Below are 57,671 nucleotides of genomic sequence, written 5' to 3'. Positions count from 1 at the left end.
TCGTCAGCGACCGGCAATTACAATTCATTAGCCATGATAGGCGTGAAAATAGATAAAGATGGTGTGATGTCATTGGATAGCACGCAGCTTAACACTGCACTGAGTGCCAGCTTGCAGTCGGTTAGCGATGTGTTTTCGTCGTCTGACGGTGTGGCGACTCGGCTTTACTCAAAATTAGATAATTTGTTGCAATCGGGTGGACCATTGGATAGTCAGCAAACATCGCTGAAAAAACAATTGTCTACCTTGGAAGATCGCAGAGCCGACGTGCAAGTTAGATTAGATAATTTGCAAAAGACTTTGCAAAAGCAATTCACAGCCATGGACGTCAATGTAGGTAAATTTAAATCAACCGGTTCTTTTCTAAGTAACTGGATCAGCAAATTGTAATAAAGAGGTTTTCCCATGTACGTTGATGCTCATAGAAAAGGTGCTAGACAATATGCTGAGGTTCATACCTCCAGCAATTTTGGCGAGGAATCTCCCCATCGATTGATACAAATGTTAATGGAAGGATTTTTGGCGCGAATCAATTCTGCTAAAGGTGCAATTACTCATGGCGATATGGAAGCGAAAAGTATCTATATATCCAAGGCAATTGGCATAGTAGGTGGGCTGAACGAGGTGCTGGACTTAGAGCAGGGTGGAGAAATTGCTGTCAATCTTCGCCAACTGTATGATTACATCAACTTTCGGTTGTTACAGGCAAGCAGTGAAAACAGCGAAGACATCCTAAATGAGGTGACTGTGTTGATGAAAGACGTTAAAGAGGCCTGGGATGCGATTGCCTAATGTCTGTTGATTTCCCTGATCCTAATTTCTTGGAGTGGCAACAGCAGTTACAAGGTTTTGCCGACAATATCCAAGAGTGCATACTAAAGTCGGAATGGGAGAGTCTGGCTGATATTTTGGATAAAAGGCAAGTTTGTTTAGAACAGTTTTTTGCGGGCATAGCGTCCTTACCCGAGCATAAAAAACTACTTATCAAGCAATTAGCTCAGTCCATGCTTGAGCAGGATGCTGTTTTTATTTCTTATATCGAAGAGCAAAAGTCGCTCTCTGCTGCTCAGCAATCTGTCTTGGATCGCGGCCGCAAGGCAATGCAGGCTTATAGCAGTTACTAAGTCATCTGATTCATACCTATCCTCGTTTTTTCCAGATCATCCTGTTACAACACGCTGTTCAGCGTATCGATATACCCCTTAATTTCTTGACTGTGGTCTTGGCGGCAATGAAATGCCGCTCCCCTTTGTGATCATCAATTGTTTGTCTGATTTCAGCTTACAGCTTTCCTCGACGTTTTTGTAACCCTTTCGTATATTGAATTAACGATTCTCAAAATGTGTGAATGGTATGCATATTGTTGATTTAATTTGATATTTTGTATTTTTATTGGGTGTGCTTGGCATTTGGGTTTTCTAGACAATAGATTTCGGAGGGACGAGTCAAAAAAATGTCGTTCTAATTGTCTTAAGGCTGGTTAATTGGCGAAACGGCCTTTGATCTGGTGTGTTTCAGCCGTGTTTGATGATATTAATAGCGTTTTATTTTTTTAATTATTGAATTTAAAAGGGATTTTTATATGTTGGCATAAAAAGTGATTGATGTTTAGTGGCGGCAATAATGCCTATTCCACTTAGTATCAACCGGGAGAACGATCATGCCATCATCAATGGTCATCAATACAAACATCGCGTCATTGAATAGTCAGAAGTTTTTGACGCGGACTAACGATAGCCTGCAAATGTCTATGGAGCGCTTATCATCAGGTCTTAGAGTCAACAGTGCTAAAGACGACGCCGCCGGTTTGGCGATTGCCGACCGGATGACATCGCAAATTCGCGGTATGACTGTTGCCATGCGCAATGCCAACGACGGTATCTCCATGGCGCAAACTGCGGAAGCTGGGATGGGTACAATCACTGAAACTTTGCAGAGAATGCGCGACTTAGCGGTTCAGGCGGCCAACAGAGCGGCTGTTAGCGGTGAAGATAGGCAAAAGCTCCATACCGAATTTAAGCAATTGGGTGCAGAGGTTAAAAGGATTATTCAAAATACCGAATTCAACGGCAAAAAAATTCTAAACGGTTCTCTAAAGAATGCGAACTTTCAAATTGGAGCTAATACTGCGGCAGACAATCAAATATCGGTTACGGTATCGGATTTGTTAGCTGTGACAAGTTTAAGCGCGCTTTTTGGTAACAAGCATTCAATTGGATCAGCTGCTACCTCTGGAAATGTGCGCTCAGCAATCAACGCTATCGATACGGCAATCAGAAGAATTGATACATTTCGTTCGAATTTAGGTGCAATTCAAAATCGGTTTTCCACCACTATATCGAATTTACAGTCTTCCATTGAAAATCAAAGCTCAGCTCGTTCGCGGATTATGGATGCCGACTTCGCTGCCGAAACGGCAAATTTAAGCCGCAGTCAGATTCTGCAACAGGCGGGTACGGCGATGTTGGCTCAGGCTAATCAAGTAACCCAAGGCGTATTGCAGTTATTGAAATAAAAGTAACCGCAGTATTTAGCCTGGATTGACGGTGCATTTGAGTATAGGAATGCTAAGCTGATACCTAGCTAGTGAGATTCCGTAAACTTTAATCAAGAAGTAGCAAATGGTTGATGAACTTGATCGGGTGGGCCAATATGACTTAGGGCCAATAAGCGTAAATAACTTTGGCGAAAAATACTTTTTCAACCTAAATAGAAATAGCTTCGATAAAGTTAGTGCCGAAGCGCTGTTTGACGCGAAGTACGGTAAGGATCTGTTTGCTGAAGATGCGCTTAATGTGATTATCGGTACGGATTCCGGGTTACTGCCAAAATACCTACAAAGTAAGCCTTTACCAAAGGGTACGCGCTACATCTTCATTGAGCCGGAAGGCGTGTTGCAGGGGTTAAAATACAACCAATTGCTTGATGGATTGGATGAGAAGATTCTGTGTATCGGTTTGGAACAATGGCCGGAGGCTATTAAAAGTTTCAAAATAAACGATTATCTGTATATCAACGCAGTACGATCCTACAACGCAATTTGCGCGCAAGACGATTATATAGAGGAGTATGCAGAGCTAAGTTGGCATATCACGGAAGTACTATCACAACTGCATTGGCAAATCAGTGTCGAGCTGGGTAGCGAGGCGTTTATTGCCAGACAGATTATTAATTTGGCCGATAACCAAAGGCCGGCAAAATTGCTCGAAAAGGCCTTTGTCGATAAGACGGTGTTAATTTTGGCGGGTGGTCCCTCGCTTGACGAGGTTTTGCCATGGCTCAGATTGCATCGCAACGAAGTTGTGGTTTTTGCTGTTTCCAGAATTTCTCGCCAGTTATTACAGGCCAATATCGAGCCGGATTTTGTGTTTTCGGTGGATCCGACTGAGCTGAGCTTTGATATCAGCAAGGAAATGCTCGAGTTCAGCAGCAAGCCGATTTTTGTGTATTCCTACCACACTGTCCCCACTTTAGTTAACCAATGGCATGGTCTTGGGTTCTATCTTGGTCCGCGACTGCCTTGGCCGTCGCCACTGAACGTAGCGAATATTGGCAGTGCGGGGCCTACCGTGACCAATACTGCGTTGAGCGTGGCGTATCATTTTGGCTTCAAAAGAATGGTGCTCGCCGGCGTAGACTTATGCTTCACCAGGGAAGGCTTCACTCACGCCACCGGTAGCGACGAGCAAATGGCCGGGCCACGCTTTAATTTGACATCGTTGCAAGTAGAGACAAATGCCGGTTTTATGGCGCCTACAAGTTGCGACTTCGCTCAAGCCATTCTCTCGCTAAGTTTCCAGGCGAAACAGTTATCGGAAATGGGATGTCGGATTTTCAATATTTCCGCCGGTTCTGCCAAAGTCGACAATATCGAGTATTTGCCCATATCCGAAATCGAGTTTGGCGATGGCGCCATTAATGTGGCTAAAATTGTAGCCGAGCGGATTAGTGACGCCGCTGAACAGAGTAAATATCATAAACAAATTCTTGACGAGTTAGGACGTGCCCAATTTCAGATCAAAGGAATTGCCCGTCTGGCGGAGAATGCCCGCCGTGTCAATGACGAGATGTATAGTGCCGATGGAGTCATTGAAAACTATAAGGATAAGAAAAGACTCGATCAGATCGAAAAGAAGTTTAAACGCGAACATAGGCATTTCAGCAAGCTGGTAAAGAGCTTTGGTATCAGAAGTTTTATCAAGTTGACTAAGGCATTTACGGATGAAGAATGGAGTGCGGAAGAGGCGAAGCAACTTGGCAACGTTTTCTACGACGCCTATCGGGAAGGTGCTACAAAATTGATGTGTTTGTTGGATGGCGCTGTCGAAAGAGTTCAAGCCAGACAGCAGGAATATGCGGATGCCCCGAATTTTGGTTTGGTAATCGAGCAATATCGAAAGGACAGAAGTTTTGGTCGTGTAAGATTGTGGAAGGCTATTGCCGAGCTACCGGCAGATGTTCAGGTTCAATTTGCCGATTTTGAAAAACACTTCGTAGAGATTGTTCATGATAAAAATACTCGGCATTTTGCCAAGGCCAAAAGTCAGGGAAATCTTTCCAGTCTGAAGCAAAGGGCGGGCTTGTTATTCAAGCATAAAAAAATCGAAGAATTGAGTGATTTGCTGATCAGTTTGAACAAGCATCAGGATCAGCAGGCGGTTGAGCCTTATCGGCAGCTGATTACCGGTTACTCGGCTGAGTTGCAGCAAAAACCCGCACAGGCTCTGGATGCATATCGACAAATTGTTGACGGTGGTGGTGTGTTGGTCGAGCAGGCTCTGATAAGGATTGCGGATATTGGTATCGATAGCGATGACGCTCATACCGCCAATTTAGCGTTACAGTGTTTGTCGCAATTGAATCCTTTCTACTTGCCCTTGTATGCGGAAATGCAAAGGTTGCATGGCGATGTGATGGTCGCGATAGACGCCTACAATAATTACATCGGTCAATTCCCTCAAGATACGTTGGTGCAAATAAAGTTGGCTAACTTGTATACGGAGCAAGGGATTTATGATGCGGCTATCATGATGCTGGATTATATTTTGGCTCAAAAACCTGATCTTGAAGTTGCTGTCACCATGAAGGCTGCGTTGGTTTCCGCTGGATTTTAGCTGCGGATATGGTGTCTCGTAGTCTTGGGCTATTTTTAAAGGGTCAAACTTTTTTCAATATCAATTCCAAAACCAATTTACTGCCGAAATAGGCCAGTAATAATGAAGTAAAGCCTATAAGGGTCCACTGAATTGCGCTTTGTCCACGCCAGCCATAGCGAATCCTGCCGAACAGAAGTGCGGAAAAAATTATCCAGGCCAGGATTGATAGTACGGTTTTATGAACCAAATGCTGTGCAAATAAATCCTCGACGAAAAAGAAGCCGGTGACCAAAGATGCGGTCAAAAACAGTAATCCCGTCGCAATCATTTGAAACAACAGCGATTCCATGGCCTGCAAAGGCGGTAAAGCCAACATAAAGCGTTTAGGGTGGTGATGGCGCAATTGTTGATCCTGAACGGCCAATAAAATGGCTTGTAAAGCAGCGATATTTAACAGGCTGAACGCTAATATCGATGTCAGGATGTGGGTGCTCATCTGCCAATTATGATTGATCAGCAGGTGTGGTGTTGCCGGATAGCTCATATCTAAAGCCAGCATCGCTCCCGCCACTGGGAAAATCAATACGCCAAGTTTTGCTACTGGTTTGTCCAGCGAGGCAATTAACAGTAGAAGGCAAATAACCAAACCTGCTAGCGATGCCGTGCTGAAAAAGCTGAAGTTGAATCCTTCATGATTTTGCACGTTCATCACGGTATAGACACTATGCAGCCCTGCGCCAAGCCAAGCTAGTTGCATGGATAACTGGTGCTGTCTGGCTCCAAAGATTTCTCTAACGATGAATGTCGCGGCAATCGCATAGCTTAATATCGAAAACAGGCCGACGGGTGTGGTGTACATGGCGATGGCAGGGGAATAATCAAAAGGTGTTGCGATAGGGTTATGTTAAACTAAGCAGACCAATTGTTGTAATCCGTTTGTGTTGGCAGACATCCGCCGGAACCCTATAAAAATAAAGACGCAGCTATGTTTGATAATTTATCCGATCGCCTCAGTGGCACGCTAAAAAAAATTAAAGGCCAAGGTCGTCTGACCGAGAGCAATATCCAGGACACCATGCGCGAAGTCCGAATGGCTTTGCTGGAGGCCGATGTCGCTTTGCCGGTGGTGACCGATTTTATCGATCAAGTTACTCAGCGCGCGTTGGGTCAGGAAGTTCAAACCAGTTTGACTCCCGGGCAGGCACTGATCAAGGTGGTGCAGTCTGAATTAGTCAAAGTGATGGGCTCGGCGAACGAAGAGCTGAACTTGCGTACCAATCCGCCGGCAATTGTATTGATGGCCGGCTTGCAAGGTGCCGGTAAAACCACTACGGTGGCAAAATTAGGCCGCCATCTGAAAGAAAAGAAAAAGAAAAAAGTTGGGGTGGTTAGCGTTGACGTTTATCGTCCTGCGGCGATCAAGCAGTTAGAGACATTAGCCGCTGATGTTGGCTTGAAGTTCTTCGAAAGCGATGCCAGCGAAAATCCGGTCGACATTGTTAATAGAGCTATAGATGCGGCAAAGCGTCAATTTTTAGACGTGGTTATCGTCGATACTGCCGGTCGTTTACATGTCGATGACGAGATGATGGCTGAGATCAAGGCGTTGCATGCCGCGATCAAGCCGATTGAGACCTTGTTCGTGGTTGATAGCATGACAGGCCAAGATGCTGCTAATACCGCTAAAGCTTTTCACGATGCCTTGCCTTTGACTGGTGTAATTCTGACCAAGGCCGACGGCGATGCGCGTGGCGGTGCGGCGCTGTCCATCAGGCATATTACCGGCAAACCTATCAAGTTTATCGGTGTCGGCGAAAAAACCGATGCTTTGGAGCCTTTCTATCCTGATCGTCTTGCCTCCCGCATTTTGGGCATGGGCGATATGTTGTCGCTGATCGAGAATATCGAGCAAAATGTCGACAAGAAAAAGGCCGAGCAATTAGCCAAAAAGCTGCAAAAAGGCAAAAGCTTCGATTTGAACGATCTGAAGGAGCAGCTTGAACAAATGCAGAATATGGGCGGGCTTGGCGCGATGATGGATAAGCTGCCGGGTATGGGCGGAGTGCCCAAAGATATTAAGGATAAAGTCAACGACAAAGATCTGGCGCATCAGATTGCCGTAATCAACTCAATGACCAAACAAGAGCGGCGTTTTCCTGATCTGATTAAAGGCGGTCGGAAGCAGCGTATCGCCGATGGTTGCGGCTTGGACTTGCAGGCTGTAAATCGTGTGTTGAAGCAGCATCAAATGATGGAAAAGATGATGAAAAAATTCAGCAAGGGTAATATTGCCAACATGATGCGCGGCTTGAAGAGCAATATGCGCGGCATGAGAATGTGATTGTCGTAATTTGTCCTTCACTTATTGTGAAAATCGCGTAGAATAGTTTGATTAAGTTTTTTGATTCAATGTTATTTAAGGTATCCAAATGGTAAGCATTCGTTTGTCCAGAGGCGGCGCTAAGAATCGTCCTTTCTATCATGTTGTTGTTACCGACAGCAGAAGCAGTCGCGATGGTCGTTACATTGAGCGCGTAGGTTTTTTCAATCCTTTAGCTCGCGGTGGTGAGCAAAGATTAGTATTGGATAGCGAACGCGTCCAATACTGGAAATCCAATGGCGCGCAACCTACTGATCGCGTCGCTAGATTGATCAAAGACGCCGATAAAGCAGCCGCTTAATTTAGCTTTGCCAGCAGGGGAATTGTTGAACGTCGGTCAAGTGTCCGGCGTTTTTGGTGTAAAAGGATGGGTAAAAGTCTATTCTTTCACTGATCCCCGCGAAAATATATTGCAGTATTCGCCGTGGATTCTCCAGAAGAATAGCCAAATCCAAGAAGTTAAATTGCTTGGTGGCAGGCGGCAAGGCAGCTTAGTTGTCGCAGAATTGCAAGGCATTAACGATAGAGATCTTGCCGCTGAGTTGATGGGGGCTGATATTCTGATACGCAAGCAACAACTACCCAAAGCCAGCGATGGCGAATATTATTGGGCCGATCTGATTGGACTGGAAGTACGCAATCAAGAAGGTTGCAAATTAGGCAAGGTTGATCATTTGTTAGAAACTGGCGCTAATGATGTGTTGGTAGTAGTTGATGGCGACGTAGAGCGCCTGATTCCGTTTTTGCAGCAGAGTACTATTTTAAAAATTGATCTTGACGATGGTCTGATTATCGTCGATTGGGATCCTGACTTTTAACTCTCAAGGCATGCGTTTCGATGTTATCAGTCTCTTTCCTGATATGGTATCGGATGCCGCTGGTTACGGGGTAACTGGTAGAGCAATTGAGCGAGGCTTGGTTGATTTGTCCGTTTGGAATCCTCGTGATTACACGCACGATAAACACCGGACAGTGGATGATAGACCTTATGGCGGCGGGCCGGGCATGGTAATGAAATGCCAACCTTTGCTCGACGCGGTAGATGCAGCCAAACAGCATAATGCCTTGGCTAATAGCAAAGTGATTTGCTTGAGTCCGCAGGGGCGTTTGCTTAATCAGGAGTTGTTGTTGGATGCGAGTTGCTATGACCAATTGATCCTCGTATCCGGTCGCTATGAAGGTATAGACGAACGTTTTATCCAGCATGCCTGTGACGAAGAATGGTCGCTGGGGGATTACGTCATCAGCGGTGGCGAGCTGGCAGCCTTGGTAGTAATCGATGCGGTTACCAGGTTAATTCCTGGCGTACTTGGTGACGAAGAATCTGCTAAACAAGACTCGCATTTTGATGGATTGTTGGATTGCCCGCATTATACGCGGCCCGAGCATAGCGATATTGGCGACGTTCCGGATGTACTACTCGGCGGAAATCATGCTGACATCAAACGGTGGCGTATGAAACAGGCGTTGGGGCGGACTTGGTCTAGGCGCCCTGATATGCTTGGAAAAGTAACATTAAGCGCAGAGCAGGATGCTTTGTTGAAAGAATTTAGAACTGAAGTTGTTTAATAGGGTGTGGTTATGAGTAAAATTATTGAAGAATTGGAAGCTGAACAGCTGAAAAAAGATGTACCGGAATTCGGACCTGGCGACACTGTCGTGGTGCAAGTTAGAGTAACTGAAGGCACGCGGGAAAGGTTACAGGCTTTTGAAGGCATCGTGATTGCTAAACGTAATCGCGGTTTGAATTCAGCATTTACCGTCAGAAAAATTTCGCATGGCGTGGGTGTTGAGCGTGTTTTCCAAACCCACAGTCCATCGGTTGGCAGTATCGAAGTAAAACGTCGCGGTGACGTTCGTCGCGCTAAACTTTATTATCTGCGCGACTTGGCTGGTAAAGCCGCACGTATCAAAGAGAAACTTTCTTAATACGTTGCGATCTGGTTCGTTTATAGCGAATCAGTTGATTAGAAAAGGCGGCCTGCTTAGCTGCCTTTTTTTTTGCCGATAGCAAGAGAGAAGTGATGCCTTTACATATCGTTTGGCAAACTGTTGCGGATGGCGAAGAGTCCCTGCTCGCCGTGCCACTACTCGATGCGGAATTGAGATTAACCATGGTTGGTGAAATCATTACGGATGCCTCTTGGCATGTTGGTGGTGAGTTAACCAAGACTTTGTCATCGCAGGCTGTCCGCGTGCAAAGCTATCTGTTAAACCCGATGCAAACTGAGCTGCATGTCAACTTGCTAAGCCAAGGTAGCGCATACGGTAATGCCGTTTGGAGCGCGCTATTGGCTATTCCCGTCGGGCAAGTAGAAACATACTCGGGGTTAGCGGAGAAGCTGGGCTCAGGACCTAGGGCAATAGCAGGGGCTTGCCGCAATAACCCTTATGCGGGGATTATCCCGTGTCATCGGGTGGTGGCAAAGCGTGGCATCGGCGGTTTTATGGGGCAGGCTGATGGCGAGTTTGTCGCGCTTAAACACCGTTTACTTGAGTACGAACGTGGTTTGGGATTGGGCGGGGAATGAATTCGGCGCAGACCATAGAGTCTTTCTTAAACGCGTTATGGCTGGAATTTGGATTAAGCGACAATACGCTATCGGCTTATGGCAGCGATCTCAAATTGTTTGCGAAGTGGCTGAAGGATAAGGATATAACGACTGTTGACGAAACGACGATCAAGAGCTTTTTGGCTAACCGACAGCAACAAGGTATAACCAGTCGTTCGTCGGCCAGAATAGTGTCCTGTTTGCGGCGCTTTTACGGTTATCTGCTGCGCGAAGGTAAGATTAATATCGATCCTACTCAATTGATAGATGCGCCACAGCTTGGCCGCACGTTGCCGGATTCGTTGTCGGAAGCCGACGTAGAGTTATTGTTAAACGCTCCGGAAATTACCGATAAGTTAGGTTTCAGGGATAGAACTATGTTAGAAATGCTTTACGCTACCGGGTTGCGGGTTTCAGAGTTAGTCGAACTTAAGTTCGGTCAAATCAATTTCCGGCAGGGTTGTGTGCGTATCGTCGGCAAAGGCGACAAAGAACGCTTGGTGCCGGTTGGTGAAGAAGCCATGGATTGGACCGAACGTTATCTGAATACTGCCAGACAAGCAATCCTGGGAAATAGACAAAGCGACTATTTGTTTGTTACCAGCCGGGGCACTTCTATGACCAGACAGGCTTTTTGGCATATTATCAAGCGCTATGCCGCGCTGGCCGGTATCGACAAACATTTGTCGCCGCATACTCTGCGTCATGCGTTTGCCACCCATTTGTTGAATCATGGTGCTGACCTTCGAGTCGTACAACTATTGCTCGGTCATTCGGATTTATCCACTACCCAAATTTATACGCATATTGCCCAACAGCGCTTGAAAGCGTTACACACTCAACATCATCCAAGAGGCTAACTATGACTGCATCGATTCATCCAACTGCTTTTGTCGAAACTGGCGCCATGCTTGGAGAAAACTGTAGCGTTGGGCCGTTTGCGGTGATAGAGGCGGGGGCTGTGATTGGCGCGAATAGTCAAATAGGTGCCCATGCCGTAGTGCATGCACATGTCAAAATGGGCGACGGTAATGTGTTACATCCGCACTCGGTACTAGGCGGATTACCGCAGGACTTGGGGTTTGCTGCCCAAACCGAGTCGTGGCTGGAGGTTGGCGACAATAACGTGTTTCGAGAAGGGTTTACCGCGCATAGGGCTACAGTAGCTGGCAGCGCTACCAGGATCGGGTCAGGTTGCTATTTCATGAATAACAGCCATGTTGCCCATGATTGCTCGGTGGGCGATAAAACTATTTTTGCCAATAATGTGGCGATTGGCGGCCATGTAGAGGTTGGTCATAACGTGTTTATGGGCGGCGCGGTAGTCGTACATCAATTTTGCCGGATCGGCGCTTACGCCATCGTGCAAGGAACAACAGGGATTAACATGGATGTGATCCCGTTTATGCTGATAGGTGGCCGGCCCGCGAAGCATTATCGGCTCAACATCGTGGGATTAAGACGAGCCGGTATAGTGGGCGAGAATTACAAAGTACTTTCCGCCGCGTTCAGATTGTTGAAAAATAAAAAAAGCCTTGAAGAATTGCAATCTACCGAAGAGCTGCAATACTTACGGCGTTGGTTGGCAGTCGATTCCAAACGTGGATTGCACGGATTTATCGATGTTACCAACTGAATTGAATAGTCAGGGGCAATGCCGTAGGAATTTAACCAATTAGTTCCGCAGGCTACAGTTGCAAGCCAGTCCGCTAACAGACAGCAAGATTTATCATGAAAATACAAGTAATCGATAACATCGGTCAAATCCAGCCACTGATGCTGATGGCGGAAGCGGATGTTGCTTTTTATTCGGATGAGATTCAGGCCCTTAATGCTGCCGAACAGCTCCAACCCAACATCATTTTGCTGAATTTTGCATTGCGCGGTAGCCAAACGCCCGACTATACCAACTTGTTATTAGCGGCCAGTCCGACCAGTAATATCGTGATCATCGGCGATGACTTACATGAAGAGCAAATTCTGCACTGCGTGCTGGCTGGCGCCAAGGGCTATCAAAACAGTCTGTCATTGGCGGCCTATATCAACAGAATGATCCATGCAGTCGCCGCGGGCGAGGCTTGGTTGAGCCGTAAGATCGTCGCTTACCTTCTGGACGCCATTCACCGGAATTATTCGGTTCAAGCAATTAGCTAAAAGTGCAAACCCGCTTCGAAATAAAAAGTTTGTCCGGCGATGGGCAAATTGTAAAGATAGCTGGACGTAGCCGGTTCCTTGCCGTGGCTATCGAATAGGTTCCGAGCCGATGCAGTTAGATCCAGATAGCCCATCAGTTTTTTAGCATTTAAAGTTAAATCGACCGTTTCATAATCTTTCAAAACGCGCGTATCTCCTGGGCTGCTAAGGCGGTGACCTATCCAGTTGATTTGCGTTTGAATCTGCCATTTCGGCATGAAATTCCAAGCGAGTGCGGTGTAAACATGATGTTCGGGGACATTGCTAACCCGGGTATGAGTCGCTTCGTTGCGGGCAAATTGCCACGCATAGTTACCGCGTAGATTCCAATCCGAGTGAAACTTCCAATCCCATTCAAACTCGCTGCCGTAGCCGTCTTGACCTGAGGAGTTACGCTCGGTCAGGGTGCCTGCGCCGGAAATCGGGCCGCTAATCAAATCGCGGATCTCATAATGGTATAAATTCAACGCGGTTCTCAGATTCTTCGTCGGACGATAATCGAATGCCAGTTCGGTAGTAGAAATGGTTTCCGGACTTAAAGCCGGGTTGCCAAGGAAAAGCGGGCTATTTTGCTGATATTGTTCGAGAAAGCTTGGGGCTCTGTAAGCCTGACCATAGAGCAATTTAGTGGTCAATTGTGAATTGATATTCCAGACCAGCGCGGCGCGGGGGTTCAATGTGCCGCCAAAGTCGGAATAGTGGTCAAAGCGCAAACCGGTGGTCAGGTGCCAGTCTTCGGCAAATTGCCATTCGTCTTGTATCGCTGCGGACCAAATGTCGCGATGATGGTCGTCAATAAATGTGAGAGGGGTTCCGGTTAAATCTTGTAAGCCGCCGGCAAGGTTGATGGCGGGAAATGCAGATAGCCCGGCGCCGTTGATAACGCCTACGCCATAATTCCGTGCTTCTTGCGTGTTCATTTCCTCATAGCGGAAACCGGCAATCATGCGGATCAAATGATCGGAGAAACCTTTGTAAATACCGGTGAACTCAAAGCTGGGTACGGTATTTTTAAAACCGGCTACGAAACGTAGCCCCTCCGGAAATAGCATTAAGCCTTTAGTCGACGCCAGCTGGTCGGTGACGTTGCCGTCCGCGCCGATCGGTAAAATCGAGCCACCCGGGAAACCGTAAATATTGGCCGAGACATCAGTATGCAGAAAGCTGGCGTGGGCTTGCAATTCCCAGTTCTCCAGGTCGTCCTCGGTCGAGTAACGCACATCCGCCAAGTAATTGCTGCCATTGCCCTTGCCTTTGTTATCCAGGGCACCATAGGCGCCGGAGCGAAAGCCGTAATCTGATTCGTTAAAAGCCCAAAATCCCAAATCCCAATGTTTGCGTTGCAAACTGAGATGGCCGTTCCAACGTTCGTTTTGGGTTTGCATTGGGCCGGGGGCGAGCGATATATTCGTGCCCAATACTTGGTCGACTTGGGTTTGCGCGTCGGCCGTGATGACCCGATCCGGATCGACACCGTTATGGCTATATTGCAGGCTGCCTGCTACATCCCAGCCTTGCCATTTGCCACCGTATTGGCCCCAAGTGCTTTTAGTATCGGCATTACCGCCGCGTGCGCCGACTGTTGCGCCATCAATATCCGCAGCCTTTTTGGTAACAATATTAATTACCCCCGCGAAGGCGTCCGCGCCGTAAAGCGCCGACCCCGGCCCTCTGATTACCTCGACGCGTTGAATATTTTCGACGGGAATAATCATCCCAGCCATATGCGTGCCCTGATAAGGCACGGAGAAACGCGTGCCGTTAAGCATGAGCAATACTTCGGCATTGGTTTCGTTGCGCATGCCGCGCATCGTGTAACTATAATCGTTAGTGACCGGTTGGATCGTAACATGCATGCCAGGTACGGTTTCCAGCACCTCGTGCAGATCGGTAGCACCCATCGTGGCAATTTGCTCGGCGGTGATAACGGTGGTCACTGCTGCCGATTGCGACACCGATTTGGCGGTGCCCGAGGCAATGCTCACTGAAATATTGGCTAACTCCGCAGGCGATAAATCCAGCAGTTCATTTACGGTTTGTTCTGCATGGGCCTGCTGACCGATGAGGCTAAGGACTAGAGAGTGTTTGAAAAGCTGCTTCTTGACTGTTTTCAGCATAGGATTTCTCATAATTCCCGCAGGGGTACCGGTTTGGCAATGCCGTAGCCTTGCGCGTAATTCACTCCCAAGGTTTGTAGTAGATCGAAAATACTTTGGTTCTCCACAAACTCGGCGATGGTTTTTTTGCCCATCACGTGGGCCACCTCGTTAATCGCTTTAACCATAGTCAAATCCACCCGATCATCCAGTATGTCTTTTACAAACAGCCCGTCTATTTTTAAATAATCGACCGGTAGGTTCTTTAGATAAGCAAATGACGACAAGCCGCTGCCGAAGTCGTCCAGGGAAAAAGAACAGCCCTTTTGGCGCAGCGAATCGATAAATTGCCGAGCATAGGAAAGATTGCTGATGGCCGCTGTTTCGGTGATTTCGAAACAAATTTTGTGGGTTGGTATCTGCCATTTGCGGAATTGCTCATCGATAAAGCCAAGCATGGCTTGGTCCGACAGCGACAAACCGGACAGATTGACCGAGCACATTTCCAAACGATCCAGGAAGCCGGGCGTAGTCGCTAAGTACTGGAACAAACGGGAGATCACCCAGCGGTCTAAAGGCGAAGCCATGTTGTAGCGTTCTGCGGCAGGTAGAAAAGCACCGGGCGGAATCACCTTATCTTGATCGTCTCGGTAGCGGATCAAGGTTTCAAAATGCAGACCGCCGCGATTAGCTGCTATAGGCACGATCAATTGACCGAATAACTGGAAGCGGTCTCGCTCGATTCCCATGCGGATTTTTTCCACCCATTGCATTTCACCTTGGCGGAGTGTGAGCTCTTCGTCGTCCGGACTGAATATATGTACCCTGTTGCGGCCTTTTTCCTTAGCGGCGTAACAGGCGGCATCGGCTTCTTTCAATACATCCACGGCATTGCCGCAGGCGCGATTGATTGGGGCGATGCCGATACTCACCCCGATGTTGAAACTACGGTTTTCCCAGGCAAATTGGAAGTCGCATACCGCATTGCGCAGTTTTTCGCCGGTGATGATGGCTTGTTCGAGGGAACAATACGACATCAGGATGCCGAATTCGTCGCCGCCCAGTCTAGCCAATATGTCCATTCTGCGCACTTGTTGGCGCAATACTTCGCCGAGCTGCCTTAGTAGCTCGTCGCCCGCCAGATGGCCGCAGGTATCGTTGACGATTTTGAATTGATCCAGATCCAAATAACATAAAACGTGGTGGCTGTCGTTGGCTTGCGCCTCTAACACCAGATTCTGAATATGGATGTCGAATTGGCGTCGGTTGACCAGGCCGGTCAATTCGTCGTGGCTGGCCTGATAAGCGATTTTTTCCGAGAGGCGTCGGGTTTCGGTAATGTCTTCGCAAACCAGTAACAGGTGCGAACGATTGTTTTCGTCTTTCACCAAGCGTGCGGTTTCCCTGGCCCAGATAATGTTACCATTGCGGCAGATGATGCGGCTTTCCAGCTTATGTACTTGCTCGGGATGATTACGGCAGATTTGGAAGAACTGGTTGCAGTTGTTTATATCTTCGGGATGGGCGAAGTTGAAAATAGAGCAGCCTTGCAGTTCCTCAACGCTTAAACCCAGCTGGCGGGCGCCGAAGCGGTTTACCGAGATGATTTGCCCTTGCATATCCAGGTTAAACACCATGGTCGGATTGTTGTCGTACAAGGCCTGGAAGTTATTTTTGACGCTAATCAAGGCTTTGTTTTGAATCTCCACGGTATCCAGCATACCGTTGAACGCATCGACCAAAATTCCCATTTCATCATTGCTGTGCTTGGCTGCACGCAAGGAATAGTCGTGTTCCTGGCTGACTTTTTGCGCGGTTTTAGCCAGTTGCGCTATGGGCTTGGCCACCCGGTTTAACAAGGGTGCGGTCAGAAAAAACGTAATAGACAAAGCGACAAACAACACAATCAGGACGACGCCGACAAATTGCAATTCTCGCCAGAACGCGGCACTGAGGTCGGAGGATAGAAAAATCCCGCCGACAATTTCGTCATCCAGGCGCATGGGCTGATAAACATAAAGGTTGAGTTTATCGAAATAATTACGCAAGCCATGCGATACGACCGGGCAGGTAGCGGATTGCTTGTCCAGCGAGGTGAATAACTGACCTCTTTTGGTGTAGACGCAAGCGCTGCGCAAATCGGGGAGATTATTCAAGGACACCAGGTTTTCCTTGGCCAAATTGGCGTCGTCAAACATCACTGCGGCGACACTTCGGTTGGCAATCAGGCTGGCAACGGCGATTAAGTCGCTTTGGGCTTTGCGCTTTACTTCTGTGACGTTCACCGTTACCAAAATCACCAAGGCCAACAGCATGGAAAATAGACTGGAGGTAATGGCGATGCTAAACAATTTGCCTTTGATGGATAGCCGCGAGAAGAATCTACTCATGCTCGGCCCCCTCCACCAGTATGGCAACCTCGATGAGTTTGGCGCTGACGTTAAAACCGCTTTGCTTCAAAGCCTTGAGGTTGAGGTGCAGTTTGACTTTGCCGTCGTCGAGCGCAAAGCCGATCATGCCGCCGGACTCGGCAAAAAACGGCTCACTGCTGACCGTTAATGACTTTTTCAGCGAGCCGACCAGTAACACGCCTGGTAAAGCAAGGTCTGAGCGCTGCTCGGGATTGTCGAAATAGACGATGTCGCAATCTTTCGCCTGTTTGGGAGTATCGAACTTGAACAACCGAATGGGTTTTTCCTGAACGGTTTTGCTCTCCAGCGGGCTCAGCAGACTCCCGAAGGGGTCGTGGCCGATAATGCAGATATTAAAGGTGGGGCTGGCTTTTTCCGGCCAAGTAATGAATTTGGTGAAGTTATAAAGATAGGCGGCCTTGACCTTATATTCCAGGTTCAGTTCGTCTGCCGGCGAAGGCTGACTGACAAAGCAAAATAATATTACCCACTTTACGAGCTCAAAGGCGCGCCGCAACGACAATGCGTCATCAGTGGAAAAGACGGAAACCAAGGTTATTCCCTACCGGATAAAATCATCAGGCAAGGATAGTTGAAAAATTATCGGTTGCTGAAAAATCCCCGCAAGGCCCGAATCATATAGGCATGATCGAGTACGCCGGCGCTTTCGCGAATGCTGTGCATGGCCCACATGGGCGACCCCACATCGACACTGCGTATGCCTAATTTCGCCGAAGCTATCGGGCCTATCGTGCTGCCGCAGGGCAAGTCGCCGTGATGCGCGTATTTTTGATAAGGCACCCCGGCTTGTTGGCAAATGCGGATGAAAGTAGCCTCTGAAATACATTCAGAGGCATAACGATGGTTAACATTTACCTTGATGACCGGTCCGTGATTGACGATGATTTTGTGGCCGGGTTCGTAGGCACCGGGAAAGTTTGGTTGATACGCATGCGCCATATCGGCGCTGATCATAAAGCTATTGGCTAGCGAGCGCCGGTAGTCGTCCGGGGTATTGCCGACTGCGTTGGCGATGCGCTCGAGCACATCGGGCAGGAAACTGCCGGCCGCGCCCTTGCAGCTCTCACTGCCGATTTCCTCATGGTCGAAAAACGCGCAGACCAACGTGCTGTCGGCATCTAGGGTCGAAGGATCCAATAATGCCGTCAATCCAGCATGGCATGAGGCCAGATTGTCCAATTGGCTATCGGCGTAAAACAGTTGTCCGTCACCCCAAAGAGTGCCTTTCTGGGTGTCGTAAGCATTCAACTCCCAGCTCAAAATTCGCTCGGCAGCAATGCCGCTAGCGTGTTCCAGCAATTGCCGAAACTTGTCTGTGGGTAATTGTTGCTCGACACTGGCCGAAAAAATTAACGGTAACTCGCTTTGCTTTTTCAGTTTCAGGCCGTCTTCGTTGACGCCGCGGTTCATATGAATCGCCAGATTCGGCAGGCGCAGTAGCGGTTCGGCGAAGCGCAGCAGCCGGCTGGCGATGTTGCCGTCGCTATCCAGATAGGCAATGCGGCCGGCCAGACTCAGGTCACGGTCAGCAAACGTGGCGAGAATCGGGCCACCGTATACTTCAACAGCCAAACGCAACAGCTTGTCCGAGTCGATCAGCGGCTGCGGTTTCACGCGCAGACCCGGCGAATCGGTATGGGCGCCGAGTATTTTGAAGCCGGTTTCCGCCAAGGCTTGTTTGCCGATGACGAATGCGGCGATGGATGAATCGTCTCTGATCACATAGTAGCGCCCGCCGCTAGCCAATGACCATGCATCGCTTTCCTGGATGCGTTGGAATTGATGCGCCTGCAATCGTCCTTCTATGCTGGCGACCGCATGCCAAGGGCTGGGACTGGCGTCAATGAAATCCAGTAAGTCTTGCGCTTGTTGCTGAGCCGTCATGATTGTTTTTCCAGCGTCAGTGCCACGGAATTGATGCAATAGCGCAGGCCTGTTGGTTGCGGTCCGTCTTCGAATACATGTCCGAGGTGAGCGCCGCAGGATTGGCAGGTCACTTCAACCCGGCGCATGCCATGGCTGTTATCGGGATGCTGATCCAGACTTTCCGAATTTAGCGGGTCCCAAAAGCTGGGCCAGCCGCAGCCGGAGTGAAATTTTTGCTCGGAGGTAAACAAGGCGTGACCGCAGCAAACGCAGCGGTAGATACCGGCTTCGTCGCAGTCGGTATATTTGCCAGTAAATGGTGGTTCGGTGCCTTTTTCCCGGCAGACATGATATTGCTCGGGAGTTAGCTTCTCGCGCCAGGCTTGTTCATTATCGTGTTTCTCGGTCATGGTGGTGTTCCGCAGGCTAGGTGTAGTGGGCATTGTACTCAGTCTACCTCGGCATCAAAAGCAATCAAAAGCCGGGAATATTTCGGTTGATTACATCAGGAGGTTCTAATATTCTTGAGCTGCATGGTTTTGAAGCTTATAACAACAATATAAAAAATAATAAATACGCAGAGTGTGTTCATCTAAACAGCAGCGAGGAGAAGGTCATGGCAAGAATTGTAATATTGGGTGCGGGGATCGGCGGTGTGCCGATGGCTTACGAAATGAAGGAAACAGTGGGAAATGCGCATGAAGTCGTGGTGATTTCCGACTCGCCGACTTTCCACTTTGTGCCCTCCAATCCCTGGGTGCCGCCGAAATGGCGCAAACCCGAGGATTTGAAAATTGAGCTGGCGCCGGTGATGGCGAAAAAGGGGATCAACTTTATTCAAATGGCCGCAACCAAAGTCGATCCGGCCAACAACAAAATTGATCTAGCTGATGGTTCTTCGGTTGAATACGACTTTTTAATCATCGCTACCGGTCCACGCCTGGCCTTCGATGAAGTGCCCGGTTTGGGCCCGCACGGCGGGTACACCTCATCGGTCTGCCATGTCGATCATGCTGCATTGGCTGCCGAGGATTGGACTAAATTCATGGCCGATCCCGGTCCGATTGTGGTTGGCGCGGTGCAAGGCGCTTCCTGCTTCGGCCCGGCTTACGAATATCTGATGATTCTGGAAACCGAGCTGCGCAAACGCAAAATCCGCGACAAAGTGCCGATGACTTTTGTCACCTCCGAGCCCTATATTGGCCACCTGGGTTTGGGTGGGGTCGGCGATACCAAAGGTTTGCTGGAAAGCGCGTTGCGCGACAAAACCATCAAATGGATTACCAATGCCAAGGTGGATCGTATCGAAGCCGGCATGATGTATGTCACCGAAGTCGATGAAGAGGGTAACGACAAGAAAAAACACGAAGTGCCGTTTAAACACTCGATGATGCTGCCGGCTTTTACTGGCGTCGATGCCGTGCGCCATTCCGGCGCGGAAGGTTTGACCAACCCGCGTGGTTTTGTGATTGTCGATCAACATCAGCGCAATCCGACTTACAAAAACATTTATTCGGTCGGGGTCTGCATCGCCTTGCCGCCGGTGGAAAAAACCCCGGTGCCGACCGGCACCCCGAAAACCGGTTACATGATCGAGTCGATGGTTACCGCCACGGCCCATAATATTCGCGACGAACTGGCCGGCAAACAACCGTCTGATATACCCAGTTTAAGCGCGTTGTGCCTGGCCGATTTGGGCGACACCGGCGTGGCGTTCTTGGCTGTGCCGCAAATTCCACCCAGAAATACGACTTGGTCCAACCATGGCAAATGGGTGCATCTGGCGAAAATCGGTTTTGAAAAATATTTTATGCGCAAGATTAAAAACGGCATCAGCGAGCCGTTTTACGAACGCATGATATTGAAATTCCTCGGTGTGGTTCGTTTGAAATAGGAGGCTATATGTCTATCGATCGCATGGTAATGGCGTTTGCCGGCTCGTTTATCCTAATCAGTTTGGCGCTGGCGCACTGGCATTCGCCGAATTGGCTGTGGTTTACCGCGTTCGTTGGCGCCAATCTGTTGCAAGCATCGTTCAGCGGTTTTTGTCCGTTGGCGATTATTCTGAAAAAACTCGGCGTCAAATCGGGCTGCGCATTCTGATGCGTTAAATATAAAGAGCCGGATTTTCGCAGGCCAACGATCCGGCTTTTTCGCCTACCACCTTTTTGCGCCTAATATTACTTTGTGATCGAAGCGGGGAGGGGTGGTCAGATGTGGTTCTGAAGGGCCACCGGTCTATTTTAAATAAGCCGCCACCGTTCGCGATTCCCACATCCCGTCCGCCATTTCACCCGGCGGATTAACAGTCCAATTCCAACTCGCCAGCTGATCAGCATGTTGAATATAGCCAGCCATAATGGGCCGGTAGTCGGTTCGATCGATTATCCCGTTGCGGCCATGGTGCTGATCTTCAATTTCAGTTATCAGGCAAACCGGCGCTTGCCAGCTATCCAACCAATTGAGATGGGCCAAGATCAAGGCCCGGCCAAAAGTCTCTAATTGCGCGGGTTCTGGGGCGGTAGTTGCCAGCCAATCCAGCGGTAGCAATGGCAGTTGGGTCAGGCAATTAACTGAAGCGATCCAGTGCGGCTTGATCGGTAGCGTAGGATGCGGTGGTTTATTTACTAATGCTTGCGGCGGTATCTGCCGGTGTTGCGCCAACCAGTCTACGGTGCCGGTCACGTCATGCAGATGGCAGAAAACACGACCAGGCCAGATTTTGGCTAGGCGGCGAGTCCGATAGCTGAAAGCAATGTCCAGCAGGACTATCTGTTCGAACTGTTGCAATAACGCTTTGATGGGCAGGTCGTGTGCACTGCCTCCACCGATAATCAGGGCGGCGCCACCTTGATTATGCCGCCCTTGGGCGGCTTTCAATACAGCGCGTTTAGTCGCCAGGATATGTGGGTGCCAAGCCTGTCGACAGCGGCGATGCCTGGCTTGCAACGCGGCCATTTCCCGAGCGTAACCCAATATACGTGCTTCGCGGCTGACGGCCCGTACGCCCAGGTAATGCCAAAATTCTTCCAACATTTGTCTACAAACTGGACTGGCGGTACTGGCAATTCAGGCGCATCGCGCACTCGCGTCTGAGTAAAGTTGTGTACCACCATTCCGCCCGGAACAATTCTGTTGGATAGCATTGTTGGCCTTTAGGCGTTGCTGTCATGGCGCTCAACTGTGGTGGACTGGTCCGCAAAGTATAAATCCAGCCTGGCGGTCGGACTAATCCAGACAATTTTTTGTTTGGCGCTGAAGACGGATTGTCGGGTTTGCTACAAATCAATCCGCATCAAACTTTAGATAATTCAATTATTTATGAGTTGGCACAACCGTTGCTCAAGTTTTAATAAAAACGTGAGGTTGTGTTATGAAATCGACCAAAGATATTGCGGAACTGCTGGACGAACCGGCTTGCGAGCATAACAAGAAGGAAAAGTCCGGCTGTGCCAAACCCAAACCCGGTTCAGCGGCAGGTGGTTGCGCCTTCGATGGTGCACAGATTGCACTATTACCGATCGCCGACGTCGCGCATATCGTCCACGGCCCTATCGCCTGTGCCGGAAGTTCTTGGGACAACCGCGGCACCCGTTCTTCCGGCTCGGAATTATACCGAATCGGTATGACCACCGATCTGACTGAGCAAGACGTGGTGATGGGGCGTAGCGAAAAACGCCTGTTCCACGCCATCAAACAAGCCATCGAGACCTATAACCCGCCGGCCGTGTTTATCTATAACACGTGCGTGCCGGCTTTGGTGGGCGACGATATTAATGCCACCTGCAAATCAGCTGCCGAGCGATGGGGTGTGCCGGTTGTGCCTATTGATTGCGCTGGTTTCTACGGCACCAAAAACTTGGGTAACCGGATTGCCGGTGACGCGATGGTCAACCATGTGATCGGCACCCGCGATCCCGACCCATTACCGCCTGGTACCGAACGGCCAGGCATCAAGGTGCATGACGTCAATCTGGTGGGTGAATACAACATCGCCGGCGAGTTCTGGCATGTGCTGCCGTTGCTGGACGAAATGGGTCTGCGCGTATTGTGTACCCTGTCCGGCGATGCCCGTTTCCGCGAAGTGCAAACCATGCACAAAGCCGAAGTTAATATGATGGTCTGCTCCAAAGCCATGGTCAACGTGGCCCGCAAGCTGCAACAAAGCTACGGCACGCCGTGGTTCGAAGGCAGTTTTTACGGCATTACCGATACTAGCCAAGCCTTGCGCGACTTCGCCAGGGTAATAAACGATCCTGATTTAATCGAGCGCACCGAAGCCATCATCGCCAGGGAAGAAAACCGCATCCGCGAAGCCTTGGCGCCCTGGAGAGAACGCCTAAAAGGCAAACGCGTGTTGCTGTTTACCGGCGGCGTGAAAAGCTGGTCGGTGATCTCGGCGCTACAGGATTTGGGCATGGTGGTAGTTGCCACCGGTACCAAAAAATCCACCGAAGAAGACAAGGCGCGGATTCGTGAGCTGATGGGCGAAGACACCTTAATGATAGAAGACGGCAGCCCGAAAGCCTTGTTAAAAGTGGTCGCCGATTACAAAGCCGACATTTTGATCGCCGGTGGCCGAAATATGTACACAGCGTTGAAAGCGCGCATCCCGTTCCTGGACATCAACCAAGAGCGCGAGTTCGGCTACGAAGGCTATCAAGGTATGCTGGAGCTGGTCAGACAATTGGCCTTGACCTTGGAAAGCCCGGTTTGGGAAGCCGTGCGGGCCACACCGCCTTGGCGCACTGGCGGCCTGAAAAAGTCAGCTGCCGCAGAGATTCAAGCAGAGCCCTTATCGGCTCAGGCGGCATAACATGGCCGAAATCGTCAAACGCAATAAAGCCCTGTCGGTCAATCCCCTAAAGGCTAGTCAGCCTACCGGTGGTTCCTTGGCTTGCTTGGGCTTTGATCGGGCGATCCCGATGCTGCACGGTTCACAAGGTTGCACCGCGTTTGCCAAGGTGTTTTTTGTCAGGCACTTTCGCGAACCTATTCCGTTGCAAACCACCGCGATGGATCAAGCTAGTTCGGTGTTGGGTGCGGACGAAAATGTGATTGAGGGCATCAAAGCGATTGCCGAAAAATCCAACCCAGCCTTGATCGCGGTTTTGACTACCGGTTTGGCAGAAACTCAAGGCTGCGACGTACATCGCAACGTTCGCGAGTTTCGTGAACGTTATCCGGAATACGCGCATGTCGCCGTGGTGGCAGTCAATACTCCGGACTTTACCGGCTGCGTGGAAACCGGTTACGCAGCAACTATTTACGAAATCGTCAAGGCCTTGGTGCCGGACGCGGAAACTGCCGGTACCAAACCCTGTAATCGCCAACGCCAGGTCAATTGTTTGGTCAGCCCCATGTTGACGCCGGGCGATCTGGAAGCCTTGCGCGATTTGATCGAGCAATTCAATTTACGGCCTGTGCTGGTGCCTGACTTATCCGACTCCCTGGATGGGAGCTTAACCGACGATGACTTTTCGCCGGTGACTATAGGCGGTACGCCGGTCTCCGAACTGGCGACCTTGGGCGAGGCCAGAGCCAGCTTGATAATCGGTGCGTCACTGCGTAAATCCGGCGAACTCTTGCAGGAAAAAACCGGCGTCCCCAGTTTCTATTTTGATCATCTTTATGGCCTGCAGGCTAACGACGCCTTGATCACTACGCTAGCTGACATCAGCGAAATGCCGGTGCCGCAAAAGATTGAACGGCAACGTGCGCAATTGCAGGATGCGATGCTAGATACCCATTTCATGCTCGGTCAACTGCGGGTGGCTATCGCTGCCGATCCGGATCAGCTCAATGCCTTGATTCATTTGGTGCAAGGCATGGGCGCGGAGGTGGTTACCGCGATCTGCGCAGGCAATACCCCGGTGCTGGCGACCGCACCAGTGGACAGCATCAAGATCGGCGACCTGGAAGATTTGGAAGTGATGGCGAAAGAGCGCAAAGCGCAATTGCTGATCGGCAACTCGCACGCCGTCGCTAGTGCCGAACGGCTGGGCATCCCGATTTTGCGTATCGGCTTTCCGCTCTACGACATCATTGGCGGCTATCAAAAAACCTGGATTGGCTATCGGGGTACTCGACAAACCTTGTTCGATTTAGCCAATCTGGTGATTAATTTTGCTCACGAAGAGATCGAGCCGTACTACTCGCCTTATGCGCAAAAACCCGAATCCGAACGTCAAGCGTGCTCGCCGTCATGTCATTAGCCCGCCGCATTCACGTTTTGCATACCCACGAACAGAGGATGCCTATGGAAACCGCTATTAAAGTTGCTTTTGCCACTACCGACATGGCGCATGTGGACCAGCATTTTGGTTCGGCCAAATCGTTTGCTGTTTACGCTGTGGATCCGGAACAGTCCGAATTCATGGAAGCTGCGCAATTTGGCGAACTCGCGCAGGACGGCAACGAAGACAAGTTGTCTGTAAAGATTCAGTTGCTGGAAGGCTGCGCGGCTGTGTATTGCCTGGCCATTGGCGCCTCGGCAGTGAAACAAATCGTCGCGCAAGGCATTCAGCCGATCAAAGTTCACGAAGGCAGCACCATCAAGGATCTGATAGCGGATTTACAGGCCGAAATGAAAGCCGGCCCGTCCAGTTGGTTGGCAAAAGCCATCAACCAACACAAGGGACCGAGTCCTGAGCGTTTTAATGCGATGGAAGAGGAAGGCTGGGATGAATAGATTGGGTTGGGGGTAGCTCGTGAATAGTTAAAAGCCTTGGCGCGTCGGAGTGATTTTGCCCCGCATGCCGCGCCGAGCACCGGAACTTTTGAACGGACAAATCGGCAGGATAGCCGATTTGCATGCGAAGCACCCGAAGGGCGAGGTATAGGGATCTACCGAGTGAGCAGCCCGGTAGGGGCGCCGCAGGGATGCGGTGCGTTGCCGAAGGGGCAGGAAGCCCCTTTCGGCGACCCCGTTCAAAAGTGAGGAGCGCAGGGAATAAGCCGCATCCGGGTGTCTTTTCTTTTGGATACTTTTCTTTGGACAAGCAAAGAAAAGTATCTCGCCTGTCGGTGCGAGAACCGACATTAAAACTGTCGTCGCGTTAGCGACACTCAATGAATACTTTTCAGTTAGGCCACAAACCTAACCAAACAAAAACCCAAAGGAGAACCACCATGGCCCAACCCGCATTAGTCGTCGAAGCAGGCGACCCGTTCATGAACTCGGAAATCGTCGTCGAGATGGTTAAACAATTGCGTGCACTCGATACCTACGATACCTATGAAGGCTGGTCGGAAGAAAAGATTATCGATCCGCTAGTGATGACCAAAGAACGTAAGCGTGAAATTCCGATCATCGGCGATCCCGATGAAATCACTTTGGCGCGCGTTAAAGCCTATTACAACTCCATCGCCTCTTTGATCGAAAAGAAAGGCGGCTTGATGGCCGTACCGGTAATCAACATCACCCACGAAGGTTTTGGCCGGGCTTTGGTGCTGGTCGGTAAATTGATCGTGGTGGATAAAGTCTTGCGCGACGTGCACCGCTTTGGTTTTCCCAGCCTGGAAGATTTGGCGGCAAAAACCGATGCAACGATCGAAAAAGCGCTGGGTTTGATCGCAACGTATAGAGAAGTAGCCGAAGCTTGAGGTGATTTATGAGCGACGAAGAACTGAAAGTATTGGAAAAAGACGTCAAGAAAGCCAAACGTATTGCTAGCGAGGCGGCATCCGTGTTGCATGATTTGATCGAAGACAGGCTGCCGGATGCCTATGGCGAATTGATGGGCATCGCGCAGGCGACTTATGACGCCTGCAAAGCCTGGGATGATGCCAACAAGAAGTTTTTGGCTGCCAGCAAAGAAACGGCCTAGGAGACGATCATGAGCGAATTTGTAACCGGCGTTACCTACGGCGGCACAGTCTGGACACCATCGTACGTTACCGATATCAATCAGCGTACCTGTATTGGCTGCGGTCGGTGCTTTAAGGTCTGTCCGCGTGATGTGTTCGATTTGATCGAAAAAGACGAAGCGTTGTCAGCCGAAGATTTCGGTGACGACTACGGCGACTTTGAGGACGATGACGATAACACCATGGTAATGAGCTTGAAGAACGCGGCTGATTGTATTGGTTGTGAGGCGTGCTCCAAGGTTTGTCCTAAGGATTGTTTTACGCATGAGCATAAGGCGGCGGCTTAGTTTGTGTCGCTAGCGCGACCGCTTATTTAGTTGCGTAGGGTGGGCACGGTTTTCTGTGCCCACGCGGTGAGGGGTAATGTGTCGCTGTTGCGACGGCTTTTTAGAAGTCGGGTCTCGGCCCGACGGCCGAGATACTTTCTTTTGCTTGGCCAAAAGAAAGTATCCAAAGAAAAGGCCACCCCGATACCGCTCAGATCCTGCGCGCCGCAGCGTTTATCGAGGGTCGGCAGAAGGGGCTTCCCAGCCCCTCCGCCGACGTGCGGCATCCCTGCCGCACCCCTTCGGGCTAATCTCGATAAACGCTACGGTGCTCGGCGCGGCATAGGGGATGGGGCTTGTCCCGGAATTACTAGGTTGTCCGAATAAATTCGGGATCTAGCTGCCGCCAATTGAAGAAGCTTCACAATGTTTTGTAAAAGCCCTTTTTAGTTTTCTGGTGCTGGATGTAAATGTACGTGCATTGAGAGTAGAACGCTTGTCTCCCGTATGCCGCGCCGAGCACCGAAGCTTTTGAACGGACAAATCGGCAGGATAGCCGATTTGCATGCGAAGCACCCGAAGGGCGAGGTACACGGATGTACCGAGTGAGCAGCCCGTTAGGGGTGCGGCATGGATGCCGCACGTTGCCGAAGGGGCAGGACGCCCCTTTCGGCAACCCCGTTCAAAAGCGAGGAGCGCAGGGGATAAGCGGCATTCGGGCCGCCTTTTCTTTGGATACTTTCTTTTGGCGGAGCAAAAGAAAGTATCTCGGTCGTCGGTCCGAGAACCGACATCAAAGAATTCGTCGCGTTAGCGACACCTTATTTTTAAGTTAAACCATAAGGAATCCCACTATGCCTCGTCCCGATAAACACGTATTCGTCTGCACTCAAGCTCGTCCGCAAGGCCATCCGCGCGGCTCCTGCACTGCCAGTGGCTGTGCCGAGGTGATGAACGAGTTCATGAACCAAATTCAAGCGCGGAATCTGTTCGAGAAAATCGGCCTAACCAACACCGGTTGCATGGGGCCTTGTATGCTCGGACCCAGCGTGCTGGTCTATCCCGAAGGCGTCATGTACGGCAAAGTGACCAAAGATGACGTCAAAACCATCATCGATCAGCATTTGTTGGGTGGCGAGCCGGTCGCCGCCTTGGTCGCGCCAGCCGAGGTTTGGTAAACCATGAGTCAGCTCGGCTTTTTTGAAGAACGGGTTTTATTCAGTCCGGATGTGCCGGAAGAGGTGAATAAGCTGTTGCAGATGGCGGTGGCCGCCAGTCATGCCGACAAGCCCTTGGTGGAAAAGTATTTCAGACAGGCGCAAGCCTTGGATGGTACTTGTCTGCAAACCTATTTTGCCTTGTATAAGTTTTATTTTTACCAAGGCCGGTTGCTGGAAGCCGAGTGTGAAGTGATGGCTGCGCTGAATGAAGCTGCTCGACAGGGGGGATTTCCTGCCGACTACCGGCAATTAGGGCGCGAGTTGGAGCAGTGGGATATGTATGCCAGCGAAGTCGCGCTGTTTTATCTATACAGTCTAAAGGCCTTGGCTTTTATAAAGCTACGGCGGCAATTGGATGCAGAAGCCCAATCCATTCTGGTGTTGATGCGCGCGCTCGATCCGGAAGATCGTTCCGGGGCGTCGGTGATTATGGATTTGGCCGACGCCGTGATGGAGGATGCCGCATGAGTGCCGAGCAGGTCGCAGAACATGTGGCGGCAAGACGGGTTTTTGGGGAGAAAGTCTGCCAACGCATCACTGAAAATATCGTCAAGCTGGGTTTTCCGGTACAAACCGAACTCAGTCTGCCGAAATTTGACAGTGCCGAATTCAGCTTGGTGACCGACCCGTTTACTCAAACTCAGGATCTGGTGGGCTACTGGTACAGCGCCGGTAAACAGCGCATCGGCCAGATCAAATTTCATGGCGACGGCAGTTTTTATGCCGAATATGACGTTGTGCAGCCGCACCCGACCAAAAAGCAGTGGTTTGTCGAAGCGATCAATGCCTGGGGGCAGCAAGACAACATTAAAACCGAAGCAAAATTGCTAGACATCCCGCAATAAGGGGGGGCAATGGCTAATCCAAAACGTTTGTACGAATTGCTGTTGGATTATTGCAGCAGCGATGCCGTGGTGGACAACCTGATGATTGGTTTAGTCTGGACTGTGTGCCAATCCCAGGGCAGGGCTACCGCCGGCTTGGCGATGAGTCCGGGTCAAAGCACGCGCACCTTGCCGTGGTCCGGTACTTTGGTTGGTAAACCGGTGACGGATTTGGCTGCTTGGATTACCGAATGGGAGCCATACAAGGCCACCGTGGCGATGGCAGCGATTAATAGCTGTATTAACGCCCGACCTTTACCGGAATCGGTGGTGCTGGACAGTCACGATGAGCACGCTAATCTGGCGGTGTTCGAGCATTTTTTGCCGCAATTGCAGGCCAAAAACGTGGTGGTGATCGGCCGCTATCCGGGGATCGAACGCTATCAGGACAAGATGAATTTAACCATTCTGGAGCGGCAGCCGTCGGCAGCCGATCTGCCGGATTCCGCGTGCGAGTTTTTATTGCCGCAAGCCGATTGGGTGTTCCTGACTGCCAGCAGCATTCCGAATAAAACCTTTCCGCGTTTGGTAGAGTTGTCCAGTCACGCCAAAACCGTATTGATGGGACCCACCGTACCGTGGCTGCCGCAGTTGCACGAGTTTGGCATCGATTATCTGGCTGGCGTGGAAATTGTCGATCAGAAAGCCTTGTACCACACCGCAGCCCAGGGCGGCGGTGTGCGAATATTTAATAACGGTTTGCGCTATCGCGTCGCGGAATTGGCGCCGCAAAGCAGTATCAGTTGGCTGAAACAACAAATCGCCGACTGTTTCAACGAAAGAACCCAACTCACTGAAGCGATGGAGCAATGGTATCGCGACGGTAATAAGGCGCGTTTCCCGCATTACTCGTTGTTGGACCAAATTAACAGCCGGCTGTCGCGCTTGGATAGCAGCTTTAAATCGTTGTGGGATAGCTGTGCGCCTGGATAAGCAATGAATAACGCAGTACCGGAGGCGTTTCATAGTCACCGATTGTTATTGATGTACAAAGGCGATATTAGCGCACTGACCCTGTTCGCTCAGCAGGCAGGCGGCAGCGTGTGCTTTCCGCAGTCCTTGCCGCCGCTGTCTGTCGCCTTCGATGAGGACGCGACGGTAACTGAAGGAAAAATCACCGTGCATCCGGCAACGCTGATCAGCGCCATCAATCGTCTGCTGGGGTTCGATAACGATTTACTGTATGCCGAAGCCGGTTATAAGGAATACGTCGATACCCCGAGAGGCGTCGTCACCGTCTACATGGCTAGGTTCAAACTATTGGACCCGCCGCATCGCTTGATGCAGACCTTAGGCTGCCAGATGCGCACACTACCGGAACTTCGAGGGCGTCCGCCCGCCGAAATGGAGTTGTTGCGTCGGGCTTACACCAAAATGATGGAGGGCTAATATGTTCGATATTATGGATTTTGGCATTGGTGACTTCACGGGCGATAACGGCTCGGAATCGCCTGCGCCCAACGGTCCGTATATCCCCGAAGCCAGCGAATGCATGCGCTGCGGTATGTGTGTCAGCAGCTGCCCGACCTTTCGGTTGTTCGAAATCGACGCCGAAACGCCCCGGCAGCGCATCCGTACGATCAGCAAAGTCTTGGTGGAGGAGGCACCGATCAGCGCTGAAGAGCGCGCCCATTTGGATAATTGTCTGCAATGCCGAGCTTGCGAAACCGCCTGTCCCAGCCGGATGAGTTACGGCGCCTTGTTCGATCAGGCCAGAGCGAAACTCCAGCAAACCGCTTCGCAGTCCTGGTTAGCCAAGCTGGCGATGTACCTAATAGAACATAAACGTCGGCGGCGTATGCTCTTGCCCCTAATGTCTTTGTATTTGCGTTCGGGTTTGCGAAAACCGCTGAGAGCCAGTGGCTTGCTGCGCAAATTAAAATTGGCCACCGCCGAAAGCTTGCTGAACGAGCCGGCCTTAGGCAGCTTGGCAGGGATTTATCCGGTCGGCAGACGCCAGCGTCAGCGCGGGCGAGTAGCCTTGTTTACCGGTTGTCTGGCGGAACATTTCGACCGCGCCACCCAACGCGCCGCGATCAAACTACTCAATACCATAGGCTATGAAGTCGTGGTGCCGGAAGGCCAAGGCTGTTGCGGAGCGATTCATCAGCACAACGGCTGCTCCGCGCAAGCCTTGAAAGATAAAAATATCGAAGCGTTCTACGAGCTGGAAGTGGACGCGGTGATCTATGTCGCCAGCGGTTGCGGCGCCATGCTGACTGAATATCAAGGTGACGATAGCGAAACCGCCGGGTGGTTTGGCAAACGCTTGCAGGACATCAACGAATTTTTGCTGGCGCATTGGCCGGATAACCTAGAGCCCGCTGCCTCCAATTTAAATGTCGCGGTACACGAGCCTTGCAGCCAGCGCAATGTGTTGAAAAACGGCCGCGCCGTTCACGAGCTGCTGCGGAAAATCCCCGGTTTGAATATCGAAGCCTTGCCGGACAATCAACTCTGCTGCGGTGCCGGCGGCAGCTACATGCTTAGTCATCCCGAAAATGCCCTGCCACTGCGCAACGCCAAGCGCCAAGCCATCGAAGGCTCAGGGGCCGATGTGGTAGTGAGCAGTAATTTTAGCTGCGCGTTTTACCTCAATGCCGATCGCGCCGAAACCGCGCGAAAGCTGGTGCATCCGATCCGCTTGTTGGCCGATAGGGTGTAGTTCTGCGATTGTCTTAAAGCCCGGAGTGATTCGGCCGGGCGCATTGATTTGGGCTATTTTTTTGAGTTCGATATTCGAGCTCGCGTCATTTCAGCCACCACAAACTCTTCTTCCTGAAGATAACAAACTCGCGTGAGACCGGCGGTTAAACCACGAGAACGTTCAGCATTTTCAGACTTGCCGCCGTTGTATACAAAAGATCACCTTCAAGTGATTTTTACAAATATCGCCAGTCGATAAAAGTTGATTAAAAAGTTCAGTAGATTTACAGAGAATTTTGTGATAAAGATTGCAAAAAATTAATCAAGTCCGTCGCAAAGCGAGAATCGTTTTTTGCTGTTAACCTCGGCCGACATGGTCGTTTGGGGGCGTAAGTGTTAGCCCCACAGTCCATCGAGAATAGCCGCGTATTCAGCCCAGTAAGGCGAAATCAAGCGTACGGTTGCCCGGAGACTGTCTATTGTCGGCTGACAAACCTATCACCCTAGCGGCAATGTTAGAGCGTAGCGGACACTTGGTTATATGCCTAAAGCTGTTGATCTTCCCGGCGCTCGCCTGAATGTTGTTTATCTGCGGCTCAACCGCAGCGCGGACAAGCGCTTATCCCAAAATTAAGGTTTCGCAGTAGTTTTAAAGTTTACGTAATCAAGGCACGAATGCATCAATAACTTTCAACACAAATGGAGGGATTATGAAAATCCGTCGACATCTTTGCTGGTTGTACGCTATAGACAGATCAGTTTTGCCGTTACTCATATTTAGCGCGTTGCTGCTGTTGGTTCCGGTGGCGCGCGCGGCCCAGCAAGATGGCGACGACAGGGCGACAGTGCCGCAAGCTCCTAGAATATTATTCCGTAGCGCCCTGGGGCCAAGAACTTCACCTTTCGATCCGCCTACGCAAGACGTCTTTTTTACGGATGGCGGTGCAGGGTTGGATACCGGTTGCACCTTCAATAACGACCCCGGGCACCCGCTGGTAATCAGTGTGGTCATAGACAAGTTTGTGGGTGATGTTGATGCCAACGGTTATCTGGTCAATCCGGCGCCGCTGGTTTCGGCCGGTATTATTCCCGCCACTGTCGACATTATTATGCCTGCTTACGACATTGATGTTAATGGAACGCCACCGCCGGAACGAGATGAAGCGTTGTTCAACGGGCAAAGCCTGGGTTTTTTAACTGGCGACAACAACATTTGGAAGCTGAACAGCTTCAGCGTAGATATTCGTAAAATAAAGTTTCCTTCCCGTCCCGCCAGTGGCGGCAACGTGGTTCCGGTAATCAACAAAGTTCAAATCAATGTTGACACTTTGAGTAGCGGTCGTTGGTGCGCCGCTATCGACTGGGTTGCCTTGGTCATACCGGTGCGGCCTAAACTGGCGCTGGAGCTCAAGGTTATTGACGGCAACAAAATAAGGCAGAATGCCGGCTCTGCGACGATCGACACGATTTACCAGCAGGATTTCGATGCGGCCTGCAATGTGAGTACCCGCATAGGGCCGATTAACGAGTACCCCTTTTCCGGGCCCGCGACTTCAGGACTGTTTGGCTGGTTCAGCGGAGAATCGAAGCTCCGGGCCAAACTCAAAACCTGTCCCGAAAACAGCATCGATCCGCCGGAAATCAAAGCCGATTGGACCACCAGCGGCGGAGGGCCTGGCGGAACCACTACTTGGAACGGTTTCGAAGGCGATGTTACCGTTAAAATGCCGGGTAACGTTGGTAGTTATACCGTGGATTTCACCTATACCGTTAACGGCACACAGAGCCTTACCGCAAGCCGCAAATTGTTTGTCACCAAGGGGACGCCTTTAGGTATTGTCGACCCGCCCCGATTAACTTGGTACGAAAAAGCTACCGATTGGGCTTCGGGTCAATCCGGCGACGATGCCATCATCAAGGGTGTGCTGGACGGCTTATATAGCTTTGGCGGTGCTAATTGGCGATATGGATACTGCAATTTTGTGCCCGGAGCAATTGCCAGCCGGTATGGATGCATCAACGCCTTTGGTGTGCCTATCCCTGTTATTCCCAAATGTATGTGGGAAGAGCTGCTTGTGGATCCAATTACGTGCAACTACTCCGACTGCTATGTTTTTAGCGATGTATTGACCCATATGACTGCTACCCTTGGTGTGAGTGGATTGTCAGCTGTGCCACCGGTAACGGCGCCGGGTGACAATCACTTCATAACTAGCGGTTCACCTTCGCTTGACCCGGCATTTCGCGGTAGTGCCAAACCTCTCGGTGGCGGAGCGTTTGATCGCTACTATTTTTCGAGCCACAGCCTCGTCAAGCGCGGATGGTTTTTTCCGGATTACTACGATGCTACGTTTGATGGAGTCTACGGCAACAAAACTCAATTCATCGCATTCAACCTAACCGGCGCAACCGCAAATGATGCCGGGGGGAGAGAGTATTTTGTTACGTCGGAAGGAGCTAGGGTCTACGACCTTTTCAGCAGCCACTATGACGGTTGGGGCGACTACGAATATACGCTGCCGGCTGCTCCCGCTCCGAGGCTGTTAGCACCGGTGGTCATGGCCATGGTGAGCACTGAGCTGCAACTTCCGGGTACGGCAAGTTTCCGAACGCTGGATAGCAATGGCGACGGCGTATATGAAGGCCTTGCCGCCGATATTGACGTGGAGGTATTGACCGCGGGTACTTACACCATAGTTGGACGGCTGGAAAAAAACCGCAATGTGGTGGCAAACCGGCCGGCTTACGAATCTCAGTTATCTAGTCGCGTTACCTTTGAAGCGAGCGCCACCGGTAGCCGCAAGGTCACTATTGTCTTTTCCGGGGAACTGATTTACCAGTCCGGGCAAGACGGCCCTTATGATCTGGTGTTGAGAGGTAACAACATCAATACTTCCCTGCAAACCCCGGCTTATGATCACCGTTCCTTCGGCGAGATACTGACCGCTATTACCGCAGTCAGCGATCAAGGTATTGATCAAAACAACGACGGCAAGTTCGAAGGGATTCGCGCCGATGTTGACGTGAGTGGGCGCGCGGCCGGCAACTATCGTTTGCTAGGCGCATTGATTAAAAACGGTACAACTTTGGTCAACGCCAATGCAGAGGTCTCCATCGTGGCAGGCCAACAGACTATATCCTTGACTATCCCCGGGTTGCCGCTCAAGCGCTCCGGGCAGGACGGTCCCTATGAAGGCGTTGTGTCGCTGATCGACAGCAACAGTCATACCGTTTCCGACTTCGACTTCGTCACAGCGGCCTATCCGGCCAAGGACTTCGCCTCGGTGATCGAGCCGGTTGGGGCTCAGTCCGATCAAGGTGTCGACAGCAATGGTAACGGGCTTTACGACACCCTCTCCGTCTCCTTTGGCGCGTCGTTCTCCCGTGGTGGTACCTTCCTGCTGACCGGTACGCTCGGTAATGCTGCTGGGACCAACACCGTGTTTAGCGAACAGTTGATCACGGTAACGCCCGGCGTCAGGCAAGTGACGCTTAACTTTGCAGGTCCGGATATTTACGGGCAGCGTATCGACGGACCTTACCGCATAGAGGTTTCACTTCGCGACCCGTCGAGTCAGGAAGTCATCGACCGGCTGGCGCTGCCGGAAGAAACCAAAGGATACCAATATACCGACTTCGATCCGACTCGAAATGTATCGGCGATTACCCTGACTGGTGCTTCGAACGACAACGGTGTTGATACGGATGGAAACGGCTTGTTTAATCAACTTCATGTCGGCGTCGCCGTGAAACTGATAAACAGCGGTACTTACGAATGGAGTGCTCGACTGGTCGATTCGCGCGGTACGGAGATCGGTTTCTATACGAGAAGGGCGTCCTTGAATGCCGGCAACAGCCAAATTGATTTTGTCTTCGATGGCACCCGAATCGGCAAGAATGGTAGAGACGGGCCTTATTTCGTGAAGAGCCTGTTGATGTACGGGACCAACACCAATCTGGTAGCCACCGATGTGGCCGCGACTTCGGCATATAAGGCCAGCGAGTTTGAAGGTTACGTAGCCAAAATGCCGGGCGATATCAACCTCGACGGTAAACTGGATCAGGCCGACGTGGCGTTGTTCCAGCAAAGTCTGGGCAGCGTAGTCGGGGATCCGAAATACAATCCGGACGCGGACCTGGATGGCGACGGACGGGTTACTGTGAATGATCTGCGCATACTTCGCGATTTGATTAAGAAATCCAAACTGTAACGCAATGTAGGGAGCAGCCGGCGTCGTGGCCGCTTCATTTTGTTGATCGAACGAGCATAAACAAACCATGGGGTATTTCATGTCAAAAAAATCAATTCTTTGCGGAATTCTTTTTCTAAGCGGATGCGCATTTTTGCAAACCGCAAGTGCGGCCTTCATTAATTTGACGCCCTCCAGTACGACGGCATTACTCGGCGATACCTTACAGGTGGCAATTTCGGCGGATATTGATGCAACGGAAGCTATCATCGGATTCGGTTTCGACCTGTCTTTGAGTCCGGGCGGGGTATTTGATTTTATAGGGTTTACCCCGGGAGCTCAGTTCGCGGACGACCCGTTAAATCTGGCCCCATTCAGTGATAGCGACGGTATTCGCGGTGCGTCGAACGGCGATTTGTTCTCCGGACCCGGCATTTTCGGAAATGGCATCCTGCTCGGCACGATAGACCTCAAGGCAGTCGGTATCGGGACCGGGATTCTTGGCCTCTTGGCCGACGATCTGAATTTCTTTTTCACGGAAGGACTTATTCCGGAAGACCCAGGATTAGTCAATTTTCTGCCACCGGTTACCGACACAAGTATAAGCGTAAGCGCAAACGGCAATATTCCCGAACCCTCGTTGCTGGCGCTGATTGGCGTTGGGCTGGTGACGATGGCGTTCGCCGTATCGGCCCGGCGAAAGGGCAAGGCAAGCGGCTGAGAAATGGCTTGCGGGCAATAAGTGCCTATCGTCGATTACCTCGTTCCACAAGCGCTCCAGGATAAGTAAAAAGGTATATCACCCGCTACCGCTGAAAATCCTGGAGTGTGCCACAGGCACACAAACTGAGGCTGTAAGGAAATAGCGATCAGATGTGTATAAGCTCATTGGAAGATGATGGTAGGCCCATCAAAGTCTGTTGTCGGAAACTGGCTTTAAACCACCTCAAGCTGCTTGTATTAAGAGTGCAGGTAGTGAGCGTTGAGGAAAAGCTAATTCATAATTAGTAGGTAGGGTACAGAGAGACGAGTTAAACCGAACCTATGTTGACGCGTCGTTATTCAGAGATTTGACATCAAAACCAGGGGCGTCCAAGACTCTTGGGATTAGCCTGTAAGCGAATCCGAAGGCTGTGCAGGCGGTGTCCGGCGTATAGTGGGCGTGACTCTGTACTGGGCTTTCAATGGGAACTGTGGGAACCAGTCATCATGATGCTAAGGGAGAAATGCAAATAACTCAATTTATGAGCATGAGAGTACCGATGCGTGATACTGGGGCGGAGTTGCCCGTAGTAGCGAGGAAACGTTTGTAATGAACGTGGAGCGAAGGGGCAACATCAGGCAGCCTTTGTTGATGTCACAACTGTCTAATGGCAGGAGGATGATGTGAGCGGGGCAAAGCCATTTGTCATCTCAAAAGGACAAGTCATGCGCGCATTTGAATTGGTGAAAGCCAATGCCGGTGCCGCTGGCGTTGATAAGCAATCGTTAGCAGATTTTGAAAGAAATCTGAAAGCCAATCTTTACAAGCTATGGAACCGGCTATCGTCTGGCAGTTACTTCCCGCCGCCTGTGAAAGCGGTAGCCATACCAAAGAAAGCGGGCGGCGAACGGATTTTGGGCATACCCACCGTGAGTGATCGTATTGCTCAAATGGTCGTCAAGCTGGAGTTTGAACCCCAGGTTGAGCCGCACTTTTTGCCTGACTCGTACGGATACAGGCCGAATAAGTCAGCATTGGATGCGGTGGGCGTCACGCGAGAACGTTGTTGGCGTTACGACTGGGTGCTTGAATTTGACATCAAGGGGTTGTTCGACAATATACCGCACAATTTATTGCTTAAAGCGGTCTATCAACATACGGATACACCCTGGGTGAGGTTATATATTGAACGTTGGTTGACGGCGCCGATGCAGATGCCAAATGGAGAGTTGATCAGTCGGGGAAAAGGCACGCCACAAGGTGGGGTTGTCAGTCCCGTGCTCAGTAATCTGTTTCTGCACTATGTATTCGACAAATGGCTGCAAACTCATTACCCGAATACAGTCTGGTGCCGTTATGCCGATGATGGTCTGGTGCACTGCTGTAGCGAGGCGGAAGCCCAACGTATGCTGGAAGTATTGAAACAACGCTTTCAGTCCTGTGGACTTGAACTTCATCCGGTGAAAACCAAGATCGTTTACTGTAAAGATGGTAGTCGCAAAGGGCAATATGAGCATACATCCTTTGATTTTCTCGGATATACGTTTAGACGGCGACTTTGTAGGAATCGTAAGAGAAACAGCGTGTTTGTAAACTTTACGCCCGCAGTGAGTAAAGCGGCGCTGAAGTCAATGCGGCAAAAGATTAGAACGTTACGGGTGCGAACACGTACCGAGTTGAGTTTGGGAGAGATCGCTAAATGGTTGAATCCCATCATCAATGGGTGGCTAGCCTATTATGGTTGTTATACCCGCTCAGCGTTGTACGGACTGTGTCGCCACGTGAATATGACTCTGGTGAGGTGGGCGAGGCGTAAGTTCAAGCCGCTTCGCCAGCACAAGATCAAGGCTATGATGTTTCTGGCGAAGATTGCTGATCAATATCCAAACTTGTTCGCTCATTGGCGAGCGGGAATGATAGGTGCGTTTGCCTGATGGGAGCGGTATGAATCGAGAGGTTCACGTACCGTTCTGCGAGAGGCTGCGGGGGAAGTGCCTGCGGTCTACTCAACAACCGAGCGAGAAGGTTTTAGTCCTCGATAACCGCTGCTAAGGACAGATTTTCTTCGATTAGCTACGAAAATATGCACGGCATCGGGACTCCCGGCGTCAAGTCAACAAGAGCCTATGTTTCGACCCCTTGTTGGGTCGGAACGAGGTGACGCGGACGAATCGCTACGCCGAAGGCATAAGCTGTCGTGTAGTTTGTGCCAATTTTTTAGCGGGATGTCCGAAAAAATCCCCTGGCAAAAATAGTGACTTTCCGGGCCATGAGTCTGGAAAAGTGCCAACAATCGGATGCAACCCCATTCCGGAATCTGACAACACTATCTTCAGAAAGCCCCTTCATCCAAAGTTAAGCCGTTCCTAATACATTCTTAATTAAACCCTCAGGCTTTCTCTCATCTTGTCTCGGTAATCTACTACCCAAGCGAATGGCGATTATCAAGCCGTTCGCATCAGGTTGGGTTTCCAGGGACGGTGACCCTTGTCATTGGAAAAAGACGATATAGGGGTTACACACATGCCACTCGGTTTGGGAAATATATTCAACGGGCTTTTTAAACAGTACGGTCACACGGTGATTCTGTTACTGCGCATCATCGATGTCGCCATGTTGTTTGCTGCCGCTTGGGTGACTCATTATTTCTGGTTACGCGAATATGTTATCGATCAGGATTATCGGATCGTTATCGCGCTGGGCATACTCGGCGCCATCATCTTCTTTGAAATAGGCCAGGTATATCGGCCTTGGCGTAACGATGCGATGCGCGGCGAAATTGCCCGTATCGTCAGGGCCTGGATTTCGGCTTTGGTGGCAGTGGTATCCATTGTTGCCTTGGTGCGGATGCATTTTTGGTTCGGTTCCAGTTATCGCTGGATTGCTTCCTGGGGTGTGCTGGGTTTGGTGTTTGTGCTGGTGGCACGCGGGGTGCTGTCGCAAGTTTTACTTTTCTTGCGGGCTCGCGGCTGGTCGCAGGGCCGCATTGTGATGGTCGGTTTGAATCAAATGGCGGTGGCAGTTGCTCGGCAGTTGAATCATTCATCTTGGGCTGGCCTGCAAGTTATCGGTTATGTCGATGATCGCTCAGAAGAGCGGCAGGCAATCAGCGATTACGTCTTGCCAAGATTGGGTACATTAGACGATTTGCCCAGCATTATTTCCAGTCAATCTATTGACGAAGTGTGGGTGGCCTATCAAGGCGAATCCTTGACCGAGCGGGCCCAGTATCAACTGCGTCATCTGCCGGTCAGCATTCGTCTGGTGATCGACTGCTTTGCCTTCAAACAAAGCAAATTCCTTAGCCTGAACACAGTGGCCGGCATTCCAACTTTGGATTTCTCGGTATCGCCATTGCATGGCATCAATCGCTATATCAAAGAAATTGAGGATCGCTTGCTGGCCTTGATTCTGTTGCTGTTGATCAGCCCCTTAATGTTGTTCCTGGCAGTGGGCGTGAAGCTGAGTTCACGCGGCCCGGTGTTTTATCGTCAGGAGCGGGTGGGTTGGAATAATCGTTCGTTCACGATGCTGAAATTCCGCTCCATGCCGGTCGATGCCGAAGCCAAAACCGGAGCGGTCTGGGCCAAGCCCGGCGAGAATCGCGCTACACCATTCGGTGCTTTCCTGCGCAAAACCAGCCTGGACGAACTGCCGCAATTGATCAATGTGTTGCGTGGCGATATGTCTCTGGTAGGTCCACGCCCTGAGCGTCCTGACTTTGTCGAAGTGTTTAAGGATCAAGTCCCCAACTACATGAAAAAACACATGGTGAAAGCCGGCATTACTGGTTGGGCGCAAGTCAACGGCTGGCGCGGCGACACCGATTTGAACCGCCGCATCGAACATGATTTGTATTACATCCAGCATTGGTCGCTGTGGTTCGATCTGGAGATCGCCTTCCGCACTGTGCTGACCGGATTTATCAATAAAAACGCCTACTAAGGAAACGCTTACATGTTTAGATTGATTCCCATCATGCTGATTTTAACCTTGCCCGGTTGTTTCCTGGCGCCGGGCATGGATATGAATACCGATAACGGTCTGACCGAAATCGAGATGCCGATGAAAAAAGACGGGCAATTGGTTAAGGAAAAAGTCCGCATCGTGCCGATTACCGCCGATTTGATCATCGAGCGGGAGAATAACCGTCAGCAGGCCATTAATAGCCTGCCACCTGTAGACCCCAACAAAACCAGCTACCGCATCGGTCCGCAAGATAGATTGCAGATTACGGTCTGGGAGCATCCGGAACTGAACGATCCCGGCGGCGAGAAAATCATGCCGGAACTGGCCGGTAAAGTCGTGGATGAGAACGGTGACCTGTATTACCCCTATGTCGGCAGCATTCACGTGGCTGGTAAAACCGTCAGCGAAGCCCGCGCCGACTTGACCCGCGAGCTGTCCAAGTATTTCAAAAAGGTCAAACTGGATATCCGCGTGCTGTCCTTCCAGGCGCATCGGGTGGCGGTGGTGGGTGAAGTGGTGCGGCCCGGCGTGCAGACCATGAACGAAACGCCTTTAACCGTCGCGGAAGCTATTACCCGCGCTGGCGGTTCTACTAAAGATTCGGATTTTGCCAATGTGGCGCTGGCCCGCGACGGCAAACTTTACAAGCTGGATGTGCAGTCCATGTACGAAAAAGGCCTGACCACCCAGAACCTGCTGTTGAAAGACGGCGACGTGCTGAATGTCGGCGATCAAAAAGACAGCAAGGTATTTGTGATGGGCGAGGCCAATCGCCAGCAAGCCATCCAGATCAACAAAGGCCGGATGACTCTGTCGCAAGCCTTGGCCGAAGCCTCCGGGGTTGATTTCAATACTTCGCGGCCTGGCGATATTTATGTCATTCGCGCCGGCGACATGCATCCAGAAATATTTCAACTGGATGCCGAATCGCCCGACGCGATGATTCTGGCCGACCAGTTCCCGCTGCAAGCCCACGACACGCTGTTCATCGGTACCGCCGGTGTCACGCAATGGTCGCGGGTGCTGAACCAGATTTTACCTGGCTCGTTTACCGCAATCATGTCGCAAGCCGCGATGATGGGGATGTAACCAATGATTTACTCACAAAACGAAGCTACTCCGATCTTGCAGCCGCTGAATCAGTCGCGGATGACAGAGCCTAGCGTCAGTATTCGCGACTACGTCGATCTGCTGATCGAAGGCCGGAAAACCATATTTATCGCGCTGTGTTCGGTGTTGCTGGTCACCACCGTTTATCTGGTGCTGGCGCCGCGCACCTACAAGGCCGATGCCTTGCTGCGGATCGATAAAAACAAGGCATTGCTGTCCGCGACGCTACGCAGCGAAAACAATCAAGCGCCTGCGGAAGCGGAAAGCCCGCGCGCGCAGCGGGAAGTGGAGATTTTACGATCGCGTTCGGTGTTGGGCAAAGTCGTGGATAACTTGAATTTAACCATAGAAACCGAGCCTTACTTTTTTCCGTTGATCGGGGAAACGCTGGCTCGCAAGCATGATGCGCATGACGGCGTAGCCGATGCCTGGTGGGGTTTCAGCCGTTGGGCCTGGGGTGGCGAAAAGCTGAAAATTGCCGCGTTCAGCGTGCCGGATCGCTATCTTGAAAAGGAATTTACCTTGATCGCGTTGGAAGCCGGTCGTTTTCAATTACTCGATCCACGCGGCGACGAATTGTTGGCCGGCCAGGTTGGCGAAGTATTGAGTGCCGAAATCGGCGAGAAAACGCCGGTGACCATTAAAGTTGAAACCCTGGAAGCGCATCCCGGAACGCATTTCGCATTAACCCGCCGCACCGCGCTGTCGGCCATTGAAACGCTGCAAAAAGCCTTTGCGGTCAAAGAAGTGTCCAAGGACACCGATATTCTGAGCGTGGAATTGAAAGGCCGCGACCCGGAGCAACTGGCCAAATCGGTGAACGATATTGCGGCAATTTACGTGAATGCCACGGTGAATTGGGAGTCGGCGGAAGCCTCGCAAAAACTGGGCTTTCTGGAAAGCCAGTTACCTATTGTCAAGGAACGTCTGGAAAAAGCCGAGCAAGGTTTGAGCGCGTATCGTCAGCAGCACGGTGCGGTGGACATTTCCGCGGAAGCCGAGATCTTGTTGAAACAGGCTTCGGATATGGAAACCCTGGGCATTCAACTCAAACAAAAATACGACGAACAAAGCCAGCGCTTGGAATCCGAGCATCCGGACATGATCTCTACCAACGCGCAGATCAAACGCGTGAATAACAAATTAGCGGCTTTGGAAAAGCGCATCAAGGATTTGCCGAAAACCCAGCAAAACATGGTGAGTTTGTCGCGCGACGTGCAGGTCAACACCGAGCTGTATACCTCCTTGTTGAATAGCGCCCAGGAACAACGCATCGCTGCCGCTGGCTCGTTGGGTAATTCGCGCATCGTCGATTTTGCGGTCACGCCGGAAAAACCTTATTGGCCCAAACCGGGCTTGTTGTTGGCGATTGCCGGTCTGTTGGGCTTGAGCCTGGGCTCGGCTTTGATTTTCCTCAGACATTCCTTGCAACGCCACGATAACTATCCGGCCTTACTGGAATATCAAGTTGGTTTACCGCTGTTCGCCGCGATTCCGCACAGCAAAAAGCAGCATAAACTGGGACGCTTGCTGGGCAAGGATAAAGACAACGGCATTTTAGTCAGCCAGGATCCGTTGGATATTTCCGTCGAGTCGCTGCGCGGTCTGCGCACCACGCTGGAAGCCACGTTGGCGCAGCATGAAAGCAAGGTGATCATGGTCAGCAGTCCGGCACCGGGCATGGGTAAATCCTTTGTCAGCGCCAACTTGGCCGCCTTGTTGGCTAGCATCAAAAAACGGGTGTTGGTGATCGATGCCGATATGCGCAACGGCCGTTTGCACGATACGTTTTCGATTGGCAAGCAACCGGGCTTGTCCGATTTGCTGGCAGGCCGGGCCACGCTGGGCGAAGTGATCGTCAGCTTGCCGGATGTGGGAATCGATTTGATCCCGCGCGGCAATATGGTGCTAAACCCGGCCGAATTACTGGTGCTGGGCGAGTTGTCGGAAACCTTGGAGCAGCTGAAAAGCTTTTACAACCACATCGTCATCGATTCGCCGCCGATTCTGGGCGCGACCGACGCGGCGATTCTGGGCAAGCACGCCGACGCCACTTTTCTGGTAGTGAAAGAAGGCCGCTATACCGCGCAGGAACTGGAAGTCAGCGCCCGCCGCTTCCAGCAAGTGGGCATCAAACCTAACGGTTTCATCATCAACGATATGAAAGAAGGTTCGTCTTACTATCCGTATTACGGTTACGCCTACCAACGCGCGGATCAGGAACCGAAGGACGAATCCAGCTGGAGCGATAAATATCAAGCGGTGGGGGATTGGCTGGGCAAGCAGTTGGACAGGGAGCTGTTACCGGTTCCTGCCGAATCCGACGAGCGGGTTTAACTAGCTGCGATGATACTCCGCCTGGAAAAAGACCTGCCTGTGCTGTTGATTGCGCTGGTCGGCGCGTCAACGGTTGCTTCGCTGCCGCAAGTCGAATCGGCCTGGGCCGGTATCAAGGAAGTCTATGGTGAGCAGGAAATGGGATTGCGGATTCTGCGCGAGGCCTTGTTGGGCGTACTGATCGTTTACGCCTGGCTGGAACAGCGTTTGCGCAACGGAATTTTTACCAGCTCGGTGTTGGCGTTTCTGGGCGTGATTTGCAGCTACGTTCTGTTTGAAGTGGCTTACGCCTTATACCTGGATTTGCCGCTGGTCGTGCCGCTGACCGGCCTTCGGGTGTTCGAATATCTGCCGGTCGCCTTGATCGGCTTCGTCACCAGTCGCTTGGGTGCAGGCGATTACGTGTTGTACAAGTTCGCCAGCTATCTGCGCTATTACCTGGTGTTGCAAACCGGTCTGGCCCTGGCCCAAGCCCTGTGGGCGCCACCCTTGTTCGGCGTGTCGATGCTGGGCGGTGGCCGGCCGTTCGGCACCTTCGTCAGTCCTAATTTATTCGGGGCGACGATGGCGACTTGCGCGCTGGTGTTTGCCGTGGTGCCCGGCATGCGTCGCTGGTTGGCGCTGAGCGTATTTTTAGCGTTGTTGAGCGGTTCGCGTACCGCGTTTATCAGTTCGCTGTTGGTGGTGTTTTTTCAGGTTTACGCCGCATTGCGGCCGCGCGATCGCTGGGCTTTAGTGATGCCGGCGCCAATTTTGGCGGTAGGCGCGTTGATTTTGGCGTCCAGCCCGTTATTGAGCGGCCGCGACGATGCTGACCCTACCCAGGACGGCCGGATCGACTTGTGGCAAAGAGTGTTTGCCAATCATGTGCACGATCCGATGGATGTATTGTTCGGTTGGGGTTTGGGTTTGAGTTCCAACACCGTCAATCTGCTGTTTGGTGCCGAGTATTTTCCGGGTCAATTCGATTCCGATAGCCTGTATTTGTTCTTGTTGAACGGCTACGGCGTGATCGGCTTGTTGGCGTATCTGACGTTTTTATGGATCACGACACGGATGTCTGTCCACCCCAATAAAGGTCTGGTGACCATGTTTATCTTCGCGGCTGGGCTGACTTTCAATATGTGGGAGTATTTTCCGCAGAATGCCTTGTTGATGTTGTTGTGGGGCATGATGGTAGGTGCCGCGGCGAGAAAGCACGGAGTTGCTTCTTCGGACACCCTGCAAGCACCGGTATCCGCGCAAACCAATTATTCGCAGCATTGGCGATAACCCTTGCATATGTTTAGTACCTTAAAAAATTCCAAGTTATGCGGCGATGCCTTTTGGGCTTTGTTCGGCCAGGCGGCGTCGGCGCTAGCCTTGTTGCTGGGAACACGCTTGCTGACCGAACTGGTTAGTCCTGCGGTTTACGGTCAAGTAGCGTTGTTGAACGGTTTTGTGGCGTTGGGCGTGGCGGTGTTTTCTTATCCGTTTATCTGTGCCGGCATGCGAATGTTGCCGGAATGCCAAAATCCGGCTGAGCGCAACGGTTTACATGTTGCTGTCTTATGTTTGACGTTGCAAGCCACCGCGCTGTCGATTGGTTTGTTGATATTGGGCGGTTTTGCCTACGGCTATTTTACCGATAGCAGCTCCGTGCTGTTTTTGTTGGCCGGTGTATTGTTAGCGAGTACGGTACAGCGCGAACTGGGCATACAGTTGGCGATAGGCGAGCGCAAACAGCGCCTGGCCAGTCTTTGGCAAACCAGCGACAGTATTTTACGGCCTGCCTTGGCAATAGCGCTGGTCTGGTGGTTGGGCGGCAATCCGGAATGGGTATTGCTGGGTTATATCCTGGCCAGCTTGCTATCCAATCTGGTTTGGGTTGTCGTCAAACGCCGAAAGGCCGTGCGGATGCCAGCGACTGCCAGCCGGTGTTTCCGCCGCGAAGTGTGGGTTTATGCCTTGCCTTTAATCCCAATGGAATTGATTTTCTGGATCAACGGTTTGGGCGATCGCTATGTGATCGGCTATTTGCTGACTGCCGCCGACGTGGGCCTGTATGCCGCAACGTATATGATCGTCAACGAGGCCTTCAACCGCAGCGCGATGGTGTTGCTGCGCACCTTTCAGCCGGCTTATTTTCAAGCCTTTTCTGGACAGCAATTGCAAAAGGCCTTTTCGATTTTATGGCTGTGGATAGCCAGTGTCGCAGCTTTGGGCGCGGTCGGTTTGTTGCTGTTGCTGCTGACTAAGGATTGGGTGGCTTCGCTGGTGCTGGCAAAATCCTATCACGCCGCGGTGGATTTAATGCCGGCCATGGCGCTGGGCTGTGCCTTGCATGCTTTGGGTACCGCAGTGGCGCAACCCTTGCTGGCACATAAACGCACCAAAACCTTGTTGAAAGGGCGCTTGTGCGGTGCGGTGACGGCGGCGATGACGATTCCCTTACTCGTTAGCCAATACGGCTTGCCTGGCGCGGCTTGGGCCAATCCGGTCTATTTCGGTATCGAAGCCTTGGTGTTGGCGCTGTTGGCAAAACCCTGGCAAGCGAATCACAGCGCCATGCCTGGAACTATTCAAACATTGAGACAAGAGCCGCTAGCGGCGGATGCTTAAAAGTGACAACGGTGAACACGATGACATACGCAACAATGACAACAGAGATTTACGGCGAAGTGCTGCGCGCATGCGTGGCTTGCGGCGGGGAAAAAATCGGTTTTTGGCGGCAAAAAGACTATCTATACACCGATAGCGCCAGCAGCAAAGCATTTCAGATTTACCGCTGCGCGTGCTGCGGCACCGGATTTTTGAATCAACCGCCGCATCGGCAGTGGTTGCAAGCCATCTATCAATACTCGGGGCAGGCGCTGACGCAGGCGATTACGCTGGACGAAGTGTTGGACCGGGAAGCGGCGTTTCCTAACTGCATCGTAGACGCCAAGCGTATGGCGCTGCATGCCGATCAGTTGAACAAGTCCGGCAATCACCGGGCTCTGGATATTGGTTCCGGCTTTGGCTTTTATACCAGAGCCTTGCGTTTGCTGGGTTATCGCACCGTCAGCATCAATCCGGGCCAATATGAAAACCGGGTGTTCCAGGATTTAAACGGCGACGAACCCTTGCCTATCATGTTCGAGCAGTATCAGCCGGAGCAGACGTTTGGTGTCGTGGTGATGTCGCAAGTGTTGGAGCACATACTCGAACCGGATCGCACTATTTCCAAAGTGGCCGATCTTCTAGAAAGCGGCGGCGTGCTGGCATGCGCGGTGCCTAATTATGCGTCGTTTTTGGTCAAGCTACTGGGTACCAAGGAGAACGCCTGCTTGTGGGTGCCGGAACACGTCAATTACTTTACCGAAAAAGGTCTGAAAAGCTTGCTGGAGCGTCACGGCTTACGGGTGGTTAAAACTGAGCAAGTCACCCGGATTCAGTACAACGCGCTATCCAAGCGCTTGGGTCTGACCGGCCGCTTGGCCAAACTGGCAGACACCTTGATGAAGTATGCTCAGATACCGTTCGCTGCGTTAATGGATACCTTGGGTTTGGGCATCTATTTGAACGTCTATGCGGTGAAGCAATAAGCCATGTTGACCGTTGTTATTCTGACCCAAAACGAGGCAGCCAATCTGCCGCGTTGTTTGGCGGGTATACCACAGCGCTACCCCATCGCGATTGTCGATTCCGGTAGTACCGATAACACGCTGGCAATTGCCCAAGAACGTGGCTGTGCGATTCACCGCAATCCCTGGCCCGGTTTTGCCGAACAACGCAATTTCGCCATCCGGCAGTGCGGCATAGATACACCCTGGATTTTATTCGTCGATGCCGACGAAATCTACCCACAAGCCTTTTACGATTGGTTTGAAGCCAAACTGTCCGAGACAACCGCCATAGATGTATTGATGGTGCCGTCGGTGTTGTATCTGCGTGGAAAGCGTCTAAATCATGCGCCCGGCTATCCGATCTATCACCCCAGGCTGGTGCGCCGCGAGAACACCCGTTTTGTGCGCAATCACACCGGTCATGGCGAAGCGGTGCTGGATACTTGTAGGATCGGCTATTCCGATATTCCTTACGAGCATTATTTTTATCACGGCGAAATTATCGAATGGATGCATAAACACGTCGGCAAGGCTGCGCAGGAAGTGACACTGCATCCGACTGCCGGCGCGGTGATGACCACGCGTGGTCGCTTAAGCGTATTGCTCGGGCGCTCCTGGCTGCGGGTGCTGGCGCGGTTTTGTTACCACTATTTATTGCGTGGCGGTTTCTTGGACGGTGCGGCCGGGTTGGAGTTTGCGTTGATGTTTACTTGGTACGAGGCCACGATTTATTTGCAAGCAAAAGCCGGTAATTGGGCGAGGAGTGCGGTATGAAAGTTTCGCTGGTGTTGGCAACCTTGGGTAGGGACTGCGAAGTCTTGGATTTTATGAAGTCCTTGTTGTTTCAAACCTATAAAAACTTCGAGCTGATCGTCATCGATCAAAATCGCGACGGCAAGCTCGACGCCATTCTGGAGGCCTACCGAACGCTGATGGACATCAAGCACATCAAGGTGGATTTTACCGGCAACGCCCGGGCCAGGGATTACGGCATTGGCCTGGCGCAAGGCCGTATCGTCGCCTTTCCGGACGACGATTGTGCCTACGACAAGGATGTGTTGGAAAAAGTGGTCGCTGAGTTTAAGCGGCGCGAAGGTCTGGCGATTCTGGTGGCGGGTTCCTACGAGTTTTCTGCCACCCGCTTCAGTATTGGTGTGAATAGCCACAAAGCTGGCTATTTCAATCGTTTCCGGATGATGGGGGTGGAATTTACCCAGTTTTTTGATCTGCAACGGGTCGATAGGCGGCAGTTTCATCTGGATCACGATTTTGGCATCGGTTCAAAATATTCCGGCGCGGAAGGCTTTGAATTGCTGTACCGCTTGTTGCGCGCCGGCGGTAATGCGTTTTACACGCCAGAGATCAAGATTTATCACGCCAACAAGGATCATTACAAGCTAGGCACCGCCAGGATGCTGATGTATTCCACCGGCATCGGCGCTTATATCCGCAAGTTTACCAATCAGCATGATGTGTTCATTTGGTATTACATCCTGCGCAAGATGTTTGTTGCACCGGTGTTGAAAATGGCCTTGGCGCTGGTCACCTTCAATCCGCAAAAACTGGCGTATTCGTTTTACAACCTGGTCGGTATCTGGCGCGGGTTTTTGGCGTACGGCAAATCAGAAAAATGTATTTAAAGACTGTTTCAGGAGAAATGAAATGGATGTAGGTATTGTCACGACCCACGTGCCGCCGGCTAAAGGCTACGGCGGGGTATCGGTCACCTGTGGCGTGTTGACCAAAGCCTGGGCGGAGCGCGGTCACAAGATGGCGTTGGTTGCTGCCGACGAGTCGATAGACGCTCGCTTGCGCGCTGAAGATGTAAAGCTGGGCAAGCAAGTCGATGTCAGGCTGTATCGTTGTTACGGCTTCCGGCGTTGGGGCTTTGGCTTGGGTGCGGTTTCGGAGATATTTAAACTCTGCTGGCAAGCGCCGCGCATGTATATTCACGGGATTGCCACTTGGCCTTCGACCTTGGCGGCCGTGTTTTGCGTATTGCTGCGTCGGCCATTTATGGTGGCGGTACACGGCGGCTTGATGCCGGAACATGTGGCGCTGATTCGTCGGCAAAAGCCGCACAAATGGTTGTTTTACAAGTGGTTGACTTTTCCGACCCTGCGCCGAGCTATTGCGGTGCATTGCACCAGCGATACCGAAGCGATGGGTGTAACCGATGTATTGGGAAAGAACGCCAGGGTCTTACTGGTGCCGAACGGCATAGACAGTCGGGATTTCCAAGTCGCGGGCTATCCGCAAGGCGAGGGCACGCAGCTGTGTTTTCTGGGCCATGTGCAGCAAGAAAAAGGCATCAATGCGTTTATCCGAGCCTGGTTGCAAACGCGCCGGCCAAATGACCGCTTGGTTGTGGCCGGCCGCAGTGTCGATGGCGCTTATTTTGAAGAGTTTCAGGATTTGCTGGCACAGGCGCAAGGTGCCATCAGCTATAAAGGTTATCTGCCGGTCGCTGACGTCAAGCAGTTGTTGGCCGACAGTCATTTCCTGGTATTGCCATCCGGTCTGGAGGAAACTGGCGGCATGCGCGAGAACTTTGGCAATGTGGTCGCCGAAGCGATGGCGGCCGGCCGGCCGGTGCTGGTCGCGAAAGGCCTAGCTTGGGATCACTTGGCAAGCTACGGCGCGGGTTTGGTGTTTGAGCGCAACGAGACTTCGGTCTGTGCCGTGCTGCGGCAAACGCACGTGCTCAATCAAGCGACCTGGCAAGAAATGTCACTGCGTAGCCGGCAATATGTCGAACAGCAGCTGGACCCGGTTAAATTAGGCGATAAAGTCTGGAACGTGTTGACTAAGGCGAATCATGCCAGTCTGCCGCAATCCTTGATAGAGGGTTCTTCTTATGAATAAAGTGGGCTTGATTGTGCCGACCCTGAATGCCGGCGAACTTTGGGCATCCTGGTTGCAGGCCTTTGCTGCGCAAACGGTGAAGCCGGATTATTTACTGTTGATAGATTCCTCATCCGACGACCATACAGTGGCTTTGGCGCTTGAAGCGGGTTTTGAGGTGCAGGTGATACCCAAATCCGAGTTTAATCACGGCGGTACCCGGCAATTCGGTGTGAATTGGCTGGCGGATGCGGATATTCTGGTGTTCCTGACTCAGGATGCTTTGCTGGCGGGACCCGATGCCATCGAAAAGTTGCTGGCAGCGTTTGTGGATGATAGCGTCGGCGCTGCTTACGGCCGGCAATTGCCGCACCGCAATGCCGGGCCAATCGGCGCACACGCTCGTTTATTCAATTATCCGCCGCAAAGCCAGTTACGCAGCCTGCAAGATAAGGCGCAATTCGGCATCAAGACTGTGTTTATATCCAATTCTTTTGCAGCTTATCGGCGTAGTGCATTAATGGGCGTTGGCGGGTTTCCGCTGAACACCATCATGAACGAAGATACTTTTGTGGTCGGCAAGATGTTGCTAAACGGCTGGAAAGTGGCATATTGCGGGGATGCCGCCGTGTTTCATTCGCACGATTACGGGTTTTCCGACGAATTTAAGCGCTATTTCGATATCGGCGTGTTTCATGCGCATACTGCTTGGTTGCAGAAAACCTTTGGCGGTGCTGCGGGCGAGGGCCGGCGGTTTGTCGTGTCAGAGCTGACGTATCTGCTGAAAAATGCGCCTTGGCTGCTACCGTCGGCAGGTTTGCGCACCGCTCTGAAATGGCTGGGCTATAAAATGGGCGGGGTAATGCACGCTAGAATGCCGCAGAGTGTGAACAGATGCTTTAGTTTGCATAAAGCGTATTGGGTAGGCGCTATTTCTGAAAATAGCGGTAACGGCAGATCGTAACGCGATAATTTCCGGACACCAATTAAGCCAGTATTTCCGCGGAATAACGGCAAAACTGGTTCTAAAATTAATCCAATCCTCATCTAATCCTAATCTAAATTACAGTTTTTCTTCATCTTGACTCTGTAGATTCCTAACCAACATTGTGTTTTTCCGGTCCGAACCGGTTTTTTCTGTTAATTGTATCTAGGCGTCTCGCCAGTATAGTTCTGCGAAAATTTAGTAAAAACACACTGTTGGATCTGCTTGCAGGACGATAGCGTCTTGTACCGATAGAGCGGGGATAACAGATACATTTGTTATCAATTCTTTAAGTTTGAAGAGTAGTGCCCGGATGTTTAGGGAATTTGATTAATTACGTTATGGAGTTTCATCTTGATTTCTGAAAAGCATTCATTTGATAGTTGTTTTGAGGTTTTTTTAGCTGACACGCCTGAAAGCAAACGCATTCATTACAACCTCAGATACCAAGTCTATTGCGACGAAATGGGTTATGAGGATAAAGAAAATTTTCCGGAACAAATGGAATTCGACGAATGGGATCGCCATTCCGTGCATTTCATGGTTCGACACAGATACACCGGGCAATGGCTGGGTGCATTACGCTTGGTTTATCAGAACCAAGCCGTTTTCCCTTTCGAAGCCAAATGCGTTCCCGACCAGCCGATCAGTGCTGAGCAATACCAACAATCAATAGAAATATCCCGCCTCTGCGTATTGAGAGAAGCCCGACGCTTCGCACCAAGAGCTTTCCCGCAACAGGATACTGATGCGGAACAAGTTGCGAAGGACAGCGGTAATATCAGATACCTGCATACCATCAAAAATCAGACTCGCAGCATTATGTGGGGCCTGTACCGAGCTGCGGTCGTCTATTCGGCGCAGAACGATATTAAACAGTGGTACATATTGGTGACCCCATCCTTGGCTTACGCGGTTAAGAAAGAGGGTTTCGAAATGCAACAAGTAGGTGGCGCTTGCGATCATCGCGGTCAGCGTATTCCTTACGCCTTGGATGTTGAGCATATTCTTGCCAATCCTTTGTGGCAAAAAGACTACCAAGAGGATTATCGCAAATATTCCGAATTGCTTGAGCAATCGGTGGCTAAGCGGCAAAGAGCCTAGGATATTGGCGCGCGATCATTCCTTTCTCAGATACCATTTTTTCTTGCATCCAAAAAAGCCCAGCTTGCGCTGGCGACCCATTAAACTTTGGCTGCGCGGCTGCCAGAGTGGAATACACCGACTACTGCCGGCACTGATGCCGTGAACGTTAGCTTGCAGACAGCCCTTACGTCATGCGGCAACTGCCGTTCGCGAGGCTGGGTTTTTTAAACCCCTCATAAATATTCCCGGTAATCTCCCTCTTTTGAAAGTAATTACGTCGCGGCTCTTCGTTAAGTCTTTACTTGCCCAGCTCTACTAACGACATATCGAGCAAGCTTAAGCTGTTTAATTTGGCGCTAGCTGAAAAGAACCAAGCTCCCCATCCCCAAACCGAAACTTAATGCCTCAGGTTAAGCCGTACCGGGAATCTACATAAGATATAGCCCGGACATAAACGATCCATTTTGAATTTGCTTAAGCTGCCGGCCATCGTTGCAGACACTGTGCAGCAGCTTTTGGGTCGGCATTTTTCTGTCGTATTCCAGCAGCTTACGGTAAAGTTGCAGAGTCAAACTGATATACTGGCTTTCGTCTGTCTCAGCTTAGCTATCTGCTGTTCCGGGTCGGAAGCCTACGTCATTATTATAAAAACTATATTAGCCAGGATTATTTATGGAAGCTTATTTGCCCATGATTCAAAGCATACTGTCGGATTGGTATCGATTTACGCTGGAAAACCAGGAATATGCCGGCGCTTTAGCGCTTGCCGTGTGGTTACTGACGGCGATGTTTTACAGTATCAGGATTTATTTTTTAAAGAAAACCAATGCCATCAATTTAAAAGCGCGTCTCGCCTTACAAGCCGATTTAGAGGCAGCGCAACAGCAGCAGCAAGCCTTGCAAGAGCAATTAACCGCGAACACCGAGCAGATGGAAGTCGCCAAAACCGTTGCTGATAACGAAGCTCAACGGGCAGCCGGTCTGGAAGAAAAACTGGTACAGGCAAATCGGCAGGTGATCGACAGCGTCAAAACCTTGGCCACCAGTTTCGAATTGACCGAGCCAGTCTTACCGGCTGCTAACGATCTGCAATCGACCGATCTGTGGCCGCGATATTTCGCGCTTACCGCGCAAATTACCGAACGCTTTAAAGCCGAACAACAAGGCAAAACCGAGCTGCAACTGGCTCTGTGGGCGGAAACCTCCAAACTGGCCGAAAAAGATGCGCTGATTGGGCCATTGCAGTTGCGTTTGGAATCGCAAACCGAACAGCTGAATAAACTGGAATTGGCGGTGGAAGAGCAAAAAATTCTGCGCGAGCGCGATCAAGCCAGCGCCGAAAAATTGTTGGCGGACACCATTGCCAAACATCAAGCCGAGTTGGCGCGTTACGCCGACTCGGCCAAACATTCGGTGGCACCAGCAGCGGCTTACTCGCAGCCGGTATCTCAGCCGGAGCCCAACGTGGTTATCAACGAAGCTCCCGCCATCCAACCCGCCCCGGCTATAGTTGCTGAGCCTGTTGTGGCTCAGGCACCTGTCGAGCCGCCAAAGCTAGTCGAGCGTGAAGTTGCGCAGGTTGTCGAGAAGCCCAAAGCAGTGGTTGCCGAGCCGGCACCGGCGAAGCAGTCATCCGTCGATAAATTGGCCGAAAAAAGCGGCGGTTTCGGCAAGTTCAAGCAAATGTTGAATAACACCATGCAGCAGATGGCGAAGTTGGATCAAAAGCTGGGTACACAGACCGAAGTCGCTGCCGAGGCCATCCAGGAAGAGTTGGAAGAAATCGCCGCGCCTATAATGGAAGCGGCTGTTGAGCTTAAGGAAAATGTGTTGGAAATCGCGGAAACTGCCTCGGAAGCGGTTAAAGAGCCGGCTGCCGGCGTTAGCAGTAAGCTGAAAGGTTTGTTCGGTAAAAAATCGGCAGAGCCTGCCGTTGCGCCTGAACCGGTAGCGGTAGAACCCGAGCCAATTGCCGAGCCAGTTGCCGCCGCAGCCGAGCCCGCGAAGCCAGCCGGGCTAAAAGGTTTGCTGAAAAAGTGGAAATGATAGTTTCCGCTGCTTAGACATCAGCCGGGCGAGAGCTGTTTGCCCGGCTGCTTAATCTGCCTGCGTCTTCCAATTCATCCGCCACCGCTCCCGTTTCTAAGCGGAAGGCACTCCAATCGAAATCCGCCATGGGCGGGGACCGGCCCAAAAGCAGGCGTAGGGTGTGGTGAATTTACGAACCGCACCAATCGCGAACGATGCGCTTCACTCTGTTCAGCACATCCTATGGCCCTGACCGCAATGTAATGGAACTTTTGTAGCCTCGATGCAGCGCTAGCGGAATCGAGGGCGTCGGCCTGCCCATCATCAAGCCCTTATCGACAATTGAAGTGTGTTGGCCTTCGGAACCTCGATTCCATCGAGGCTACTTGCTTTGGCTTCAGTGACCGCAGTGGAATGGATAGCCGCCTGATAGTGTTTATGATTGCAAGACCGGAGCTGGTCTTGCGTAGCCTCGATGCAGCGTTAGCGGAATCGAGGGTGTAGACCATCCGTCATCAGACTAACCTCGCCAAATTTTAAGGGTGTTGGACTTCGACTCCTCGATTCTATCGAGGCTACTTGCTGTTCAGGATTCCTATCTCGGACAAAGTGAATCAGCCAATTAGTATGATCATGTCTCATGAGTTATAGCGTTCAGGGTAAGGCGGGCCAGGTGGCCTCGCCTCGACCGAGGGGTTAGGCGTCACTGCGGGCGCCTAGCATCAACGATCTTCAGCAGGTGTGAGGCGAGGATGATCATGTCTCGGGCTTCTTTGGCTTCGATCTCGACGCGACGATGTGAAGAAGGATTCTTGTAGCTTCCAATCGCACCGGTCATCAGGCTCATGAGCGCGACACGTTCACCACGTTCAGCGTTCATGTCGGTCAAGGGACCGTCCTCAGGATGAAAGGCTCTGCTGGCGAGTGGCACTCCCACGAGGTCGTGTCCTAGGTTCGCGGCAGTTCGTATCGATACCTCCAGCGCTTTGAAGGCCTCGAACACCGCCGTCTCGAACCGAGACTGAAAGAACAGTGGCCGCACGTGGAGCAGCAGCTCCGGATGTAAGAACGCCTCCGGCAACTGCTCGCTCGTCATGAACTGCCGAAGTGCTTGATGGTCACGGAGGGCCTCACCCTGACGAGTGGGCAAATACCACTCGTTGTCTTGCTCTGGGTGTCTTGCGATGAACCCGTTCGCCTCGAGCCACGACCAGGCAGAGGAGCAGGCGATGCCGACAGCATCGTCGTCCGGCTGTCCAGGCGGAGCGTACTCGCGGCCGGTCTGCATGCAGAAATTGCGGCGATTCCACACACCGCGTTCCATTGGCCCCGCGGACATCAGCACCTCCAGCACACACCCAGCGAGGTCAGCTGTTTGCATTCCGGCCACGGCATTGCTTTCAGGGATGAGTGCGCGCAGTGGGGTCATTCGTGACGCCTAACAAGGAATTGGATAGTTTCCGTATATCTACCGAAAAACGATCTTCGGCACGATAAATTATTGATCTGCATATCATCTTCCTTTCTGTATATCAATCGACGGATAAGTAATGATTGGTAACGGCCAGACCGCTGTTATTGGATCAGAGCGAGCGATAGAACGCAACGGGGTGGTTATGACCGTTAGTGACTTCCAAAAGTCGAAATCACTACCGGCATAATCTTATCGAAATCGGTAACCGCCGCGTCATCGGAACACGTGGCGGACTTCAATCGGAATAGCCAAGCCGCCTAAACTTCCGGCACAAAAAAGAACGGGCTGCCTTCGTGGCCGGCATGCTGTAAGGGGGCGTATTGCGGCATTTGTTCAAAACCGCCGCGCGCCGCCGACGCTCTTACTTGATTGGCCACATCCCGGAAGATGTCGTAGTCCTCGATAATCCGTTTGTTACCGCGCAATACTTTCAAAAATGCGTTGGCAAAGACGGAATGATCGCCTCCGCCTTGGTCCATAACCGGTTTCACGCCGCCGGAAGTTAGCACGGTGCGGGCCTTGCGGCTGTTCATGGCTTTTAACCAGCGTTCGCGCTTGGCGTCGTCCATGCCTTCTGGCAGTTTGGCCACCGCCGAACCGGTCAGAGCGCCGGAGTAGCAGGAATCGGCCACTACCATAATGTGCTTAGCCGGCATGATGCTCAAGAACTCGGTGATGCTTTGGCTGGAAATCCAGTTGGCGCTATTGCCGGTTTCCGAATCGACCGGTAGCCAATAAGCGGTCTGACTTTTCTTGTCGATCTCGCCATGGCCGGCGTAATAAACCAGTAAATTATCCTGTTCGGTGAGTTTTTGATTCAGTTCGTTAAACGCGGACATGATCGCGTGGCGATTGGCGTTGATCAGCAATTTGGTTTTGAACCCGTAGCGCTCACGTAGTAGCAGTTCCAGGCTTTTGGCGTCGGCGATTGGTGTTTTTAATGAAGGATAAGCGCCGTATTCGTTATTGCCGATGATGATTGCATAGAATTTGCCGAATTGAATATTGCCAGAGCGTTTCAATTCGCTGCCGTTGCTGCTCGGAAACACTTCCTCGGCCGCATTGCCGGACGCCAGCAGGCGCAAGCTCAAGTCACTGCTTTGATTGCGCTTGTCGGTGGCGACGATGCGCACCAAGGTTTCGTCGCCTTTTAAACTAACGTCTGTTTCAAAACGGCCGTTGGCATCGACTTTTATCGCTTTGTCGTTCAACAATAAACGGCTCAAGCCGGTCGCCGCGTCTATTTTGCCGACGATGCGTTTGCTGCTCTCGCCCAAGCCAAATTGAATGCTGGGAATACCCCGAGTGACGGTGACGGCGGGTTCCAGTAATTCGATATTGGGGCCGTTGCCGCTCGCCACCAGATTTGAGCTTTGTTGTTGTAGTTTTTCTTTCAGCGCGGCAATTTCCTTGGCTTGCTGTTGTAAGGCCTGCTTGCGCAGATCTATTTGGTTTCTGTCCAGTTTGTCCGATGAGGTTAGCCAGCCGGTCAGTTCCGCGGATTGCTTTTGATAGGTTTCGATTTTTTCGTTGAGCTTGTTCTCGATGTCGTTGGTTTTGCTTTCAGCGGCTTTCGCACTGGGGCTTTGCTGGCGCGCCGCTTCCAGCTCGCGTTTCATGCGTTGTCTTTCCTGGCTGAGCGACTGTGTCAGACTGCCCAATTTGGCTTGCTGGTCTTTTAACTGGCTTTCTTTTTCGTGCAATTGCTTTTCCAGCGATTCAATGTCGCTGGAGCCGCTAGGCGTAACGGATTTTTGTTGTTGTAGTTTGTTACGCAAGGCTTCCAATTCATCTTGAGCCTTACGCAAACTGTCCTGTTGATCCAGGGTTTGCTGACGGGTGCTTTGCAGTTGCTCTC

52 protein-coding genes (2 of these 52 only partly in view) are annotated in these 57,671 nt (G+C 51.3%); 43 read left to right on the top strand and 9 right to left on the bottom strand.

Annotation, left to right across the window (positions count from 1 at the left end):
• From fliD to ACR64Q_RS16540, 5 genes are all read left to right on the top strand, one after another.
• Window positions 1-390 carry the end of a flagellar filament capping protein FliD gene (fliD, locus tag ACR64Q_RS16560; RefSeq protein ID WP_026602080.1) on the top strand. The gene continues 1,008 nt to the left of window position 1, outside the view, so 390 of the gene's 1,398 nt are visible here — the last part of the coding sequence; its start codon lies beyond the left edge, outside the window; it ends in the stop codon at window positions 388-390.
• A 15-nt stretch (window positions 391-405) separates the two neighbouring features.
• On the top strand, window positions 406-792 hold the full coding sequence (gene fliS / locus ACR64Q_RS16555; RefSeq protein ID WP_026602079.1) for a flagellar export chaperone FliS: 387 nt from the start codon (window positions 406-408) through the stop codon (window positions 790-792).
• Window positions 792-1,124, top strand: a complete 333-nt coding sequence (locus ACR64Q_RS16550; protein WP_313732466.1) for a hypothetical protein — start codon at window positions 792-794, stop codon at window positions 1,122-1,124. The genes fliS and ACR64Q_RS16550 overlap by 1 nt, the downstream gene beginning before the upstream one ends.
• A gap of 536 nt (window positions 1,125-1,660) precedes the next feature.
• The gene (locus ACR64Q_RS16545) at window positions 1,661-2,515 is read left to right on the top strand and encodes a flagellin N-terminal helical domain-containing protein (protein ID WP_036275861.1); all 855 of its coding nucleotides are present in this window, start codon (window positions 1,661-1,663) and stop codon (window positions 2,513-2,515) included.
• 106 nt (window positions 2,516-2,621) lie between these two features.
• Window positions 2,622-5,114, top strand: coding sequence for a 6-hydroxymethylpterin diphosphokinase MptE-like protein (locus ACR64Q_RS16540; RefSeq protein ID WP_026602077.1), 2,493 nt, complete (start codon window positions 2,622-2,624; stop codon window positions 5,112-5,114).
• Between the two features lie 43 nt (window positions 5,115-5,157).
• On the opposite strand, the gene ACR64Q_RS16535 is transcribed toward ACR64Q_RS16540, so the two are convergent.
• A complete protein-coding gene (locus ACR64Q_RS16535) occupies window positions 5,158-5,955 on the bottom strand; it encodes a cytochrome C assembly family protein (protein WP_020484861.1) in 798 nt (265 codons plus the stop codon).
• Between the two features lie 126 nt (window positions 5,956-6,081).
• Here ACR64Q_RS16535 and ffh point away from each other — a divergent pair, with 126 nt between their 5' ends.
• From ffh to ACR64Q_RS16490, 9 genes are all read left to right on the top strand, one after another.
• The gene (gene ffh / locus ACR64Q_RS16530) at window positions 6,082-7,437 is read left to right on the top strand and encodes a signal recognition particle protein (RefSeq protein WP_026602076.1); all 1,356 of its coding nucleotides are present in this window, start codon (window positions 6,082-6,084) and stop codon (window positions 7,435-7,437) included.
• 88 nt (window positions 7,438-7,525) lie between these two features.
• Window positions 7,526-7,777 carry a 30S ribosomal protein S16 gene (gene rpsP / locus ACR64Q_RS16525; protein ID WP_026602075.1) on the top strand — a complete coding sequence of 84 codons (252 nt, stop codon included), beginning with the start codon at window positions 7,526-7,528 and terminating at the stop codon, window positions 7,775-7,777.
• Window positions 7,778-7,802: 25 nt separating this feature from the next.
• Window positions 7,803-8,294: a ribosome maturation factor RimM gene (gene rimM, locus ACR64Q_RS16520; protein ID WP_020484864.1), complete on the top strand. Its 492-nt coding sequence runs from the start codon at window positions 7,803-7,805 to the stop codon at window positions 8,292-8,294.
• Between the two features lie 10 nt (window positions 8,295-8,304).
• Window positions 8,305-9,045: a tRNA (guanosine(37)-N1)-methyltransferase TrmD gene (trmD, locus tag ACR64Q_RS16515; RefSeq protein WP_036275856.1), complete on the top strand. Its 741-nt coding sequence runs from the start codon at window positions 8,305-8,307 to the stop codon at window positions 9,043-9,045.
• 12 nt (window positions 9,046-9,057) lie between these two features.
• Window positions 9,058-9,405 (top strand): 50S ribosomal protein L19, encoded by a 348-nt coding sequence (gene rplS, locus ACR64Q_RS16510; protein ID WP_020484866.1) that lies wholly within the window; start codon window positions 9,058-9,060, stop codon window positions 9,403-9,405.
• A gap of 95 nt (window positions 9,406-9,500) precedes the next feature.
• Window positions 9,501-10,007 carry a methylated-DNA--[protein]-cysteine S-methyltransferase gene (locus ACR64Q_RS16505; RefSeq protein ID WP_026602072.1) on the top strand — a complete coding sequence of 169 codons (507 nt, stop codon included), beginning with the start codon at window positions 9,501-9,503 and terminating at the stop codon, window positions 10,005-10,007.
• Window positions 10,004-10,888 (top strand): site-specific tyrosine recombinase XerD, encoded by an 885-nt coding sequence (xerD, locus tag ACR64Q_RS16500; protein ID WP_026602071.1) that lies wholly within the window; start codon window positions 10,004-10,006, stop codon window positions 10,886-10,888. The genes ACR64Q_RS16505 and xerD overlap by 4 nt, the downstream gene beginning before the upstream one ends.
• A 2-nt stretch (window positions 10,889-10,890) precedes the next feature.
• Complete coding sequence (gene lpxA / locus ACR64Q_RS16495; protein ID WP_026602070.1) at window positions 10,891-11,664, top strand: acyl-ACP--UDP-N-acetylglucosamine O-acyltransferase; 774 nt, start codon at window positions 10,891-10,893, stop codon at window positions 11,662-11,664.
• Window positions 11,665-11,759: 95 nt separating this feature from the next.
• Window positions 11,760-12,182 (top strand): transcriptional regulator, encoded by a 423-nt coding sequence (locus ACR64Q_RS16490; RefSeq protein ID WP_026602069.1) that lies wholly within the window; start codon window positions 11,760-11,762, stop codon window positions 12,180-12,182.
• Here the strand turns inward: ACR64Q_RS16490 and ACR64Q_RS16485 are convergent.
• Genes ACR64Q_RS16485 through msrB form a run of 5 tightly spaced genes read right to left on the bottom strand, consistent with a single transcriptional unit; the run spans window position 12,179 to window position 19,025 of the window.
• Window positions 12,179-14,338: a TonB-dependent receptor plug domain-containing protein gene (locus ACR64Q_RS16485; RefSeq protein WP_026602068.1), complete on the bottom strand. Its 2,160-nt coding sequence runs from the start codon at window positions 14,336-14,338 to the stop codon at window positions 12,179-12,181. The genes ACR64Q_RS16490 and ACR64Q_RS16485 overlap by 4 nt on opposite strands.
• Window positions 14,339-14,346: 8 nt before the next feature.
• The gene (locus ACR64Q_RS16480) at window positions 14,347-16,707 is read right to left on the bottom strand and encodes an EAL domain-containing protein (RefSeq protein WP_313732464.1); all 2,361 of its coding nucleotides are present in this window, start codon (window positions 16,705-16,707) and stop codon (window positions 14,347-14,349) included.
• Window positions 16,700-17,281, bottom strand: a complete 582-nt coding sequence (locus ACR64Q_RS16475; RefSeq protein ID WP_020484873.1) for a YfiR family protein — start codon at window positions 17,279-17,281, stop codon at window positions 16,700-16,702. The genes ACR64Q_RS16480 and ACR64Q_RS16475 overlap by 8 nt, the downstream gene beginning before the upstream one ends.
• A 47-nt stretch (window positions 17,282-17,328) precedes the next feature.
• Entirely contained in the window at window positions 17,329-18,633 is a 1,305-nt protein-coding gene (locus tag ACR64Q_RS16470) for a M18 family aminopeptidase (protein ID WP_026602065.1), read from the bottom strand.
• Window positions 18,630-19,025: a peptide-methionine (R)-S-oxide reductase MsrB gene (gene msrB, locus ACR64Q_RS16465; RefSeq protein WP_026602064.1), complete on the bottom strand. Its 396-nt coding sequence runs from the start codon at window positions 19,023-19,025 to the stop codon at window positions 18,630-18,632. The genes ACR64Q_RS16470 and msrB overlap by 4 nt, the downstream gene beginning before the upstream one ends.
• 206 nt (window positions 19,026-19,231) lie before the next feature.
• Here msrB and ACR64Q_RS16460 point away from each other — a divergent pair, with 206 nt between their 5' ends.
• Together ACR64Q_RS16460 and ACR64Q_RS16455 are read left to right on the top strand one after the other, a co-directional pair.
• A complete protein-coding gene (locus tag ACR64Q_RS16460) occupies window positions 19,232-20,509 on the top strand; it encodes an NAD(P)/FAD-dependent oxidoreductase (RefSeq protein ID WP_313732463.1) in 1,278 nt (425 codons plus the stop codon).
• Between the two features lie 8 nt (window positions 20,510-20,517).
• A complete protein-coding gene (locus tag ACR64Q_RS16455) occupies window positions 20,518-20,718 on the top strand; it encodes a YgaP family membrane protein (RefSeq protein WP_026602062.1) in 201 nt (66 codons plus the stop codon).
• Between the two features lie 135 nt (window positions 20,719-20,853).
• On the opposite strand, the gene ACR64Q_RS16450 is transcribed toward ACR64Q_RS16455, so the two are convergent.
• Window positions 20,854-21,651, bottom strand: a complete 798-nt coding sequence (locus ACR64Q_RS16450) for a hypothetical protein (protein WP_313732462.1) — start codon at window positions 21,649-21,651, stop codon at window positions 20,854-20,856.
• Between the two features lie 337 nt (window positions 21,652-21,988).
• On the opposite strand from ACR64Q_RS16450, the gene nifE reads away from it, so the two are divergent.
• The 27 genes from nifE (at window position 21,989) to ACR64Q_RS16315 (ending at window position 54,357) form a co-directional block, all read left to right on the top strand.
• Window positions 21,989-23,431 carry a nitrogenase iron-molybdenum cofactor biosynthesis protein NifE gene (gene nifE, locus ACR64Q_RS16445; RefSeq protein ID WP_020484880.1) on the top strand — a complete coding sequence of 481 codons (1,443 nt, stop codon included), beginning with the start codon at window positions 21,989-21,991 and terminating at the stop codon, window positions 23,429-23,431.
• A gap of 1 nt (window position 23,432) precedes the next feature.
• The gene (gene nifN, locus ACR64Q_RS16440; protein ID WP_026602060.1) at window positions 23,433-24,830 is read left to right on the top strand and encodes a nitrogenase iron-molybdenum cofactor biosynthesis protein NifN; all 1,398 of its coding nucleotides are present in this window, start codon (window positions 23,433-23,435) and stop codon (window positions 24,828-24,830) included.
• Between the two features lie 44 nt (window positions 24,831-24,874).
• Window positions 24,875-25,306, top strand: coding sequence for a nitrogen fixation protein NifX (nifX, locus tag ACR64Q_RS16435; RefSeq protein ID WP_026602059.1), 432 nt, complete (start codon window positions 24,875-24,877; stop codon window positions 25,304-25,306).
• A 440-nt stretch (window positions 25,307-25,746) separates the two neighbouring features.
• A complete protein-coding gene (locus ACR64Q_RS16430; protein WP_020484883.1) occupies window positions 25,747-26,220 on the top strand; it encodes a NifX-associated nitrogen fixation protein in 474 nt (157 codons plus the stop codon).
• Window positions 26,221-26,228: 8 nt separating this feature from the next.
• Window positions 26,229-26,444 carry a CCE_0567 family metalloprotein gene (locus ACR64Q_RS16425; protein ID WP_020484884.1) on the top strand — a complete coding sequence of 72 codons (216 nt, stop codon included), beginning with the start codon at window positions 26,229-26,231 and terminating at the stop codon, window positions 26,442-26,444.
• A 9-nt stretch (window positions 26,445-26,453) separates the two neighbouring features.
• Complete coding sequence (gene fdxB / locus ACR64Q_RS16420) at window positions 26,454-26,771, top strand: ferredoxin III, nif-specific (RefSeq protein ID WP_020484885.1); 318 nt, start codon at window positions 26,454-26,456, stop codon at window positions 26,769-26,771.
• An 833-nt stretch (window positions 26,772-27,604) separates the two neighbouring features.
• Window positions 27,605-27,928, top strand: coding sequence for a (2Fe-2S) ferredoxin domain-containing protein (locus ACR64Q_RS16415; RefSeq protein WP_020484886.1), 324 nt, complete (start codon window positions 27,605-27,607; stop codon window positions 27,926-27,928).
• A 3-nt stretch (window positions 27,929-27,931) separates the two neighbouring features.
• Window positions 27,932-28,438: a hypothetical protein gene (locus ACR64Q_RS16410; protein WP_313732461.1), complete on the top strand. Its 507-nt coding sequence runs from the start codon at window positions 27,932-27,934 to the stop codon at window positions 28,436-28,438.
• A complete protein-coding gene (locus ACR64Q_RS16405) occupies window positions 28,435-28,815 on the top strand; it encodes a hypothetical protein (protein ID WP_020484888.1) in 381 nt (126 codons plus the stop codon). The genes ACR64Q_RS16410 and ACR64Q_RS16405 overlap by 4 nt, the downstream gene beginning before the upstream one ends.
• A 9-nt stretch (window positions 28,816-28,824) precedes the next feature.
• A complete protein-coding gene (locus ACR64Q_RS16400; RefSeq protein WP_026602056.1) occupies window positions 28,825-29,787 on the top strand; it encodes a DUF364 domain-containing protein in 963 nt (320 codons plus the stop codon).
• A gap of 3 nt (window positions 29,788-29,790) precedes the next feature.
• Window positions 29,791-30,243: a hypothetical protein gene (locus tag ACR64Q_RS16395; RefSeq protein ID WP_020484890.1), complete on the top strand. Its 453-nt coding sequence runs from the start codon at window positions 29,791-29,793 to the stop codon at window positions 30,241-30,243.
• A gap of 1 nt (window position 30,244) precedes the next feature.
• Window positions 30,245-31,519 carry a (Fe-S)-binding protein gene (locus ACR64Q_RS16390; RefSeq protein WP_313732460.1) on the top strand — a complete coding sequence of 425 codons (1,275 nt, stop codon included), beginning with the start codon at window positions 30,245-30,247 and terminating at the stop codon, window positions 31,517-31,519.
• 691 nt (window positions 31,520-32,210) lie between these two features.
• The gene (locus ACR64Q_RS16385; protein ID WP_026602054.1) at window positions 32,211-35,711 is read left to right on the top strand and encodes a dockerin type I repeat-containing protein; all 3,501 of its coding nucleotides are present in this window, start codon (window positions 32,211-32,213) and stop codon (window positions 35,709-35,711) included.
• Window positions 35,712-35,790: 79 nt separating this feature from the next.
• The gene (locus tag ACR64Q_RS16380; protein WP_313732459.1) at window positions 35,791-36,411 is read left to right on the top strand and encodes a PEP-CTERM sorting domain-containing protein; all 621 of its coding nucleotides are present in this window, start codon (window positions 35,791-35,793) and stop codon (window positions 36,409-36,411) included.
• Between the two features lie 707 nt (window positions 36,412-37,118).
• Window positions 37,119-38,327, top strand: a complete 1,209-nt coding sequence (gene ltrA, locus ACR64Q_RS16375; RefSeq protein WP_483823304.1) for a group II intron reverse transcriptase/maturase — start codon at window positions 37,119-37,121, stop codon at window positions 38,325-38,327.
• 589 nt (window positions 38,328-38,916) lie between these two features.
• Window positions 38,917-40,338 (top strand): undecaprenyl-phosphate glucose phosphotransferase, encoded by a 1,422-nt coding sequence (locus ACR64Q_RS16370; RefSeq protein WP_026602052.1) that lies wholly within the window; start codon window positions 38,917-38,919, stop codon window positions 40,336-40,338.
• Window positions 40,339-40,350: 12 nt separating this feature from the next.
• Entirely contained in the window at window positions 40,351-41,451 is a 1,101-nt protein-coding gene (locus tag ACR64Q_RS16365; protein WP_026602051.1) for a polysaccharide biosynthesis/export family protein, read from the top strand.
• Window positions 41,452-41,454: 3 nt separating this feature from the next.
• Entirely contained in the window at window positions 41,455-43,809 is a 2,355-nt protein-coding gene (locus ACR64Q_RS16360) for a polysaccharide biosynthesis tyrosine autokinase (RefSeq protein WP_313732458.1), read from the top strand.
• A 9-nt stretch (window positions 43,810-43,818) separates the two neighbouring features.
• Entirely contained in the window at window positions 43,819-45,081 is a 1,263-nt protein-coding gene (locus tag ACR64Q_RS16355) for an O-antigen ligase family protein (protein WP_313732457.1), read from the top strand.
• 9 nt (window positions 45,082-45,090) lie between these two features.
• Window positions 45,091-46,410: a lipopolysaccharide biosynthesis protein gene (locus tag ACR64Q_RS16350; RefSeq protein ID WP_313732456.1), complete on the top strand. Its 1,320-nt coding sequence runs from the start codon at window positions 45,091-45,093 to the stop codon at window positions 46,408-46,410.
• A gap of 20 nt (window positions 46,411-46,430) precedes the next feature.
• Window positions 46,431-47,375 (top strand): class I SAM-dependent methyltransferase, encoded by a 945-nt coding sequence (locus tag ACR64Q_RS16345; protein WP_313732455.1) that lies wholly within the window; start codon window positions 46,431-46,433, stop codon window positions 47,373-47,375.
• A 3-nt stretch (window positions 47,376-47,378) separates the two neighbouring features.
• Entirely contained in the window at window positions 47,379-48,170 is a 792-nt protein-coding gene (locus ACR64Q_RS16340; protein WP_313732454.1) for a glycosyltransferase family 2 protein, read from the top strand.
• The gene (locus ACR64Q_RS16335; protein ID WP_313732453.1) at window positions 48,167-49,036 is read left to right on the top strand and encodes a glycosyltransferase family 2 protein; all 870 of its coding nucleotides are present in this window, start codon (window positions 48,167-48,169) and stop codon (window positions 49,034-49,036) included. Before ACR64Q_RS16340 ends, ACR64Q_RS16335 begins: the two co-directional genes overlap by 4 nt.
• Before the next feature lie 22 nt (window positions 49,037-49,058).
• Window positions 49,059-50,261: a glycosyltransferase family 4 protein gene (locus ACR64Q_RS16330; protein ID WP_313732452.1), complete on the top strand. Its 1,203-nt coding sequence runs from the start codon at window positions 49,059-49,061 to the stop codon at window positions 50,259-50,261.
• Window positions 50,254-51,204: a glycosyltransferase family 2 protein gene (locus ACR64Q_RS16325; protein ID WP_313732451.1), complete on the top strand. Its 951-nt coding sequence runs from the start codon at window positions 50,254-50,256 to the stop codon at window positions 51,202-51,204. Before ACR64Q_RS16330 ends, ACR64Q_RS16325 begins: the two co-directional genes overlap by 8 nt.
• Before the next feature lie 375 nt (window positions 51,205-51,579).
• Complete coding sequence (locus ACR64Q_RS16320) at window positions 51,580-52,329, top strand: PEP-CTERM/exosortase system-associated acyltransferase (RefSeq protein ID WP_036275841.1); 750 nt, start codon at window positions 51,580-51,582, stop codon at window positions 52,327-52,329.
• Between the two features lie 654 nt (window positions 52,330-52,983).
• Window positions 52,984-54,357 (top strand): hypothetical protein, encoded by a 1,374-nt coding sequence (locus ACR64Q_RS16315; protein ID WP_313732450.1) that lies wholly within the window; start codon window positions 52,984-52,986, stop codon window positions 54,355-54,357.
• Window positions 54,358-55,042: 685 nt separating this feature from the next.
• Here ACR64Q_RS16315 and ACR64Q_RS16310 read toward each other — a convergent pair.
• Together ACR64Q_RS16310 and ACR64Q_RS16305 are read right to left on the bottom strand one after the other, a co-directional pair.
• Window positions 55,043-55,768, bottom strand: a complete 726-nt coding sequence (locus ACR64Q_RS16310) for a TIGR02391 family protein (protein WP_313732449.1) — start codon at window positions 55,766-55,768, stop codon at window positions 55,043-55,045.
• 302 nt (window positions 55,769-56,070) lie between these two features.
• Window positions 56,071-57,671, bottom strand: partial view of a caspase family protein gene (locus tag ACR64Q_RS16305; protein WP_313732448.1) — the 3' portion only. It continues 661 nt past the right edge of the window; only the last 1,601 of its 2,262 coding nucleotides appear in the window; the start codon falls outside the window, past its right edge; its stop codon occupies window positions 56,071-56,073.

This window comes from Methylomonas sp. 2F7 (assembly GCF_057126975.1).
The sequence above is the reverse complement of the archived record's forward strand: the minus strand, read 5'-3'. Positions and strand labels throughout refer to the sequence as shown.

Bases quoted from the DNA above. Each gene is read 5' to 3' on its own strand.
- ACR64Q_RS16365 (WP_026602051.1), top strand. From the start codon at position 40,351: ATGTTTAGATTGATTCCCATCATGCTGATTTTAACCTTGCCCGGTTGT.
- ACR64Q_RS16405 (WP_020484888.1), top strand. From the start codon at position 28,435: ATGAGTGCCGAGCAGGTCGCAGAACATGTGGCGGCAAGACGGGTTTTT.
- ACR64Q_RS16415 (WP_020484886.1), top strand. From the start codon at position 27,605: ATGCCTCGTCCCGATAAACACGTATTCGTCTGCACTCAAGCTCGTCCG.
- ACR64Q_RS16360 (WP_313732458.1), top strand. From the start codon at position 41,455: ATGATTTACTCACAAAACGAAGCTACTCCGATCTTGCAGCCGCTGAAT.
- ACR64Q_RS16335 (WP_313732453.1), top strand. From the start codon at position 48,167: ATGAAAGTTTCGCTGGTGTTGGCAACCTTGGGTAGGGACTGCGAAGTC.
- ACR64Q_RS16425 (WP_020484884.1), top strand. From the start codon at position 26,229: ATGAGCGACGAAGAACTGAAAGTATTGGAAAAAGACGTCAAGAAAGCC.
- ACR64Q_RS16490 (WP_026602069.1), top strand. From the start codon at position 11,760: ATGAAAATACAAGTAATCGATAACATCGGTCAAATCCAGCCACTGATG.
- ACR64Q_RS16410 (WP_313732461.1), top strand. From the start codon at position 27,932: ATGAGTCAGCTCGGCTTTTTTGAAGAACGGGTTTTATTCAGTCCGGAT.
- ACR64Q_RS16325 (WP_313732451.1), top strand. From the start codon at position 50,254: ATGAATAAAGTGGGCTTGATTGTGCCGACCCTGAATGCCGGCGAACTT.
- ACR64Q_RS16390 (WP_313732460.1), top strand. From the start codon at position 30,245: ATGTTCGATATTATGGATTTTGGCATTGGTGACTTCACGGGCGATAAC.
- ACR64Q_RS16315 (WP_313732450.1), top strand. From the start codon at position 52,984: ATGGAAGCTTATTTGCCCATGATTCAAAGCATACTGTCGGATTGGTAT.
- ACR64Q_RS16350 (WP_313732456.1), top strand. From the start codon at position 45,091: ATGTTTAGTACCTTAAAAAATTCCAAGTTATGCGGCGATGCCTTTTGG.
- trmD (WP_036275856.1), top strand. From the start codon at position 8,305: ATGCGTTTCGATGTTATCAGTCTCTTTCCTGATATGGTATCGGATGCC.
- ACR64Q_RS16370 (WP_026602052.1), top strand. From the start codon at position 38,917: ATGCCACTCGGTTTGGGAAATATATTCAACGGGCTTTTTAAACAGTAC.
- ACR64Q_RS16470 (WP_026602065.1), bottom strand. From the start codon at position 18,633: ATGACGGCTCAGCAACAAGCGCAAGACTTACTGGATTTCATTGACGCC.
- ACR64Q_RS16450 (WP_313732462.1), bottom strand. From the start codon at position 21,651: ATGTTGGAAGAATTTTGGCATTACCTGGGCGTACGGGCCGTCAGCCGC.
- ACR64Q_RS16340 (WP_313732454.1), top strand. From the start codon at position 47,379: ATGTTGACCGTTGTTATTCTGACCCAAAACGAGGCAGCCAATCTGCCG.
- ACR64Q_RS16540 (WP_026602077.1), top strand. From the start codon at position 2,622: ATGGTTGATGAACTTGATCGGGTGGGCCAATATGACTTAGGGCCAATA.
- fdxB (WP_020484885.1), top strand. From the start codon at position 26,454: ATGAGCGAATTTGTAACCGGCGTTACCTACGGCGGCACAGTCTGGACA.
- nifE (WP_020484880.1), top strand. From the start codon at position 21,989: ATGAAATCGACCAAAGATATTGCGGAACTGCTGGACGAACCGGCTTGC.
- rplS (WP_020484866.1), top strand. From the start codon at position 9,058: ATGAGTAAAATTATTGAAGAATTGGAAGCTGAACAGCTGAAAAAAGAT.
- ACR64Q_RS16395 (WP_020484890.1), top strand. From the start codon at position 29,791: ATGAATAACGCAGTACCGGAGGCGTTTCATAGTCACCGATTGTTATTG.
- xerD (WP_026602071.1), top strand. From the start codon at position 10,004: ATGAATTCGGCGCAGACCATAGAGTCTTTCTTAAACGCGTTATGGCTG.
- ACR64Q_RS16345 (WP_313732455.1), top strand. From the start codon at position 46,431: ATGACATACGCAACAATGACAACAGAGATTTACGGCGAAGTGCTGCGC.
- ACR64Q_RS16480 (WP_313732464.1), bottom strand. From the start codon at position 16,707: ATGAGTAGATTCTTCTCGCGGCTATCCATCAAAGGCAAATTGTTTAGC.
- nifN (WP_026602060.1), top strand. From the start codon at position 23,433: ATGGCCGAAATCGTCAAACGCAATAAAGCCCTGTCGGTCAATCCCCTA.
- ACR64Q_RS16380 (WP_313732459.1), top strand. From the start codon at position 35,791: ATGTCAAAAAAATCAATTCTTTGCGGAATTCTTTTTCTAAGCGGATGC.
- ACR64Q_RS16460 (WP_313732463.1), top strand. From the start codon at position 19,232: ATGGCAAGAATTGTAATATTGGGTGCGGGGATCGGCGGTGTGCCGATG.
- ltrA (WP_483823304.1), top strand. From the start codon at position 37,119: ATGCGCGCATTTGAATTGGTGAAAGCCAATGCCGGTGCCGCTGGCGTT.
- nifX (WP_026602059.1), top strand. From the start codon at position 24,875: ATGGAAACCGCTATTAAAGTTGCTTTTGCCACTACCGACATGGCGCAT.
- ACR64Q_RS16545 (WP_036275861.1), top strand. From the start codon at position 1,661: ATGCCATCATCAATGGTCATCAATACAAACATCGCGTCATTGAATAGT.
- ACR64Q_RS16550 (WP_313732466.1), top strand. From the start codon at position 792: ATGTCTGTTGATTTCCCTGATCCTAATTTCTTGGAGTGGCAACAGCAG.
- ACR64Q_RS16310 (WP_313732449.1), bottom strand. From the start codon at position 55,768: ATGACCCCACTGCGCGCACTCATCCCTGAAAGCAATGCCGTGGCCGGA.
- msrB (WP_026602064.1), bottom strand. From the start codon at position 19,025: ATGACCGAGAAACACGATAATGAACAAGCCTGGCGCGAGAAGCTAACT.
- ACR64Q_RS16535 (WP_020484861.1), bottom strand. From the start codon at position 5,955: ATGTACACCACACCCGTCGGCCTGTTTTCGATATTAAGCTATGCGATT.
- lpxA (WP_026602070.1), top strand. From the start codon at position 10,891: ATGACTGCATCGATTCATCCAACTGCTTTTGTCGAAACTGGCGCCATG.
- ACR64Q_RS16355 (WP_313732457.1), top strand. From the start codon at position 43,819: ATGATACTCCGCCTGGAAAAAGACCTGCCTGTGCTGTTGATTGCGCTG.
- ACR64Q_RS16455 (WP_026602062.1), top strand. From the start codon at position 20,518: ATGTCTATCGATCGCATGGTAATGGCGTTTGCCGGCTCGTTTATCCTA.
- ACR64Q_RS16400 (WP_026602056.1), top strand. From the start codon at position 28,825: ATGGCTAATCCAAAACGTTTGTACGAATTGCTGTTGGATTATTGCAGC.
- ACR64Q_RS16485 (WP_026602068.1), bottom strand. From the start codon at position 14,338: ATGCTGAAAACAGTCAAGAAGCAGCTTTTCAAACACTCTCTAGTCCTT.
- ACR64Q_RS16505 (WP_026602072.1), top strand. From the start codon at position 9,501: ATGCCTTTACATATCGTTTGGCAAACTGTTGCGGATGGCGAAGAGTCC.
- ffh (WP_026602076.1), top strand. From the start codon at position 6,082: ATGTTTGATAATTTATCCGATCGCCTCAGTGGCACGCTAAAAAAAATT.
- fliS (WP_026602079.1), top strand. From the start codon at position 406: ATGTACGTTGATGCTCATAGAAAAGGTGCTAGACAATATGCTGAGGTT.
- ACR64Q_RS16385 (WP_026602054.1), top strand. From the start codon at position 32,211: ATGAAAATCCGTCGACATCTTTGCTGGTTGTACGCTATAGACAGATCA.
- ACR64Q_RS16430 (WP_020484883.1), top strand. From the start codon at position 25,747: ATGGCCCAACCCGCATTAGTCGTCGAAGCAGGCGACCCGTTCATGAAC.
- rpsP (WP_026602075.1), top strand. From the start codon at position 7,526: ATGGTAAGCATTCGTTTGTCCAGAGGCGGCGCTAAGAATCGTCCTTTC.
- ACR64Q_RS16330 (WP_313732452.1), top strand. From the start codon at position 49,059: ATGGATGTAGGTATTGTCACGACCCACGTGCCGCCGGCTAAAGGCTAC.